Source organism: Pseudomonas sp. GW821-FHT07F05 (assembly GCF_059418765.1).
Map to the genome: position 1 here is coordinate 342,946 of NZ_JBWKQL010000003.1, position 55,257 is coordinate 398,202.

At 59.8% G+C, this 55,257-nt stretch carries 60 protein-coding genes, 2 tRNA genes and 1 pseudogene (2 of these 63 cut by a window edge); 43 read left to right on the top strand and 20 right to left on the bottom strand.

Annotated elements, in window-relative coordinates; all coding sequences use genetic code 11:
• From ruvA to AC07RO_RS09405, 12 genes are all read left to right on the top strand, one after another.
• Positions 1-338: the 3' portion of a Holliday junction branch migration protein RuvA gene (gene ruvA, locus AC07RO_RS09350; RefSeq protein WP_065989737.1), read on the top strand. Its footprint begins 271 nt before the window's first position; the window shows 338 of its 609 coding nt (coding positions 272-609); the start codon falls outside the window, past its left edge; the stop codon is at positions 336-338.
• The gene (gene ruvB, locus AC07RO_RS09355; protein WP_065989736.1) at positions 339-1,394 is read left to right on the top strand and encodes a Holliday junction branch migration DNA helicase RuvB; all 1,056 of its coding nucleotides are present in this window, start codon (positions 339-341) and stop codon (positions 1,392-1,394) included.
• Between the two features lie 137 nt (positions 1,395-1,531).
• Positions 1,532-2,002: a tol-pal system-associated acyl-CoA thioesterase gene (gene ybgC / locus AC07RO_RS09360; RefSeq protein WP_074893268.1), complete on the top strand. Its 471-nt coding sequence runs from the start codon at positions 1,532-1,534 to the stop codon at positions 2,000-2,002.
• Positions 1,992-2,687 carry a protein TolQ gene (gene tolQ, locus AC07RO_RS09365; RefSeq protein WP_122537415.1) on the top strand — a complete coding sequence of 232 codons (696 nt, stop codon included), beginning with the start codon at positions 1,992-1,994 and terminating at the stop codon, positions 2,685-2,687. The genes ybgC and tolQ overlap by 11 nt, the downstream gene beginning before the upstream one ends.
• Before the next feature lie 14 nt (positions 2,688-2,701).
• Positions 2,702-3,166 (top strand): protein TolR, encoded by a 465-nt coding sequence (gene tolR / locus AC07RO_RS09370; RefSeq protein ID WP_037014073.1) that lies wholly within the window; start codon positions 2,702-2,704, stop codon positions 3,164-3,166.
• A complete protein-coding gene (gene tolA / locus AC07RO_RS09375) occupies positions 3,166-4,257 on the top strand; it encodes a cell envelope integrity protein TolA (protein ID WP_192170860.1) in 1,092 nt (363 codons plus the stop codon). The genes tolR and tolA overlap by 1 nt, the downstream gene beginning before the upstream one ends.
• Before the next feature lie 17 nt (positions 4,258-4,274).
• Positions 4,275-5,555, top strand: coding sequence for a Tol-Pal system beta propeller repeat protein TolB (gene tolB / locus AC07RO_RS09380; RefSeq protein ID WP_192171054.1), 1,281 nt, complete (start codon positions 4,275-4,277; stop codon positions 5,553-5,555).
• A 53-nt stretch (positions 5,556-5,608) separates the two neighbouring features.
• Entirely contained in the window at positions 5,609-6,112 is a 504-nt protein-coding gene (gene pal / locus AC07RO_RS09385; RefSeq protein WP_037014065.1) for a peptidoglycan-associated lipoprotein Pal, read from the top strand.
• A gap of 6 nt (positions 6,113-6,118) precedes the next feature.
• Complete coding sequence (gene ybgF, locus AC07RO_RS09390) at positions 6,119-6,937, top strand: tol-pal system protein YbgF (protein ID WP_282373422.1); 819 nt, start codon at positions 6,119-6,121, stop codon at positions 6,935-6,937.
• 179 nt (positions 6,938-7,116) lie between these two features.
• A complete protein-coding gene (gene queE, locus AC07RO_RS09395) occupies positions 7,117-7,764 on the top strand; it encodes a 7-carboxy-7-deazaguanine synthase QueE (protein ID WP_192170862.1) in 648 nt (215 codons plus the stop codon).
• Between the two features lie 15 nt (positions 7,765-7,779).
• Positions 7,780-8,454, top strand: a complete 675-nt coding sequence (gene queC / locus AC07RO_RS09400; RefSeq protein ID WP_282373423.1) for a 7-cyano-7-deazaguanine synthase QueC — start codon at positions 7,780-7,782, stop codon at positions 8,452-8,454.
• Positions 8,455-8,517: 63 nt separating this feature from the next.
• A tRNA-Lys gene (locus AC07RO_RS09405) sits at positions 8,518-8,593 on the top strand.
• Positions 8,594-8,703: 110 nt separating this feature from the next.
• Here the strand turns inward: AC07RO_RS09405 and AC07RO_RS09410 are convergent.
• Both AC07RO_RS09410 and AC07RO_RS09415 read right to left on the bottom strand, forming a co-directional pair.
• Positions 8,704-9,804, bottom strand: a complete 1,101-nt coding sequence (locus AC07RO_RS09410; RefSeq protein ID WP_495085885.1) for a hypothetical protein — start codon at positions 9,802-9,804, stop codon at positions 8,704-8,706.
• Positions 9,805-9,917: 113 nt separating this feature from the next.
• A complete protein-coding gene (locus AC07RO_RS09415) occupies positions 9,918-10,232 on the bottom strand; it encodes a DUF7693 family protein (protein WP_495085886.1) in 315 nt (104 codons plus the stop codon).
• 113 nt (positions 10,233-10,345) lie between these two features.
• On the opposite strand from AC07RO_RS09415, the gene AC07RO_RS09420 reads away from it, so the two are divergent.
• The 5 genes and pseudogenes from AC07RO_RS09420 to AC07RO_RS09440 all read left to right on the top strand — a co-directional run bounded on the left by AC07RO_RS09420 (position 10,346) and on the right by AC07RO_RS09440 (position 16,023).
• Positions 10,346-11,167, top strand: a complete 822-nt coding sequence (locus tag AC07RO_RS09420) for an NADPH-dependent oxidoreductase (RefSeq protein WP_282373426.1) — start codon at positions 10,346-10,348, stop codon at positions 11,165-11,167.
• 169 nt (positions 11,168-11,336) lie between these two features.
• Positions 11,337-11,485, top strand: a pseudogene (locus AC07RO_RS09425) (NAD(P)H-dependent oxidoreductase); the annotation flags it as partial.
• A 145-nt stretch (positions 11,486-11,630) separates the two neighbouring features.
• The gene (locus AC07RO_RS09430; protein ID WP_495085887.1) at positions 11,631-13,658 is read left to right on the top strand and encodes an FIST N-terminal domain-containing protein; all 2,028 of its coding nucleotides are present in this window, start codon (positions 11,631-11,633) and stop codon (positions 13,656-13,658) included.
• 52 nt (positions 13,659-13,710) lie between these two features.
• Positions 13,711-14,520 carry a helix-turn-helix transcriptional regulator gene (locus tag AC07RO_RS09435; protein ID WP_192170869.1) on the top strand — a complete coding sequence of 270 codons (810 nt, stop codon included), beginning with the start codon at positions 13,711-13,713 and terminating at the stop codon, positions 14,518-14,520.
• 105 nt (positions 14,521-14,625) lie between these two features.
• Positions 14,626-16,023, top strand: a complete 1,398-nt coding sequence (locus tag AC07RO_RS09440) for an NAD-dependent succinate-semialdehyde dehydrogenase (RefSeq protein ID WP_495086033.1) — start codon at positions 14,626-14,628, stop codon at positions 16,021-16,023.
• 117 nt (positions 16,024-16,140) lie between these two features.
• On the opposite strand, the gene AC07RO_RS09445 is transcribed toward AC07RO_RS09440, so the two are convergent.
• The 5 genes from AC07RO_RS09445 to AC07RO_RS09465 form a co-directional block, all read right to left on the bottom strand.
• Positions 16,141-17,643, bottom strand: a complete 1,503-nt coding sequence (locus AC07RO_RS09445; protein ID WP_495085888.1) for a M10 family metallopeptidase C-terminal domain-containing protein — start codon at positions 17,641-17,643, stop codon at positions 16,141-16,143.
• 281 nt (positions 17,644-17,924) lie between these two features.
• Entirely contained in the window at positions 17,925-18,614 is a 690-nt protein-coding gene (locus tag AC07RO_RS09450; RefSeq protein WP_346625507.1) for a type 1 glutamine amidotransferase domain-containing protein, read from the bottom strand.
• 109 nt (positions 18,615-18,723) lie between these two features.
• Positions 18,724-19,497 carry an alpha/beta fold hydrolase gene (locus AC07RO_RS09455; protein WP_495085889.1) on the bottom strand — a complete coding sequence of 258 codons (774 nt, stop codon included), beginning with the start codon at positions 19,495-19,497 and terminating at the stop codon, positions 18,724-18,726.
• 215 nt (positions 19,498-19,712) lie between these two features.
• Positions 19,713-20,315, bottom strand: coding sequence for a TetR/AcrR family transcriptional regulator (locus tag AC07RO_RS09460; RefSeq protein ID WP_192170874.1), 603 nt, complete (start codon positions 20,313-20,315; stop codon positions 19,713-19,715).
• Between the two features lie 145 nt (positions 20,316-20,460).
• Positions 20,461-22,320 carry an ABC transporter ATP-binding protein gene (locus tag AC07RO_RS09465; protein WP_192170875.1) on the bottom strand — a complete coding sequence of 620 codons (1,860 nt, stop codon included), beginning with the start codon at positions 22,318-22,320 and terminating at the stop codon, positions 20,461-20,463.
• A gap of 254 nt (positions 22,321-22,574) precedes the next feature.
• Between AC07RO_RS09465 and nadA the strand changes: the two genes are divergently transcribed.
• The gene (gene nadA / locus AC07RO_RS09470; protein ID WP_495085890.1) at positions 22,575-23,633 is read left to right on the top strand and encodes a quinolinate synthase NadA; all 1,059 of its coding nucleotides are present in this window, start codon (positions 22,575-22,577) and stop codon (positions 23,631-23,633) included.
• Positions 23,634-23,724: 91 nt separating this feature from the next.
• Here nadA and AC07RO_RS09475 read toward each other — a convergent pair whose 3' ends face one another.
• On the bottom strand, positions 23,725-25,161 hold the full coding sequence (locus tag AC07RO_RS09475) for a M48 family metalloprotease (protein WP_065986750.1): 1,437 nt from the start codon (positions 25,159-25,161) through the stop codon (positions 23,725-23,727).
• 146 nt (positions 25,162-25,307) lie between these two features.
• On the opposite strand from AC07RO_RS09475, the gene AC07RO_RS09480 reads away from it, so the two are divergent.
• Positions 25,308-25,559: a sulfurtransferase TusA family protein gene (locus AC07RO_RS09480; protein WP_495085891.1), complete on the top strand. Its 252-nt coding sequence runs from the start codon at positions 25,308-25,310 to the stop codon at positions 25,557-25,559.
• A gap of 37 nt (positions 25,560-25,596) precedes the next feature.
• Positions 25,597-26,667: an AI-2E family transporter gene (locus tag AC07RO_RS09485; RefSeq protein ID WP_495085892.1), complete on the top strand. Its 1,071-nt coding sequence runs from the start codon at positions 25,597-25,599 to the stop codon at positions 26,665-26,667.
• 115 nt (positions 26,668-26,782) lie between these two features.
• Here the strand turns inward: AC07RO_RS09485 and AC07RO_RS09490 are convergent, their stop codons facing one another.
• Together AC07RO_RS09490 and AC07RO_RS09495 are read right to left on the bottom strand one after the other, a co-directional pair.
• Positions 26,783-27,256, bottom strand: coding sequence for a peroxiredoxin (locus AC07RO_RS09490; RefSeq protein ID WP_495085893.1), 474 nt, complete (start codon positions 27,254-27,256; stop codon positions 26,783-26,785).
• Between the two features lie 10 nt (positions 27,257-27,266).
• Positions 27,267-27,830, bottom strand: a complete 564-nt coding sequence (locus tag AC07RO_RS09495) for a glycine cleavage system transcriptional repressor (protein WP_037014004.1) — start codon at positions 27,828-27,830, stop codon at positions 27,267-27,269.
• Between the two features lie 313 nt (positions 27,831-28,143).
• Between AC07RO_RS09495 and dapA the strand changes: the two genes are divergently transcribed.
• From dapA to AC07RO_RS09535, 8 genes are all read left to right on the top strand, one after another.
• Positions 28,144-29,022: a 4-hydroxy-tetrahydrodipicolinate synthase gene (gene dapA / locus AC07RO_RS09500; RefSeq protein ID WP_282370503.1), complete on the top strand. Its 879-nt coding sequence runs from the start codon at positions 28,144-28,146 to the stop codon at positions 29,020-29,022.
• A gap of 17 nt (positions 29,023-29,039) precedes the next feature.
• Positions 29,040-30,155, top strand: a complete 1,116-nt coding sequence (bamC, locus tag AC07RO_RS09505; protein ID WP_495085894.1) for an NlpB/DapX family lipoprotein — start codon at positions 29,040-29,042, stop codon at positions 30,153-30,155.
• A complete protein-coding gene (locus AC07RO_RS09510) occupies positions 30,156-30,914 on the top strand; it encodes an MBL fold metallo-hydrolase (RefSeq protein ID WP_192170881.1) in 759 nt (252 codons plus the stop codon).
• 60 nt (positions 30,915-30,974) lie between these two features.
• Complete coding sequence (gene purC, locus AC07RO_RS09515) at positions 30,975-31,688, top strand: phosphoribosylaminoimidazolesuccinocarboxamide synthase (protein WP_192170882.1); 714 nt, start codon at positions 30,975-30,977, stop codon at positions 31,686-31,688.
• Between the two features lie 104 nt (positions 31,689-31,792).
• Positions 31,793-31,882 (top strand) — tRNA-Ser (locus AC07RO_RS09520).
• Positions 31,883-32,035: 153 nt separating this feature from the next.
• Entirely contained in the window at positions 32,036-32,413 is a 378-nt protein-coding gene (locus AC07RO_RS09525) for a hypothetical protein (protein WP_495085895.1), read from the top strand.
• Between the two features lie 7 nt (positions 32,414-32,420).
• A complete protein-coding gene (locus AC07RO_RS09530) occupies positions 32,421-33,044 on the top strand; it encodes a hypothetical protein (protein WP_495085896.1) in 624 nt (207 codons plus the stop codon).
• A 150-nt stretch (positions 33,045-33,194) separates the two neighbouring features.
• The gene (locus tag AC07RO_RS09535; protein ID WP_346625498.1) at positions 33,195-33,866 is read left to right on the top strand and encodes a class I SAM-dependent methyltransferase; all 672 of its coding nucleotides are present in this window, start codon (positions 33,195-33,197) and stop codon (positions 33,864-33,866) included.
• Between the two features lie 48 nt (positions 33,867-33,914).
• Here AC07RO_RS09535 and AC07RO_RS09540 read toward each other — a convergent pair whose 3' ends face one another.
• Positions 33,915-34,145 (bottom strand): DUF6555 family protein, encoded by a 231-nt coding sequence (locus AC07RO_RS09540; RefSeq protein ID WP_192170897.1) that lies wholly within the window; start codon positions 34,143-34,145, stop codon positions 33,915-33,917.
• A 397-nt stretch (positions 34,146-34,542) separates the two neighbouring features.
• On the opposite strand from AC07RO_RS09540, the gene AC07RO_RS09545 reads away from it, so the two are divergent.
• Both AC07RO_RS09545 and AC07RO_RS09550 read left to right on the top strand, forming a co-directional pair.
• Positions 34,543-36,231, top strand: coding sequence for an NAD-dependent malic enzyme (locus AC07RO_RS09545; RefSeq protein WP_282370543.1), 1,689 nt, complete (start codon positions 34,543-34,545; stop codon positions 36,229-36,231).
• Positions 36,232-36,362: 131 nt separating this feature from the next.
• The gene (locus AC07RO_RS09550; RefSeq protein WP_495085897.1) at positions 36,363-38,039 is read left to right on the top strand and encodes a GMC family oxidoreductase; all 1,677 of its coding nucleotides are present in this window, start codon (positions 36,363-36,365) and stop codon (positions 38,037-38,039) included.
• Positions 38,040-38,064: 25 nt separating this feature from the next.
• On the opposite strand, the gene AC07RO_RS09555 is transcribed toward AC07RO_RS09550, so the two are convergent.
• On the bottom strand, positions 38,065-38,382 hold the full coding sequence (locus AC07RO_RS09555; protein WP_192170900.1) for a helix-turn-helix domain-containing protein: 318 nt from the start codon (positions 38,380-38,382) through the stop codon (positions 38,065-38,067).
• On the bottom strand, positions 38,379-38,723 hold the full coding sequence (locus AC07RO_RS09560; protein ID WP_495085898.1) for a toxin: 345 nt from the start codon (positions 38,721-38,723) through the stop codon (positions 38,379-38,381). The genes AC07RO_RS09555 and AC07RO_RS09560 overlap by 4 nt, the downstream gene beginning before the upstream one ends.
• A 259-nt stretch (positions 38,724-38,982) precedes the next feature.
• Here AC07RO_RS09560 and AC07RO_RS09565 point away from each other — a divergent pair, with 259 nt between their 5' ends.
• From AC07RO_RS09565 to AC07RO_RS09585, 5 genes are all read left to right on the top strand, one after another.
• Positions 38,983-40,632 (top strand): phosphoethanolamine transferase, encoded by a 1,650-nt coding sequence (locus AC07RO_RS09565; RefSeq protein ID WP_346625677.1) that lies wholly within the window; start codon positions 38,983-38,985, stop codon positions 40,630-40,632.
• Positions 40,625-41,281 (top strand): class I SAM-dependent methyltransferase, encoded by a 657-nt coding sequence (locus AC07RO_RS09570; protein ID WP_192170903.1) that lies wholly within the window; start codon positions 40,625-40,627, stop codon positions 41,279-41,281. Before AC07RO_RS09565 ends, AC07RO_RS09570 begins: the two co-directional genes overlap by 8 nt.
• 140 nt (positions 41,282-41,421) lie before the next feature.
• Positions 41,422-42,555, top strand: a complete 1,134-nt coding sequence (gene rnd / locus AC07RO_RS09575; protein ID WP_192170904.1) for a ribonuclease D — start codon at positions 41,422-41,424, stop codon at positions 42,553-42,555.
• Positions 42,552-42,845 (top strand): YcgL domain-containing protein, encoded by a 294-nt coding sequence (locus AC07RO_RS09580; RefSeq protein ID WP_122537448.1) that lies wholly within the window; start codon positions 42,552-42,554, stop codon positions 42,843-42,845. Before rnd ends, AC07RO_RS09580 begins: the two co-directional genes overlap by 4 nt.
• Before the next feature lie 131 nt (positions 42,846-42,976).
• Positions 42,977-43,909 (top strand): D-2-hydroxyacid dehydrogenase, encoded by a 933-nt coding sequence (locus AC07RO_RS09585; RefSeq protein ID WP_495085899.1) that lies wholly within the window; start codon positions 42,977-42,979, stop codon positions 43,907-43,909.
• Between the two features lie 123 nt (positions 43,910-44,032).
• On the opposite strand, the gene AC07RO_RS09590 is transcribed toward AC07RO_RS09585, so the two are convergent.
• Positions 44,033-44,626 (bottom strand): nitroreductase family protein, encoded by a 594-nt coding sequence (locus tag AC07RO_RS09590; RefSeq protein WP_495085900.1) that lies wholly within the window; start codon positions 44,624-44,626, stop codon positions 44,033-44,035.
• A gap of 306 nt (positions 44,627-44,932) precedes the next feature.
• Here AC07RO_RS09590 and AC07RO_RS09595 point away from each other — a divergent pair, with 306 nt between their 5' ends.
• On the top strand, positions 44,933-45,382 hold the full coding sequence (locus AC07RO_RS09595; protein ID WP_192170907.1) for a YcgN family cysteine cluster protein: 450 nt from the start codon (positions 44,933-44,935) through the stop codon (positions 45,380-45,382).
• Positions 45,383-45,444: 62 nt separating this feature from the next.
• Here AC07RO_RS09595 and AC07RO_RS09600 read toward each other — a convergent pair whose 3' ends face one another.
• From AC07RO_RS09600 to AC07RO_RS09615, 4 genes are all read right to left on the bottom strand, one after another.
• Positions 45,445-45,816 carry a YgaP family membrane protein gene (locus AC07RO_RS09600; RefSeq protein WP_108122086.1) on the bottom strand — a complete coding sequence of 124 codons (372 nt, stop codon included), beginning with the start codon at positions 45,814-45,816 and terminating at the stop codon, positions 45,445-45,447.
• 85 nt (positions 45,817-45,901) lie between these two features.
• Positions 45,902-46,390 (bottom strand): RNA methyltransferase, encoded by a 489-nt coding sequence (locus AC07RO_RS09605; RefSeq protein ID WP_065986778.1) that lies wholly within the window; start codon positions 46,388-46,390, stop codon positions 45,902-45,904.
• Positions 46,391-46,554: 164 nt separating this feature from the next.
• On the bottom strand, positions 46,555-46,926 hold the full coding sequence (locus tag AC07RO_RS09610; protein ID WP_074890657.1) for a YajD family HNH nuclease: 372 nt from the start codon (positions 46,924-46,926) through the stop codon (positions 46,555-46,557).
• Positions 46,927-46,996: 70 nt separating this feature from the next.
• Positions 46,997-47,683 carry a spermidine synthase gene (locus tag AC07RO_RS09615; protein WP_192170908.1) on the bottom strand — a complete coding sequence of 229 codons (687 nt, stop codon included), beginning with the start codon at positions 47,681-47,683 and terminating at the stop codon, positions 46,997-46,999.
• A gap of 111 nt (positions 47,684-47,794) precedes the next feature.
• Here AC07RO_RS09615 and AC07RO_RS09620 point away from each other — a divergent pair, with 111 nt between their 5' ends.
• On the top strand, positions 47,795-48,082 hold the full coding sequence (locus tag AC07RO_RS09620; protein WP_192170909.1) for a hypothetical protein: 288 nt from the start codon (positions 47,795-47,797) through the stop codon (positions 48,080-48,082).
• Between the two features lie 12 nt (positions 48,083-48,094).
• Here the strand turns inward: AC07RO_RS09620 and AC07RO_RS09625 are convergent, their stop codons facing one another.
• Both AC07RO_RS09625 and AC07RO_RS09630 read right to left on the bottom strand, forming a co-directional pair.
• Positions 48,095-48,577, bottom strand: a complete 483-nt coding sequence (locus AC07RO_RS09625; protein WP_463582639.1) for a Crp/Fnr family transcriptional regulator — start codon at positions 48,575-48,577, stop codon at positions 48,095-48,097.
• Positions 48,578-48,695: 118 nt separating this feature from the next.
• Positions 48,696-50,762 carry a S9 family peptidase gene (locus tag AC07RO_RS09630; RefSeq protein ID WP_495085901.1) on the bottom strand — a complete coding sequence of 689 codons (2,067 nt, stop codon included), beginning with the start codon at positions 50,760-50,762 and terminating at the stop codon, positions 48,696-48,698.
• Positions 50,763-50,913: 151 nt separating this feature from the next.
• Here AC07RO_RS09630 and AC07RO_RS09635 point away from each other — a divergent pair, with 151 nt between their 5' ends.
• The 6 genes from AC07RO_RS09635 to AC07RO_RS09660 all read left to right on the top strand — a co-directional run.
• Positions 50,914-51,429: an MFS transporter gene (locus AC07RO_RS09635; protein WP_495085902.1), complete on the top strand. Its 516-nt coding sequence runs from the start codon at positions 50,914-50,916 to the stop codon at positions 51,427-51,429.
• Positions 51,430-51,480: 51 nt separating this feature from the next.
• The gene (locus AC07RO_RS09640) at positions 51,481-52,254 is read left to right on the top strand and encodes a class II glutamine amidotransferase (RefSeq protein ID WP_192170911.1); all 774 of its coding nucleotides are present in this window, start codon (positions 51,481-51,483) and stop codon (positions 52,252-52,254) included.
• Between the two features lie 13 nt (positions 52,255-52,267).
• Positions 52,268-52,792 (top strand): DUF2937 family protein, encoded by a 525-nt coding sequence (locus AC07RO_RS09645; protein WP_192170912.1) that lies wholly within the window; start codon positions 52,268-52,270, stop codon positions 52,790-52,792.
• Between the two features lie 344 nt (positions 52,793-53,136).
• A complete protein-coding gene (locus AC07RO_RS09650) occupies positions 53,137-53,901 on the top strand; it encodes a 5-oxoprolinase subunit PxpA (RefSeq protein ID WP_192170913.1) in 765 nt (254 codons plus the stop codon).
• On the top strand, positions 53,898-54,602 hold the full coding sequence (locus AC07RO_RS09655) for a 5-oxoprolinase subunit B family protein (RefSeq protein WP_346630218.1): 705 nt from the start codon (positions 53,898-53,900) through the stop codon (positions 54,600-54,602). The genes AC07RO_RS09650 and AC07RO_RS09655 overlap by 4 nt, the downstream gene beginning before the upstream one ends.
• Positions 54,599-55,257 carry the 5' portion of a 5-oxoprolinase subunit C family protein gene (locus AC07RO_RS09660; RefSeq protein WP_495085903.1) on the top strand. The gene runs 268 nt beyond the window's last position, so 659 of the gene's 927 nt are visible here — the first part of the coding sequence; it begins with the start codon at positions 54,599-54,601; its stop codon lies off the right edge, out of view. Before AC07RO_RS09655 ends, AC07RO_RS09660 begins: the two co-directional genes overlap by 4 nt.

Genomic DNA, 55,257 nt, shown 5'->3' on the forward strand with positions numbered 1-55,257 from the left:
CGACGCTGGAAGTGGACGAGTTGGTGCGCTGTGTACAGGCGCAGGATACCTCCGCGCTGACCCGAGTCCCGGGCGTTGGCAAGAAGACCGCCGAGCGTTTGCTGGTCGAGCTGAAGGATCGCTTCAAGGCGTGGGATTCGTTGCCGGGCACCTTCGCACTGGTATCGGACGGGCCGGGCGCGCCGATGGCCGTGGCGACGGCGGAGTCGGATGCTGTCAGCGCGTTGATTTCCCTGGGCTACAAGCCCCAGGAAGCGAGCAAGGCAGTGACCGCGATCAAGGACAAGAATCTCAGCAGCGAAGACCTCATTCGCCGCGCACTGAAGGGGATGCTGTAAGTGATAGATGCCGACCGTCTGATCGCCGCCACCGGGCGTGACCGTGACGAGCAACTGGACCGTGCGATCCGGCCGCTGAGCCTGGCCGACTACATTGGTCAGCCCACCGTGCGTGAGCAGATGGAGCTGTTCATTCAGGCGGCGCGCGGCCGCAGTGAAGCGCTGGACCACACGCTGATCTTTGGTCCGCCGGGCCTGGGTAAAACCACACTGGCGCATATCATCGCGCAGGAAATGGGCGTTTCGATCAAGAGCACCTCGGGCCCTGTGCTCGAACGGCCGGGGGATCTTGCGGCGATTCTCACCAATCTTGAGCCCCACGACGTGCTGTTCATTGATGAAATCCACCGTCTCTCACCCATCGTCGAGGAAGTACTGTACCCGGCGATGGAAGATTTCCAGCTGGACATCATGATCGGTGAAGGCCCTGCGGCGCGCTCCATCAAGCTCGATCTGCCGCCGTTCACGCTGGTGGGTGCGACAACCCGCGCGGGCATGCTGACCAATCCGCTGCGTGACCGATTTGGTATCGTGCAGCGTCTTGAGTTCTACAGCACTGCGGATCTGGCCACGATCGTGTCGCGCTCTGCGAAAATTCTCGGTCTGTACATCGAGGACGAAGGCGCATTCGAGATTGCCCGTCGTGCACGAGGAACGCCACGGATCGCCAACCGGCTGCTGCGTCGGGTGCGGGATTTCGCCGAGGTGCGCGCCAAGGGCGAGATCACCAAGGCGATTGCGGATCTTGCGCTGAACCTGCTGGACGTCGACGAACGCGGTTTCGATCATCAGGATCGACGCTTGCTGCTGACGATGATCGAGAAGTTTGATGGCGGGCCGGTCGGGGTGGATAACCTCGCGGCCGCCATCAGCGAAGAACGACACACAATTGAGGACGTGCTGGAGCCCTATTTGATTCAGCAAGGCTATATGATGCGCACACCTCGCGGCCGCATGGTCACGCGGCATGCGTATCTGCACTTCGGTCTGAACATCCCCTCGCGGATGGGCGACCGGGCGGTGATGGATGAACCGGTCGAAGACCCTGACGAATAAATGCACGATCAACCGATTTATTCGGGTGTTTGATGGTCTGACGGGCAGTCACCGCAAAGTGACGCGTTGCGGGCAGTAAAAACGATGAAAAACAGTTGCCTGGCCGGATTGGCAACCTGAGGAGTAAGCACTAGAGTATGCGCGCGCAAAACGGGGCTCAGTCGTTCGCACATCGTTGTCGCGTTTATTACGAGGACACCGATGCCGGCGGCATCGTTTACTACGTCAATTACCTGAAATTCATGGAGCGGGCTCGAACCGAGCGACTGCGGGAACTGGGGTTTGCCCAATCCGCAATGGCGGGTATCGAGAACCTGTTGTTCGTCGTGCATTCAAGCGAGGCTCGGTACCACAAGCCCGCGCGGCTGGACGACGAGCTGCTGATCAGCGCCGAAGTAATCGAATTGAACCGCGCCAGCCTGCGTTTTCAGCAACAGGTCAGGCGGGCTGCGGATGATGTGCTGCTCTGCGAAGGGCAGTTTTTGGTGGCGTGTGTGCGCGCCGACAGTTTGAAACCCCGGGCCATTCCCGAAGCTCTGCGCACGGCCTTTGCCGGGCAGGGCGGCGCGGGTACACATTCAGAGCAGGAGATACAGCGTGGAAGCTAACGTCGTCGACCATTCCTCCATGTGGAGTTTGGTCAGCAATGCCAGCGTGGTTGTGCAGTTGGTGATGCTGATCCTGGTGGCCGCCTCGGTCACCTCGTGGATCATGATTTTTCAGCGCAGCGCCATGCTGCGCGCCGGGCGCAAGGCTCTGGACAGCTTCGAGGAGCGCTTCTGGTCAGGCATCGATCTGTCCAAGCTCTACCGTCAGGCCGGCAGCAACCCGGACCCGGATTCCGGCGTAGAGCAGATCTTCCGCGCGGGCTTCAAGGAATTCTCCCGTCTGCGTCAGCAGGCAGGCGTTGATCCGGACGCGGTCATGGAAGGTGTTGCACGTGCCATGCGCGTCGCGATCTCCCGTGAAGAAGAAAAACTCGAGCAGAGCCTGCCATTCCTGGCAACCGTGGGTTCGACCAGTCCGTACATCGGTCTGTTCGGTACCGTCTGGGGGATCATGAACTCCTTCCGCGGCCTGGCCACTGCGCAGCAAGCCACTCTGGCCACCGTTGCACCGGGTATCGCCGAAGCACTGATCGCTACCGCCATCGGCCTGTTCGCAGCGATCCCTGCGGTCATCGCTTACAACCGTTTCGCCGCTCGTGGCGAGAACCTGATCGGTCGCTACTACACATTCGCCGACGAGTTCCAGGCGATCCTGCACCGTAAAGTGCACACCAGCGAAGAATAAGCAGGTATTTCCCAATGGCTTTAATCGCTCGCGGCCGACGCAACAAGCGCAAGCCGGTCGCCGAAATGAACGTGGTGCCGTACATCGACGTGATGCTGGTGCTGCTGGTCATCTTCATGGTGACGGCTCCGATGATCAACCAGGGCGTGAAAGTTGATCTGCCCAAGGTCTCCAGCGAGGCTTTGCCGCAGGACAACAACAATCAGGTCCTGACGATCTCGATCAAGGCTGACAAGACCTACTACTGGAACCTTGGCAGCGAAGTCGACACCGACAAGCAAATGGACAAGGCGATGACCTTGCCGCAACTGACCAGCGCGGTGACCAAAATCATTGCCGCCGGTCGTGACGCCGGCAAGCAGACTCAAGTGTTCATCCGTGGCGACAAGACGGTCGACTACGGCGCCGTTATGGGCACGATGGGCGGGTTGCAGAAGGCCGGGGTCGGGAACGTTGGTTTGATTACCGAGGCCCCCTGATGCAGCCGATTCGAGAGCCGTCCGCCTCGGAAAGCTACTTCTGGCCGTCCGTCTGGGCGGTGGGACTGCACGTCCTGATTTTTGGTTTGTTGTTCGTCAGCTTCGCAATGACGCCTGAGCTTCCTGAAGCCAGGCCCATCGTTCAGGCCACGCTCTATCAGTTGAAATCAAAAAGTCAGGCGACCACCCAGACCAACCAGAAGCTTGCCGGTGAGGCGAAGAAATCCGCTGCGCGACAAACCGAAGTCGAGCAGATGGAGCAGAAAAAAGTTGAGCAAGAGGCAGTGAAGGCGGCGGAACAAAAGAAAGCCGATGCCGCTCAAAAAGCCGAAGAACAAAAGGCCGAGGAAGCGAAGAAAGCTGACGACGCCAAAAAAGCCGACGACGCTAAAAAAGCTGCGGACGACGCCAAGAAAGCCGAAGCCAAAAAAGCGGATGACGCGAAGAAAACCGCCGAAGAGAAACAATTGGCTGATATAGCCAAGAAGAAAGCCGAAGACGACGCGAAGAAGAAAGCCGAGGAAGACGCCAAGCGTGCGGCCGCCGAGGAAGCCAAGAAACAGGCTGCCGAGGATGCGAAGAAGCAGGCTGCGGACGACGCCAAGAAAAAGGCTGCTGAAGACGCGAAGAAGAAAGCGGCCGAGGACGCCAAGAAGAAGGCGACTGAGGACGCGAAGAAGAAAGCCCAGGACGCTGCCCGTAAATCGGCGGAAGACAAGAAGGCGCAAGCACTGGCCGACCTGCTTTCCGACAAGCCGGAACGCCAACAGGCGCTGGCCGATGAACGTGGCGACGAAGTGGCCGGTAGCTTTGATGATTTGATTCGCTCTCGGGCGGCTGAAGGCTGGGCACGTCCACCTTCTGCGCGCAAGGGCATGACAGTCGTCTTGCAGATCAACATGTTGCCGGACGGCACCGTGACTTCGGTCAGCGTGAGCAAGTCCAGCGGCGATGGTCCTTTCGACAGTTCAGCAGTAGCGGCGGTCAAGAATATTGGTCGTTTGACAGAGATGCAGGGGATGAAGCCTTCGGACTTCGCACCTTACCGTTCATTCAAGATGACATTCACACCTGAGGACCTAGCCTTGTGATTAACCTTCTTCGAGGAATGCTTGTCGTTCTGTGTTGTGCAGCGGGTTTCGCCGCTGCCGACGAAAAGAACATTCTGGTAACAAGCGGCAGTGACCGCGCCACGCCTATCGCAGTCGTGCCGTTTGGTTTGCAGGGCGGCAGCGTGCTGCCGGAAGACATGGCCAAGATCATTGGCAACGACCTGCAGAATTCGGGCTATTACTCGCCGATTCCAAAGGAAAACATGATCAGCCAGCCGAGCCAGGCCAGCGAAGTCATTTTCCGTGACTGGAAAGCGCTGGGTGCGCAGTACGTCATGGTCGGCAGCATCGTTCCTTCGGGCGGTCGCCTTCAGGTCCAGTACGCGCTGTTCAACGTCGCCACCGAGCAACAGGTTCTCACCGGTAACGTATCGGGCACCGCTGACCAGCTGCGCGACATGTCGCACTACATCGCTGACCAGTCATTCGAGAAACTGACCGGCATCAAGGGTGCGTTTTCGACCCGCATGCTGTACGTGACGGCTGAGCGTTTCTCCACTGACAACACTCGCTACACGCTGCAGCGTTCGGACTACGATGGCGCCCGTGCGGTGACGCTGCTGCAATCCCGTGAGCCGATCCTGTCGCCACGCTTTGCGCCGGACGGCAAGCGTATTGCCTATGTGTCGTTTGAACAGAAGCGCCCGCGCATCTTCGTTCAGCACATCGACACCGGTCGTCGCGAGCAGATCACCAACTTCGAAGGCCTGAACGGCGCGCCTGCGTGGTCCCCGGACGGCAGCAAGCTGGCGATGGTGTTGTCGAAAGATGGCAACCCGGAAATCTATGTGATGAATCTGGCCTCGCGTCAATTGTCGCGAGTGACCAACGATTCCTCCATTGATACAGAACCGTTCTTCGGTAAAGACGGCTCCACGATTTACTTCACGTCTGACCGCGGCGGCAAGCCACAAATCTATAAAACCAATATTAATGGCGGAGGGGCAGAGCGCGTTACTTTCATCGGTAACTACAATGCCAACCCTAAGTTATCGGCGGATGAAAAGACTCTTGTGATGATCCATCGTCAAGATGGCTTCACCAACTTCAAGGTTGCAGCTCAGGATTTGCAGCGCGGTAGCGTAAAAATCCTCACAGACAGCAACCTTGATGAGTCGCCTACTGTTGCGCCTAACGGCACCATGGTAATCTACGCCACCCGCCAGCAGGGCCGGGGAGTCTTGATGCTCGTGTCCATTAATGGACGCGTAAGGCTCCCGCTTCCTACCGCTCAAGGCGAAGTCAGAGAACCTTCCTGGTCCCCTTACCTGAACTGACGCGGCGCTTTACGTTGTACTTAACACACTTGGGGTTCATTAGGAGTTTTACGATGGAAATGCTGAAGTTTGGTAAATTTGCTGCGCTGGCTCTGGCCATGGCTGTAGCTGTAGGTTGCTCGTCCAAAGGCGGCGACAATGCCGGTGCTGGCGGCGCTGCTGTAGATCCTAACGCTGGTTACGGCGCTAACTCTGGCGCTGTTGACGGCAGCCTGAGCGAAGAAGCTGCTCTGCGCGCTATCACCACTTTCTACTTCGAATACGACAGCTCTGACCTGAAACCAGAGGCCATGCGCGCTCTGGACGTTCACGCCAAAGACCTGAAAGCCAACGGCGCTCGCGTAGTTCTGGAAGGTAACACTGACGAACGCGGTACTCGCGAATACAACCTGGCACTGGGCGAGCGTCGTGCGAAAGCCGTTCAACGCTACCTGGTTCTGCAGGGCGTTTCGCCAGCTCAGCTGGAAATCGTTTCCTACGGTGAAGAGCGTCCAGTTGCCACCGGTAACGACGAGCAATCGTGGGCTCAAAACCGTCGCGTCGAACTGCGTAAGTAATTTGACATGCGAACGTGCCGACGTGCTTTAACCGTTTTGGCTCTCACCCTTCCTCTCGCAGCGATGGGTGCGGTTCCTGTGGTCGATGACAACTCTGGCTCTGCTGGTAGCAGTTATCCGCCATCGGGTTATGGTACGTCTGGCGCCTACGCCGGAGGTGCGGCTACGACCGCACCTTCGGCGCAAGGTCAGCTGTTCATGCAGTTGCAGCAAATGCAGGACGAAATTTCGCGCTTGCGCGGAATAGTGGAAGTCCAGCAAAACGACATCCAGCAGATGAAGCAGGAAGCGCTGGATCGCTACAAAGATCTCGACTCCCGTATCGGAGCTGGCGGCGCATCGGCCCCATCAGCTGCCAACAATTCTGCTTCCGACGGCGGCACCAATGCCGGCGGAGCTCCCGTGTCACCCGCCGCTCAAGCGCCACAGGCCAGCAGCGAGCCCGGCGACCCAGCGAAAGAAAAGCTCTATTACGACGCTGCTTTCGACTTGATCAAAGCGAAGGATTTCGACAAGGCCAGTCAGGCATTTGCGGCGTTCCTGCGCAAATACCCGAACAGCCAGTACGCGGGCAATGCTCAATACTGGTTGGGCGAAGTGAATCTGGCCAAGGGCGATCTGCAAGGTGCCGGTCAGGCCTTTGCCAAGGTCAGTCAGCTTTACCCAAAGCACGCCAAGGTGCCTGATTCCCTGTACAAACTAGCGGACGTGGAACGTCGCCTGGGCCACACCGATAAAGTGAAGGGCATCCTTCAGCAAGTCGTTGCTCAGTATCCAGGCACTTCAGCTGCTCAGTTGGCTCAGCGGGACCTCCAGCGTCTCTGATTGCCAGTCAATCTGACCGCTGATTCAAGAAAGCCGCGCATTGCGCGGCTTTCTTCGTTAGAATTCCGCCCCCGAAATTCCGGTATTGATTACGCTTCTGTGGATTCTGCGTGTGCAGGGTGTACAGAAGTGCCTGACGGAGGCGGATGGCCTGTTTAGCCGTTACGCCCGTGGCCCCTATGCAAGACACACTACGTATCACCGAAGTTTTCTACTCGTTGCAGGGTGAAACGCGCACGGCAGGCTTGCCTACCGTTTTTGTGCGTCTCACCGGCTGCCCATTGCGTTGCGGTTATTGCGACAGCGAATATGCCTTCACTGGCGGAACCATCCAGACCCTCGACTCGTTGATGGAGCAGGTTGCCAGCTATCGCCCGCGCTATGTCTGCGTCACAGGCGGCGAGCCCCTGGCTCAGCCGAATGCCATTCCTTTGCTTCAACGGCTTTGTGATGCGGGCTACGAGGTTTCTCTGGAAACCAGCGGCGCGCTGGACATCTCGAAAGTCGATCCCCGCGTAAGCCGTGTCGTCGATCTTAAAACCCCTGGTTCAAAAGAAGTGGCGCGCAATCGATACGAGAATATCGAACTGCTCACGCGCAACGACCAGATCAAATTCGTTATTTGTTCGCGCGAAGATTACGACTGGGCCGTTTCAAAGATCATTCAGTACGGTCTGGACCGGCGCGCCGGCGAAGTGCTGTTTTCCCCTGTCCACCGCGATCTGAACGTCAGAGACCTGGCCGACTGGATCGTGGCCGACAACCTCCCGGTGCGGCTGCAATTGCAGTTGCATAAAATCCTCTGGAATGACGAGCCGGGGCGCTGAATGAGTGAGCAATCGATGACTGAGAAAAGAGCGGTAATCCTGCTGTCCGGCGGGCTGGATTCGGCCACTGTGGTGGCGATGGCCAAGGCCGATGGCTTCAGCTGCTACACCATGAGCTTCGACTACGGCCAACGGCATCGCGCCGAGTTGCAGGCGGCGGAGCGTGTAGCGGCCGATATGGGCGTGGTCGAGCACAAGGTTATCGGCCTCAATCTCAACGGCATCGGCGGTTCCGCGCTGACTGACAGCAGCATCGCGGTGCCTGAGACGCCGGGCGAAGGCATACCGGTGACGTACGTACCGGCGCGCAATACTGTTTTTCTCTCTCTCGCACTGGGCTGGGCCGAAGTGCTCGGTGCCAGAGACATCTTCATCGGTGTCAACGCCGTGGATTACTCCGGCTACCCGGATTGCCGTCCGGAATTTGTCGAGTCGTTCGAGCGCATGGCCAATCTCGCTACCAAGGCTGGCGTTGAAGGCCAGGGCTTCACGATACAGGCGCCGCTGCAGATGCTGAGCAAGGCCGATATCGTTAAAACCGGTACGCGTCTGGGTGTGGATTACGGGTTGACGGTTTCCTGCTATCAGGCCGACGAGCAGGGACGTGCGTGCGGGAAATGCGACAGCTGCCGCTTGCGCGCTGAGGGCTTCGCGGCGGCTGGCGTGACGGACCCGACGCGTTATTTTTAAATTATTTTCGCTTTGGTATTGAATTACTGTGAAATATCAGTAATATACGCGCCACAACGAAGCGGGTCGTTAGCTCAGTTGGTAGAGCAGTTGGCTTTTAACCAATTGGTCGTAGGTTCGAATCCCACACGACCCACCATTTCGAAAATCTGGAAGGCCCATGAAAATGTGGATTTCCAGATTTTTTTTTGCCTGTGAAAAAGTAGCTGCCGGCGCTGACTCAATAACTCAGCGCCCCCCGCGTCCATTTCACGCCTTGCCGAAAACCACGTCCAGGGACATCGAGTCCGTATGGCGCATAGGGTTGCTGCCCTGGCCCAGGGTGTCGTCATTGGGATGCTGATACGTCATTCCAGTGCCCAGCTCTTTGGTCAGGAAATCGCCTCCCTGTTTCATCTTCTCCGTAGACCCGTCGTACCATCCGGCGATGGTCTTGTTCCCCGCAGAATCCAGGGAAGTAATGCTGTCAGGTGCCTTGTCAGCGATACTTTGCTTGTCTCCGACTTCAAATCCTTTGCCGTCGCTCGCATAAATTGCAGCGTTGCGGCCATCAATGTCGCTGGTATTGATGAAACCGTTGTAGAACTCCAGGCGGCTCGCGTCAGGCTTGTAGTTGCCGTCCGCATCGGCCTGTTTAAGCAGCCCCGTCGTGTCTGCCTCGTACTTCATGGTTCCTTTTTGCCCAGGCTCCAATGACAGTTCACCTACCAGCTTTTCATTCTTGTCGAACTGGCCAATCTTTATCGCATGGTCTTGAGTATTGGTGATATTGAGCGAGTAAGGCCCGCTGCCAGCGGTGGCGGCATCACCTACGGCGGTACTCTTGCCTGCAGGTGCAAGCGCAGCTGTCGCCTCCGGCGCAGTCTGAGCATTCGCCGGAGGTGTGGATGCCACTTGAGGCGCGGCTGATGATGGCTGGGCCGCACTTCGCGTCGCGGCTGCTTGCTGGGACCCAGCGTTGGCAGCCGCCGGCTGAGTGGGCGCGGAGACTGCCGCCGACTTGCCTTGCGGACTGCCACTGCTTTGAGAAGACGCGCCCGTGTCGGTCCGGTTTTGCTGCATGAATTGTGCGAGCGCCTGCATGATCTGCTCGACCAGATTACGTACCGATGCAGCCAGGTCCTGATCGGTGGGATTGGCCGCCTGCGCGCTGGGATTCACTCGGTTGTCACTGTTGTGGGGCGATGGTCCCCCGAAGTTCACCGACTGCGCACCGGCACCGGGCGACGTACCAAAATCGATACCTCCGCCCGCTTGGCGCTGGTCAGTCAGACGCCCTTGGGGCGAGCCAAAATCGCTGTTATGCAAGCCGAAGAGCTGATCAACAGGCCCACTCACTTTCGTCGACATACGCCACCCGCTTTGGACTTTATACCGCTTGAGTGGCAACTGAGTCGCTTTGGTTCCGTCATCCCACGCTATGGGCGGAGCCCTTTTTTGGCGCGCGGTGTATGAGCGTTCGGTTAGATGAGGGAGAGCAGGGTTTCCAGCTGACCGCGTTCCCAGGTGCTCAGCAGTTCAAGAGGATCAGTGCCGTAGCGTTGGCGGGCGTCAAACAGGTAGACCCGACCTTCGGGGCTGAGGCAGCGGTCGCAGTGATCCAGGGCATTGTGCTCTTTGTAAAAGGTGATCAGCCAGCCATCAGCCTCTACGATCATCAGGCCGCTGTCGATGTCGACTTGAGCGTTGCCGTCCATCCGACGCATCACTCGAATGCCGAGGGCGATGTCACGCAGGACCTGACAGGTGTCACGCGCACTGAGAGGCTTTGCTGACAAATGGATGTCCCTTGATGGCTCGGCTAGCAGGGCGGCCGGGTGAAAACGTCTGCGCAAGGCATGCGCCTATGGCATCGATTTGATAGCCTCGCGTCACTTTTTTGGAGAGACCCATGACCACAACCAACCAATCCAGAATGGCAGCGCGCTACGGGGACCCCGAGGCATCTGCGCTCGCCACCGGGAACGATACCATCGATCAGTTGCTCGACCATCGCAGCGTTCGCGCCTTCAGCGCCGAGCCTCTGCCGGATGGGCTAATGGAAACACTGGTTGCTGCTGCGCAGTCTGCAGCCAGCTCTTCAAACCTGCAGGTCTGGAGTGTGGTCGCGGTGCGGGACACCGATCGCAAAGCGCGTCTCTCGGCACTTGCCGGTAACCAGGCATACATCCGACAAGCGCCGCTGTTCCTGGTATGGCTTGCCGACCTCTCTCGCGTTTCCCGTGTAGCCGAGCAGCAGCACGCCGAACTGCATGCACTGCCCTACCTCGAAAGCCTGTTGCTCGGAACGATAGATGCCTCACTGGCGGCTCAGAATGCAGTAGTGGCACTCGAATCGTTGGGGCTTGGAAGCGTTTACATCGGGGCCATTCGCAATGACATCGAGGGGGTAGCCAAGGAACTTGAATTGCCTGCACACGTTTATCCCGTGTTTGGGCTCTGCGTCGGTTACCCCTCCATCGAACTGCCAGCGAAGGTCAAACCGAGGCTTCCACAGGCTGCGGTGCTTCACCACGAAACCTACGCAGCGGAGCCAGAGTCGGCCGCAGTCGCCACTTATGATCAGCGGTTGGGGGCTTTCTACCAGCGCGAGGGAATGAGGGCAAACGGTTGGTCCGAACAGGTCGTCAACCGACTTCGTGACACCTCAAACCTCCATGGCCGTGAACATTTGGTTGAGCAGTTGATCCGGATGGGTTTTGGCCTTCGTTGATGACGTGGCTCCAGGGATTCAGTCATGCGGTCAGCGCGCATTGATTGTGCATGACTGATGCAGCGTTCAGCGTCAGTGCGGCGGGCAGGAGGTCGTTTCGACCGTCGAAGCGATGAGGTCGCGCAGCCACCTGTAGGCGGGATCGCGGTGGAGGCGTTCCGGCCATAATGCGACGCGGCTGGATAACCTCTTCACCGATCCGCCACTGCCGTTTCGTCGACAGAATGCCGGCGATTATGAGATCCCGGCACTCACGCTCAAGCCGCACCTCGCGCGGGGCGCCACGACTTTGGCATCCATTACATTGACGTCGATTAAAATTGACGCAATTGTGCCGACTTCGGTTGGCCCCCCCGACCAACGCCACGTCCTGTCCTTCAAGTCAGATTTTCCGCGGCCGATACAGAAAAAAGCTCTGTGTATGTAACGCATGCGCCCTGCGATCCTTTCCTGTGAGCGAACGATGAACCCACTCAAACTCTTCAATCGATCCCGTGCCAACCGCCAGGAAGCGATCAGCATCAACTGCACCGCTGGCGAACTGGACCGTGCCCTCGCGGGCGTGCGTTCAGTTCCCGTTCTGGTGACAGGCTTCGTCTCACCGCATCTGGACATCGACCACATTGCCGCCCGCATAAAGCAGCGGTTTCCCGATAGCGCGCTGAGCCTGTGCACCACCTCCGGCGAGCTGTGCAACAGTGCGACCGGTTTGTACTGTGCAACCGGCGATCGTTGGGACCGCATCGTCTTGCAGCTCTTCGAGCGCAGCGTGATTGCATCGGCCGAAGTGGTGATGGTGCCACTGGAGTGTGAAGATATCCGCAGCGGTGGCAAGCGCATGGAGATGCGTGAGCGCATCGAAAAACTGGTCAGCAACATCAAGCGTGCGCAGGTCAGCACCGCCATCGACCATCGCGACACGCTGGCCTATGTGGTGTTCGACGGCTTGTCTGCGTCCGAATCGTTCTTCATGGAAGCGCTCTACGAGTCCGGGCGTTTTCCCTGCCTGTTTGTCGGCGGCTCGGCCGGTGGCAAGTCGGATTTCAAGAAGACGCTGATCCACGACGGCAAGCGCAGCTATCAGAATCATGCGCAAATTGTTTTCATCAAGACCGCCGCCGACATCCGTTTCGGCGTGTTCAAAAGTCAGAATTTCCAGCCCGCCGGGCTGACCTTCAGTGTCCTGACCGCTTCCGTCGAAGACCGCACCATCGACCAGGTGATCGACAGCAAGGGCAACATCATGAGCATGGTCCAGGCGCTGTGTAACGCCTTTGACTGTGACGCTCACGCCCTTGAGAAGAATCTGGCTGATTACTCCTTCGCCATTCGGGTGGGCAGCGAGTTGTTCGTGCGATCGATCGCGCGCATCGACCATGCACAGCAAATCATTCAGCTGTTCTGCGACGTGGCCCCCGGCGAAGAGCTGGTGATGGTCAAGCGTACGCCGTTGCGCGAAGCCACCCGCGTGGATTACGAGCAATTCCTGCGCGGCAAGGGCGGGCAGCCTGTCGCGGCGATCCTCAACGACTGCATCTTGCGTCGGGCCAACAACGGCAAGGATCTGGGCAGCATGACCGGATTGTTCGGTGACGTACCGCTGGTGGGGTTCTCGACCTTTGGTGAAATTCTCGGCCTGAACCTGAACCAGACGCTCACGGCGATCTTCTTCTTTCGGGTGGCAAAAGGCGCGTCATTCACGGATGAGTACGTGGACAATTTCATCGCGCACTATGGCGAATTCAAGGCGTTTTTCCTGCGCCGCCAGCTTAAGAAGATGGTGGGTTTGAATCACGTTATCGTGAAGCAGATCGAGGCGTTCAAGCTCAACGACTTCAATAACGCGCTGGACACCCGTGGGCTGGATACCAAAGTCCTTCCGGTCTTCGAAGGCCTCGCCGCACTGGGTCGGGTCCTTGCCCAGGCCGGTCAGCAGCAGGAAGAGATGTCCACGCAGATCAAGCACTACTCCGGCGAGCTGCACCTGTCGATGGACGATTTGGCCGGCACGATCGACCAGCAGAACACGGTCTCGACAAACGCCGGCAATACCGTTGTAGCGCTGGTCAGCCAGGCGGACGAAGCGGTGGTCGGCGCACGAGCACTCGCGGAATCGAGCCTGCGCATCCAGTCCATCGTGCAGGTCATTCAACAGATCGCCGGCCAGACCAATCTGCTGGCGCTCAACGCTGCGATCGAAGCGGCGCGGGCAGGGGATCTAGGCCGAGGCTTTGCCGTGGTCGCCGACGAAGTGCGCAAGCTGGCGGAAATCACCCGCAAGAACGCGGCCGAGATCGGCGTCGACATTGACTTGCTCTCCAGCGAGATCCAGCGGGTGGCGCAGCAGATCGAGGACCAGTCCACCGGCGTCGGCGCGCTACGCGAAATGCTCGACTCACTGGAAAACTCGAACCAGGCCACCGAAGGCACGGCGCGGCGCACCAAAGCCATCGCCGATACCTTGACCGGCTTGACCCACGCCAGAGCTTGACCCACGATGCCCGTTTTCCGCGATCAACCAAAACGTGGACCACGAGCGAGTTATGGCAAAAAGACCTTCGATAGAGCAGCGGCGCGAATTCGGCAATTTTCTGTCCAGCCGACGGGCGCGCCTCGACCCGAATGATTTCGGCCTGCCAGAAGGGCCGCGCCGCACCCCGGGACTGCGCCGTGAGGAAGTGGCGGCGCTCGCCGGGGTCAGCGTCAGTTGGTACACCTGGCTTGAACAGGGCCGCGACATTCAGCCCTCGCCGGACGCGCTGCAACGGATATCCAAAGTCCTCAAGCTCGATCGTGTGGAGTCCGCGCACCTGTATGCGCTTTCCGCACTGGAGGTGCCGGTTGCTGCCACCGGCGGCGGGGTGACCGCCGGCCTGGAAATGCTGGTGCGCGCCATCAACCCCATTCCGGCGTATGTGCGCAACGCCCGGCTCGACATCCTGGCGTGGAACGACGCCATCGCCGAGCTGTTCGTCGACTACGGTTCGTTGCAGCCCCATGAGCGCAACACGCTGCGTCTGTTGTTTCTGTACATCCCGTACCGAACCATCATTCTGGATTGGGAGCAGATGGCACGTGGCATGATCAGTGCGTTTCGGGCATCGCGCGCGCTGGCCCAGGACAAGGCACCGTTCGACAGCCTGATCGAAGAACTCTCGTCCCTGAGCCCTGAATTCAAAGAGTGGTGGCAGGACACCGAGGTCAAAGGTTTCGAAGAGGGCCGCAAGCGTCTGCTGCACCCCATCAGCGGCCACATCGATTTCACCTACGTCGCGCTGACGCCTGAAGGGCGGCCGGACCTGTCGCTGGTGACCTACATTCCCCGCCACACTGCCTATGACTCACGGTCATAGGATAACAACACGCCTTCCTGGCTTTTTCGGGCTTGCCTAAAGTGGCGGTCATCGCAGCGCACGTTTGCTGCACCGACCGTCAACGAGGTAATCACGATGTCTGACTTGAGCCCGATCTCCACCCCAAACGTCGCTACGTCACGCAACCCGGCCACCGGTGAGCTGATCGCCACTTACCCCTTCCAGACCCAGACCGACGTCGAGCGGTTGCTGGATGTGAATGCTGCGGCCTTTCGTCTGTGGCGCGCCACGCCAATGCGCGAGCGCGTAGCGGCCTATCGCCGTCTGGCGGATACCCTGCGTGAGCGGTCGGAATCCTTCGCTGCGCTGATCACCGCTGAAATGGGCAAGACCCTGGCGGCGGCCCGTGGAGAAGTAGAGAAGTGCGCGGCCACGATCGAGTGGATTGCTGACAACGGCCCGGCGATTCTTGCCGATGAGCCCGTCAATGTAGGCAGCGACGACGAAGTCCACGTGTCCTTCCTGCCGATTGGCACTGTGCTGGCGGTGATGCCCTGGAACTTCCCGCTGTGGCAGGTGATTCGTGCATCCGGGCCGATCATGCTGTCGGGCAATGGCTTCATGCTCAAGCACGCGCCGAACGTCATGGGCTCGGCTTACGCGCTGCAAGAAGCTTACGAGGCGGCAGGCTTTCCCAAAGGGCTGTTCACCAACCTTATTGCTGACAACGACACCGTGGCCCGCACTATCGAAGACCCGCGCATCGCCGCCGTCACCCTGACGGGCAGCATGCGCGCAGGTTCTGCCGTGGCAGCCACGGCGGGCAAGGCGCTCAAGAAGAGCCTGCTGGAGCTGGGCGGCTCGGACGCTTTCATTGTGTTGGCCGACGCCAATATCGACCTTGCGGTGAAAGCTGCTGTCGAGGCGCGTTTCCAGAACGCCGGTCAGGTCTGTCTGGCGGCCAAGCGCTTCATTCTGGAGGCACCGATCGCTGAGCAGTTCACGCGTCAATTCGTTGCAGCGGTCGAGCAACTGAAAGTCGGCGACCCGCTGGACAGCGCGATCAACGTCGGTCCGATGGCCCGCGCTGATCTGCGCGATGAGCTGGATGGCCAGGTTCAACGCACTATCGCCGCCGGCGCGACGTTGCTGCTGGGCGGGAAGAAGATCGAAGGCCCCGGCAACTTCTACGCGCCCACCGTGCTGGCTGATGTGAAGCCAGGCATGGCCGCCTTCGACGAAGAAACTTTCGGCCCGGTGGCAGCGATCACCATTGCCGCCAACGCCGAAGACGCCATCGTGCTGGCGAACACCAGTGACTATGGACTGGGCGGCAGCCTGTGGACCCAGGACATCCCGCGCGCGCAACGCATCGCCCGGCGTCTGGAAACCGGTGGCGTGTTCATCAATGGTTTCCCGGCGACGAACGCGCGGATCCCGGTGGGCGGCGTCAAGAAGAGTGGCTACGGCCGCGAACTGTCCCACTTCGGGCTGCGTGAATTCACCAACGCCCAGGCGGTGTGGGCCAAAAGCGTTGACTGAGATTCAGTGAGCAGTATCAGCGTGGGCGTACGTTTGTAGTCGCCCATGCTGCAAAAAAAGCCGTCGCATTTGCGACGGCTTTTTCATGCCTGCCCTATTGGGATGGCGCGTCTGGATTCAGCCAATCGGGTGCAGGTCGGCAGGTGCCAGGCCCACCAGCTCGATGTGTGCAGTATTCGCGTCAGCCACGATCAGGTTATCGGCGGTGAAAGTCTTGGCGATGTTCTTGTCGATACTGATCTCGAATCGGTGACCGTCCGCGTCCGCTTCGTAATCCTTCAGATAGGTACGGTGCGTGGCCGCGTCGTAGATCAACTTCAGCGTGCCATCGGTGCCGTCGCCCAGGCCGGTGTAGCCCAGCGCTGACACATCGATCCGGTCCTGTGTGGCATCGAAGTTTTTGATGAAGTCCGAATTGCCCCGAAAGCTATCGCTCTTCTCGACGTATCGAAAGGTGTCGACGCCGGTATTGCCCACCAGCAGGTCATCATCACCGCCTCCGACAAGGATGCCGCCTGCGGTCGAGTTGGTGAACTCGTCACGGTAGTTGTCGCCGGTCAGCGTCTGGTTGGCACGGTCTGCTGCAGAGTCCCCGGCAAAGGTGAACCGGTCCATGTCCTGCAGGCCAGTGAGCGGATACCGTTCGTATTGCGTCAGGTGCACCACGAATCGGTTGCCGTCTCCATCGGCCTCGAAGGATTGGGCAATCGCGTAACCCGCTTCGCTGTCGTAGCTGTAATTGAGGGTGCCGTTATAACCATCGCCCAGGCCGGTGAAACCCAGTGCCGAAACGTCCAGAAGGTCGCCCTCGCCAAGCTGGAAGTCGTGGATCAAATCGACACTGGAGTGTCCCGAGCTGTCGTTAACAAAGCTGTCGGTGATGTGTTCGAAGGCGAAGGTGTTACGTGCATCGCCGCTGTACATCTCATCAGCGCCACCGCCACCTGTGACGATGTTGCCGCTTTTGGGAACGATCAAAAAGTCATCGCCATCGGTCCCGCTGATGACGTATTGCTTTTCGCTCTCGTGATGTTCGCGGCCATTGCTTTCTGCCGTCAGGTCGTAACGCAGGGCGAAATTCTGCGTGCCGAGCTGAGCGGCGTGGTCGCCTTCCAGCCGGACTTCGAATGCCTGCCCCTCGGCGTTTTTGTCCAGCGAGCGAACATAGGTGACGTTCTCGTCAGCGTTGTAAGTGACCGCCAGATCGCCGTTGTGGCCATTGCCAACCCGCTCCAGCCCGAGCGCTGTCAGGTCAAGTACGTCATTGGATTGGAAGTTTTTGATCAGATCCGAGTGCGAGCCCTGTTTGTCGAAGTAACTGTCCGTCACTGATGTGTAGACGAAGGTGTTGCCGTAGTAATAGGCAGGATGGCTGATGAGGGTGTCGACGCCGGCACCGCCGTTATATCGATCCTGTGCGTTGCTGAACGGATTGGGATCCCCTCCCTGACCGGTGAGGATGTCGTCGCCATCGCCTCCAAAGATGAAATCCCGCTTTGTGGTGCCCGTGAGGGTGTCGTCATCCGCCGTGCCCACGTAGCTGTCATACGTGCCATGAGCAGTCACGACAACCGCCTCATCCGCTTCACTCTGCAGTGCTGTTTTCGTTGCCTGAGCCATTTTTCTTCTCGCTATAAAAGGTTTGGCACTGCGACCGCCGTGGACGGCAGATCCAGCTACAGCAGGCATTGTGAGCGTTCATCAATGCCGGCCATTGGCGTGGTAGACCCGTCAAAGCCGCGTTTGTTTGATTATTCGTCTCGGTCCAGAAACGACAAAGCCCGACATAAAGTCGGGCCTGGGGTCGGGTTGAATCCGTTCATTACCAGTTCATGGCGGTTATCTCGGTGCGAAGGTGAGAAGCGGCGAGGGGGGCGAACACCCCTCGCGCCGGGCGGTGATCAGGCCGATTTGTTCTGCAGTGCCTTGATCAGCACGTCTGCCGCAGGACCAGACGAAGCAGGGTTCTGGCCGGTGATCAGCAGACCATCGGTGAGGACGTACGAGCCCCAGTCCGGACCTTTGGAGTAGACGCCGCCCAGTGATTTCAGCTCGTCTTCCACCAGGAAAGGCACCACGTTGGTCAGGCCGACGGCTTCTTCCTCGCTGTTGGCAAAGCCGGTGACCGTCTTGCCTTTAACCAGCGGCGTGCCGTCGGCGTTCTTCACGTGGCGCAGCACGCCAGGGGCGTGACATACGACAGCGACGGGCTTGTTGGCGGCGATGAACGATTCGATGAGTTGGACGGAGTGTTTGTCTTCAGCCAGATCCCACAGCGGGCCATGGCCGCCTGGGTAGAACACAGCGTCGAAATCTGCCTGGGACACGCTGTCCAGGCGGACGGTGTTGGCGAGCAGGGCTTTGGCGGTTTCGTCTTTCTCGAAGCGACGGGTCAGGTCGGTCTGGAAGTCAGGCTCATTGCTCTTCGGGTCCAGGGGAGGCTGACCGCCTTGTGGCGACGCCAGAACGATTTCGGCGTTGATGTCGCTGAACGCGTAGTAGGGCGCGGCCAGTTCTTCCAGCCAGAAGCCGGTAGGACGGCCGGTGTTGCCGAGGGTGTCGTGGGAAGTCAGAACCATAAGAACTTTCATCGGGTATTTCCTTTTCGATTTAGGTTTGAGACTGCCGGGCAGCCAAAAGGTAAAGCGTCATTCACTTGGATTAATAGACTAGTCGTCTAGTTCAGCGGCAAAACGAAATTCACTTGGCAGCTTTTATGATCAGGTCAGCCACGGCGTTGGGATAGGCCAGCATCGCAACGTGGCTTGAAGGGACTTCGATGGAATCGGCGTGCAGGCGCTGCACCTGATCGCGCTGCAGTTGTGGCGAGATGATTTGGTCATGGGTAGCCACGACAAAGTAGGAAGGAACCTTGTGCCAGGCAGCGTGGGGAATTGGCTGGCTCAGCGCTTTGATGTTCAGCGCGCCTTGGGTCGCGGCGACGAGTTTCTGTTCGGCGCGGGGCAAATCAGGGGCGAAGAATTTGGCGACGCCTTCGTCGCTGACTTTCACGTAGCCGTCTGCATCTTTGACGAAGGAGGCCTGGCCGGGCATGTCGGGATAGCCTTTAACGGCATCGAATACTGACTGGCCATCATCCGGGGCGTAAGCGGCGACGTAGACCAGCGAGCGGACTTTGTCGTTGACGCCAGCGTCGGTGATGACCGCGCCAGCCCAGGAGTGACCCACCAGAACCACCGGGCCTGGAGCAGCGGCAATGGCGCGTTTGGTGACAGCGACATCGCCTTCCAGGGAATCCAGCGGGTTCTGCACTGCCACCACATTGAGGCCGGCTTTTTCCAGCAGCGGAATCACTTTGTTCCAGGAGGAGCCGTCGGCGAAAGCGCCGTGGACCAGCACTACAGTCTTGGCGGTCAGGGGAGCGGCAGGGCGGTCTTGGGCTGACGCGAATCCAGCGGCGGCGAGCAATGTCACGGCAGTGGCGAGAGCGGTGATCGTTGTTCTGGTTTTCATCACGTCAGTCCTTGTGGCGGCGGGTTAATGTGGGTACACCTTACCTCTGAGTAGACCAGTCGTCTAGAGGTATTTTCAAATTATTTCAGGAGCCCTTTTTGACGTGCTTGGCAGTGGAGGCGGCGAAGGTATAAAGCCGGTCTGGAGAGACCGGCAGGCGCTATGCAGAAGAGGAACGAAGACAAAGAGAGCGGCGGGACATTGCGGGGCGCTGATCAGGTCAGGCGCAGAATCACGCGCGTGGTTGCCATGGCTGTTTCGAAGGGCGCGAGGCTTCGTTCGATCTTGACCATCACGCTGGCGCCGACCCACAGCTGGTACAGGCTTTGCGCAACGGCATAGGGGTTCTCGCAGGCGGGCAGCGAGCCGTCGGCAATGCCAGCCTCAATCGCGCTGCCGAGCCGGTCGGTAATCCCGGCCGTGCCGCGCTTGAGCACGGCGCGCATGGTTTCCGACAGATCGGCCACTTCAACGCCGAGCTTCACGGCGAGGCACTTGCCCTGGCATTCCTGGAACGACTGGGTGTCTTGCCAGACCCGCCAGTAACTCATCAGGCGCTCGCCCATGGGCAGGCCGGGCTCGCCGAGGATGCGATCAATATCCGCGAGGTAGTCGTCGAAGTAGTGCTCAAGCAACGCCTCGCCGAAGGCATCCTTGGAACCGAAGTAATGATAGAAGGAGCCTTTCGGCACGCCCGCCGCGGCCAGAATTTCGTTCAGGCCTACGCCGGAATACCCCTTGGCGGCCATGATGCGTTGGCCGACGTCGAGGATTCCTTGACGGACATCAGATGAACCACGTGTTTGGGGAGTATTCATGGCTCGGAGAATACATCCTAGTAAGTCGGTCTACTAGCGGATTCTGATGGACGATGTTGTCATGTGTCGGCGGGGCCCGGCTCGACACGACAGCTTTAAGCCCCATCGCCGTCGTGTCGCTGCGGTTATAAAGCGCGCCTGCCCGCTAAACCTGATCCACCGCTTCAGGCACCCCCTGATCTTCGCCCAGAAACCCGCCGCTCTGGTGATGCCACAGCCGCGCGTACGTGCCGTTCTTGCTGAGCAGTTCAGAGTGGGTGCCTTGTTCGATGATGCGCCCGTCGTCCATCACGATGAGCCGGTCCATGGCCGCAATGGTCGACAGCCGGTGGGCGATGGCAATGACGGTTTTGCCTTTCATCATTTCGTCGAGGCTTTCCTGAATCGCCACTTCGACTTCCGAATCCAGGGCGCTGGTGGCTTCGTCCAGCAGCAGGATCGGCGCGTTCTTCAGCATCACGCGAGCAATGGCGACCCGTTGGCGCTGGCCGCCCGACAGCTTGATGCCGCGCTCACCCACCAGCGTGTCGTAGCCGCTGTGACCATGCTTGTCGCTGAGCTGGCTGATGAAGCCGTCGGCCTGGGCGTTGGCCGCAGCGGTGTGGATTTCCTCATCGGTGGCATCAGGTCGGCCATACGCGATGTTGTCGCGAATGGACCGATGCAGCAGCGACGTATCTTGCGTGACCATGCCGATGGCGCTGCGCAGGCTGTCTTGCGTGACCTGCCTGATGTTCTGCCCATCGATGCGAATCTCGCCGCTGTCCACGTCATAGAAGCGCAGCAGCAGATTGATCAGCGTGGATTTGCCGGCGCCTGAACGTCCGACCAGCCCGATCTTCTCGCCGGGGCGGATGGCGAGATTCAAACCCTCCAGCACCTGACGCTCGCCGTTGTAGTTGAAGCTGACGTTGTCAAAGGTCACGGCGCCGCCGGTGGTCTTCAACACGGCTGCATCCGGCGCGTCCTGCACTTTAGGGCCCTGAGTCAGGGTCGCCATGCCGTCCTGCACCGTGCCGATGTTCTCGAACAGCGAGGTCATCTGCCACATGATCCAGTGGGACATGCCATTGATGCGCAGCGCCATGGCGGTAATCGCGGCCACCGCGCCGGTGCCGACGTCACCCTGATGCCACAGCCACAGGGCATAACCGCCTGCGCCCAGAATCAGCGCGACAACCAGTGCCTGATTGACGATCTCGAACTGGCTCACCAGACGCATCTGGCGAAAGCCGGTCTGCTTGAAGTCCTCCATCGCCGCACGCGCAAACTGCGCTTCGCGTTTGGAGTGGGAGAACAGTTTCACCGTGGTGATGTTGGTGTAGGCATCGGAGATCCGCCCGGTCATCGACGACCGCGCGTTGGCCTGCTCCTGACCGACTTTGCCCAGGCGCGGCACGAAGTACAGCATGGCCAGGCCGAACAATACGATCCAGGCCATGAACGGCAGCATCAGCTTCAAGGCGAAGCCGCCGGCCAGCGCGATGATCGCAATGAAATAAACGCCGATGCCGGGCGCGATTTCGATCAGGGTGAACAGCACGTCCCGCACCGCCAGCGCGGTCTGCATCACCTTGGTGGTGACCCGACCGGAGAACTCGTCGGAGAAGAACGACAGGCTTTGCCGCAGCATCAGTCGGTGAAAATCCCAGCGCAGCCGCAGCGGCAGGTTGATCGCCAGCACCTGGTGCTGAACCATCGTGCGCATGGCCACCAGCCCGATGCTGATCACCAGCACAATGCCGATGCCCCACAGCGCTCGACTTTCCTCGCCCGCGGTGGCGCCGCCGTCCTTCCAGGTTGAGAGCAGATCGACCACTTGCCCGAGGAACGAGAAGAGCCAGGCTTCGTAAAGCGATACACAGGCGCTGAGCACCGCAAGGGCGAGGATATAGCCACGCGCTCCACGGGTGCAGGCCCACAGAAAACGCGCCAGACCTACTGGTGGCGGCGGTGCTTCGTCGGGTGGGAAGGGGTCGAGCCGTCGTTCAAATACGCGCAGCATGAGGGTCTCCAAAACTGTCCAGTGGCGCAGATTCTGCCATTGAATGGCTAACTTGAGGGTTCGAGGCTTTCACGGGTGGGTCGTTCCGCCCGATTTCGAGACTGTCTCGCGGCGTCCGGGACGCCAACATGATGGTTGAAGATCAGCAGTCGGTGACTGCCGGTAAGTGATCGCTCAACAGATCCCGTGCTAACTTCCCGGCCGTTTTCTATCATGCGGACTTTCCGTCCGTACGCGCATTCAGGTCCACCGACATGACACACATCTCCGAACGCCTTCTGGTCCAAGCGCACCTGGACGCCAAACAGCCCAAAACCCTGAGCCCGGAAGAGGAGGCTGAGTACCGCCGTTTGATCGCCGCCGAGCTCAAGGCTCAGGACGCTGTGCTGGTCGCTCACTACTACTGCGATCCGGTGATTCAGGCGCTGGCGGAAGAAACCGGCGGTTGCGTTTCGGATTCTCTGGAGATGGCGCGATTCGGCAAAAACCATCCGGCGAAAACCGTTTTGGTGGCCGGGGTGCGTTTCATGGGTGAAACCGCAAAAATCCTCACTCCCGAAAAACGCATCCTGATGCCAACCCTTGAGGCTACCTGCTCGCTGGACCTTGGTTGCCCGGTCGAGGAGTTCGCTGCGTTCTGCGATCAGCATCCCGAGCGTACCGTGGTGGTTTACGCCAATACCTCAGCCGCTGTAAAAGCCCGTGCTGATTGGGTGGTGACGTCCAGCTGCGCGTTGGAGATCGTCGAGAGCCTGATGGACAACGGCGAGAAAATCATCTGGGCGCCCGACAAGCATCTGGGGCGTTACATCCAGCGCGAGACCGGGGCCGACATGCTGTTGTGGGACGGCGCCTGCATCGTGCACGAGGAGTTCAAGTCCCGGCAGCTTGAGGACATGAAAGCGTTGTACCCGGACGCTGCCATTCTGGTGCACCCGGAGTCCCCCGAATCGGTTATCGACCTGGCTGACGCCGTGGGCTCTACCAGCCAGTTGATCAAGGCGGCGCAAACGCTGCCGAACACCACCTTCATCGTCGCCACCGATCGCGGCATCTTCTACAAGATGCAGCAGCTGTGCCCGGACAAGGTCTTCATTGAGGCACCGACCGCAGGTAATGGCGCCGCATGCCGCAGTTGCGCCCATTGCCCGTGGATGGCGATGAACACGCTGGCGCGCACGCTTCAGTGTTTGCGCGAAGGTACCAACGAAATCTTCGTCGACCCGGCGGTTATCCCTCACGCCGTTCGGCCGTTGCAGCGCATGCTCGACTTTACTCAGGCGGCGCGGATGAAGAGCTCTGGTAACGCCTGATTCACAGCGGCAAGCTGCAAGCCTCAAGCCGATTTGCTGCATTCCATCTTGCAGCTTATGGCTTGCCGCTTGGAGCTGACCGTAGTTCACCTCAATTCATCATGTCCTTCACCGCCCGCTCCTGAGCAATGATTTCCTGCTGCCGCGCGTCGATGCGTGAGGCCAGCTGGAAGTTGTTGTTCGCCCGTCGCTTGGCAAATTCAAGCTGTTGAATCGCCTGCTTGAAATCGCCCATCAGCGCGAAGTATTCGGCACGGGCCTGGTGCAGGCCGATGGTGTTGCCCGACAAACCACGGGTGTCCGCCACCTGATTCCAGATGTCCGGATCGTCCGGGCGGCTCTTCAACAGAATCTCCAGAGACTTCAGCGCTTCCGGCGCCTTGGACTGCTTGAGCAGGACGTCGACTTTCGCCTGATTGAGCGGATAGTTGTCCGGGTACAGGTTCAACATCCGGTCCACCCGCTGTTGAGCGTCGGGCAGGCGATTGTTGGAGATGTCCAGATTCACGGCGGCGAGGTTGTAGGGAATGTTGTCCGGCGCCTTGTCGAGCAGGGGCTTCAGCGTCTCGCGGCCCTCATTCAGCTGACCCGCTTTGGTCTGGGCCAGTGCCAGGCCGTAGCGAGCCGCATCGTTTTTCGGGTTCTCGGCCAGTTGCGCACGGAAACGCTTGGCCGCCATGCCCGGGGTTTCTTCGTATATCAGCACGGTGCGTGCGCGCATCAGTTGATACGCAGGGCTGTCTTCCTTGCCGCCGGGCTTGGCTTGCTCGGCGCGATTGCGCGTGTCGGCAATACGGGATTCGGTCACCGGGTGGCTCATCAGGAATTCCGGTGGCTTGGCGTCGTAGCGATACTGGCGCGCCAACCGCTCGAACATGGTGGGCATGTTGCGCGGATCGTAGCCGGCCTTTTCCAGATTGAGAATGCCGATGCGGTCGGCTTCTGCTTCGTTTTGCCGGGAGAACCGCGCCTGCTCCTGAATCGCGGCGGCCTGGGTGCCGGCAATTGCGGCAATCCCCGCATCCCCCGCGCCCGCTGCGGCCATGACAATACCGGCGAGCATCGCCGCCATCACCGGCACTTGCATGCGCTGCTGCGCCTGCACGCCCCTGGCGAAGTGCCGTTGCGACAAGTGAGCCAGTTCGTGGGCGAGGACCGCGGCGTATTCGCCTTCGGTCTCTGCATGGAGGAACAACCCGCCGTTGACTCCGATGATCCCGCCGGGCGCTGCGAAGGCGTTGATCTCCGGCGTGTTGATCAGGATGAATTCGAGCCGGCGGTCCTGCACCTGGCTGGTTTCGGCCAGCCGATAGACCGAGGACTCGACGAAGTCCTTGAGCAGCGGGTCGGACAGCTGCGCCACTTCAGAGCGCAGCAGCCCGAGCCAGGCACGCCCCAGGTCATGTTCTTGCTGGGGAGAAACGATGGATGAACTCGCGTCGCCGAGGGAGGGCAGGTCATCTTCTGCGAAGCTCGGCGCTGCCAGCAGGCATGCGAGGGTCAGCAGCGTGGGGCGCAAAAAATTCATGCACGAAACTCTGGGGCAGAAAGGCGCCACTGTAGCTGGCTCGATGGCTTGCTGACCAGAGTGGGGTATTCTGGAAAACTTGTAAGAATGTTCTTCCGCCTGACTGCTTTTATGCGAGGGCGGATGTGTCTATCCGGAGAGAAACGATGTCTGACGCTGTAGGACACCCCGCAGCCTGCGATGCAGAGCTCGACGCCAGCGGCCTCAACTGCCCGCTTCCCTTGCTCAAGGCCAAGATGGAACTCAACCGTCTGGCCAGCGGCGCGGTCCTCAAAGTGACGGCCACCGATGCAGGCTCGCAGCGCGACTTCCGTACCTTCGCAAAACTGGCCGGGCACGCGCTGCTGCACGAAGAAAGCGCTGACGGCATTTATCGGTATTGGCTACGCAAGGCCTGAGCGTTTCTGACCCCTCGCAACCCCCTTAGGATTCTTGATGTTCAAAGTGCTTCGCGACTGGATACAGCGCTACTTTTCCGACGAGGAAGCGGTAGTGCTGGCAGTGCTGTTGGTTCTCGGATTTACCGTTGTTCTCACCCTCGGTGGCATGCTTGCCCCGGTGCTGGCCGGACTGGTGCTCGCCTTTCTGATGCAGGGGTTGGTCAACCTGCTTGAACGCCTGCGGGTCCCGGAAGGTGGCGCAGTCGGACTGGTCTTCGCGTTATTCATGGGGGCGCTGGCGCTGTTTTTGCTGGTTCTGGTCCCACTGCTGTGGCGACAGCTCATCACCTTGTTCAACGAATTGCCCGGCATGCTCGCCAAGTGGCAGTCGTTGCTGTTGCTGCTGCCGGAGCGTTATCCGCATCTGGTGTCGGACGAACAGGTCCTGCAGGCCATCGAAGTGGCGCGCGGCGAGGTCGGAAAGTTCGGGCAATGGGCGCTGACGTTTTCCCTGTCCAGCTTGCCGCTGTTGGTCAACATGATGATCTACCTGGTGCTGGTGCCGATCCTGGTGTTCTTCTTCCTCAAGGATCGTCGGATGATCAGCCGTTGGGCGAGGGGCTATCTGCCCCGGGAACGTACGCTGATTACCCATGTGGCCGAGGAAATGAATCGGCAGATCGCCAACTACATTCGCGGCAAGGTCATTGAGATCTTCATCTGCGGCGGGGTGACGTACATTGCCTTCGTGACCATGGGGCTGAATTACTCGGCGTTGCTGGCGATGCTGGTAGGGATTTCGGTGGTCGTGCCGTACGTGGGCGCAGTCGTGGTGACAGTGCCGGTGGCGCTCATCGCGCTGTTCCAGTGGGGCTGGAGCGATCAGTTCATCTATCTGATGGTGGTCCACGGCATTATCCAGACCCTGGACGGCAATGTTCTGGTGCCGCTGCTGTTCTCCCAGACCGTGAGCTTGCACCCGGTCGCGATCATCTGCGCCGTGCTGTTGTTCGGAGGGCTATGGGGGTTCTGGGGGATTTTCTTTGCGATTCCGCTGGCGACCCTGTTCAAGGCCGTACTGGATGCGTGGCCACGGAACGAACCGACGGTGGCGCCGTTGTTATAGGCGTTGTCTCGCTTTTTGGAGGAGTGAGCTTGCTCGCGATCGGCGTCGTCATGGTCAACCTACGATGACTAAACGGCCCCCGATCGCGGGGAAGCTCAGGCCTACATGATGGCGATCAAGCCTGGTTCAGCGCCTGAGCTGCTTCCAGCACCGCCGCCACATGCCCCGGCACTTTCACGCCGCGCCACTCTTTACGCAGCACACCGTCCTTGTCGATCAGGAAGGTGCTGCGGTCGACGCCCAGGTATTCCTTGCCGTATAGCTTTTTCAACTTGATCACATCGAACAGCTGGCACAGCGATTCATCCTTGTCCGAGATCAGCTCGAACGGGAATTCCTGCTTGGCCTTGAAGTTCTCGTGGGATTTCAGGCTGTCCCGCGAAACCCCGAACACCACCGTGTTGGCGGCCTTGAAGTCGGCGTGATGATCGCGAAAGCCCTGGCCTTGAGTGGTGCAACCAGGGGTGCTGTCCTTCGGGTAGAAATAAAGGACGACTTGCTGACCTTTGAGCGCCGACAGGCTGACCGCCTGTTCGCTCGTGGCCTGCACCTGAAAGTCGGCAACCGCTTGGTCGAGTTCTACAGCCATTCGAGACTCCTTACATCGGTGCTTGAGGGCGCCATGGTTCGATCAGCGCATCGAGGTTGAGTGCGTCGGCGAAGTCCAGGAACTGGTCACGCAGCCAGCTGATCTGGGTACCGGCCGGCAATGTCACGGTGAACGTCGCGTTGAGCATGGTGCCGCCGGTCTGTGGGGCCTGATAGGTGTCGCAGATCAGGTTTTCCAGCTCGACGTTGTGGTCGATGAAGAACTGGCACAGCTCGTTGATTATGTCCGGGCGATACGCCGAACTGACGTACGCCACGTAAGGCAGGGCTTCCGGACGGTTTTCCAGCGAAGCACTGCGCACCACATTGACGGTGAAGGCGTGTTTCTTCGCCAGGTTGGGCAGGCCGGTTTCCAGACGCGCCAGGGCGTCCCAGCTGCCGGATATCTGCAGGATCAGCGCGCTGCACTCACCGTGGCGAGTAAGGCGAGAGCTGACGACCGAGCAACGGCTTTCGTTACTGGCGCGGCACAGGACGTTGGTCAGCTCCATTGGGTTGGCGCCAAGGGCACTGATGACAAGGAATTGTTCGCGAACTGTGGGGATGGATGACATGCAGCATTCCTAAACGATGAGCGGTCGGTACGCAGCAGGCCTGTGCCGGCGGGCTCGACGGACGAAGGCATCGTGATGTCGCCCCGACCCGCAGCCGTCAATCGCGGCCATGAGCCTGTCATGGCGCGCGATAACGACGCAGGGCGGGGTAAGTGACGACAAAATCGAGCAGTCGAACGAGCCGGGCAGATGACCCGTACCGATCAAAGACCGAAGGGTAGCGAAAACCGGCGCCGAGGGGAATGCTCGCCTTGTGCAAGGATCATGGCGCCAGTACCATTACCGCTCTCTTTTTCCGGCAGGAGCGGTTTGCATGATTGCGGGCAGTATGGTGGCACTGGTCACACCCATGGATGCACAAGGTCGTCTCGACTGGGACAGCCTGAGCAAACTGGTGGACTTTCACCTGCAAGAGGGCACCAACGCCATTGTTGCCGTCGGCACCACCGGTGAATCCGCGACGCTCGACGTCAACGAGCACATCGAAGTCATCCGCCGCGTGGTTCAGCAGGTCGCTGGCCGCATTCCGGTCATCGCCGGCACGGGCGCCAACTCCACCCGCGAGGCGGTCGAACTGACCACCAACGCCAAGAACGCCGGTGCCGATGCCTGCCTGCTGGTCACCCCGTACTACAACAAGCCGACTCAGGAAGGCTTGTACCAGCACTTCAAGCACATCGCCGAAGCCGTCGACATCCCGCAGATTCTGTATAACGTGCCGGGCCGTACCGCCTGCGACATGTCAGCCGAAACCGTTATCCGCCTGTCGACAGTCAAAAACATCATCGCGATCAAGGAAGCCACCGGAGACCTGCAGCGCGCCAAGGATATTCTTGCCGGCGTGAGCAGCGACTTCCTGGTCTATTCCGGCGATGACGCAACTGCCGTCGAGCTGATGTTGCTCGGTGGCAAAGGCAATATCTCGGTCACCGCCAACGTTGCGCCGCGCGCCATGGCCGATCTGTGCAAGGCCGCGATGGCCGGTGACGCCGACACCGCCCGCAAAATCCATGAAAAACTGATGCCGCTGAACAAGACACTGTTCATCGAATCGAACCCTATTCCCGTGAAATGGGCCCTGCATGAGATGGGTTTGATGCCAGACGGTATTCGTCTGCCGCTCACCTGGCTCAGCGAGTCCTGCCGCGAGCCGCTGCGTCAGGCCCTGCGCCAGTCCGGTGTATTGGTCTAATGAGGAAGCATTACGCAATGAAGCGACTGGCCGGACTTTCCGCACTAGCCTTGATTATCTCCAGCACCAGCGGTTGCAGCTGGCTTTTTGGCCAGGACGGTTACTTCCGCGATCGCAGCAGCGATTACCTGGAAGCGACCCAGAAGCCGCCGATGCAAATGCCCGAGGGCGTTCAGGAAGTCAAACGACTGGACCCGTTGCTGCCGATCCCGCGCAACGTCGCCGACGACACCCAGAAGGGTGAATTCACCGTGCCGCGTCCGCAACCTCTGACTACTGCTCAGGACTCCGGGGACTACACGCTGCAGAAGAGCGGCAACAACCGCTGGATTCTTGCCCAGCGCGCACCGGCCGAAGTCTGGCCTGTGGCGCACCAGTACTTTGAAGATAACGGCTTCCGTATTGCCGAAGATCGTCCGCAGACCGGTGAATTCAACACCACTTGGCAGCGCATGGACGAACTGTCCGCATCGGTTGCCAAGCGCATGGGTTCCAGTGGCGATGCCGCCAACACCGAAACCCGCGTCCGCGTTCGTATCGAGCCTGGCGTGCAGCGCAACACCAGTGAAATCTATGTGGTCAGCGTGCAACGTCCGGCCGGCAGCCGCGATGACCCTGCCTTCCCGTCGCGCAGCACCAACGTTGGCCTCGACTCCGTGCTGACCGATGACATGCTGGCGAGCTTGACCCGCACTGCCGAGAAGGGCGGTTCGGTGTCCCTGCTGGCGGCGCGTGATTTCGACACCCCAAGCCGTGTTTCCCTCAGCGAAGACGGCAGCGGCAACCCCGTGCTGAACCTGGGCGCGGACCTGGATCGGGCGTGGTCGAGCGTCGGTCGTGCGCTTAACCAGGGTGACTGGCGCGTTGAGGACATCAACCGCAGCTTGGGTCTTTACTACATCAACCTGGCGGAAAAAGCCGACAAGCCTGAAAACAAGCCTGGCTTCCTCAGCCGCGTGTTCGGCAGCGAAGAGTCCAAGGAAGAGAAAGAAGCCCGCGCCGAGCGTTATCAGGTTCGCCTGAGCAAGGTCGGTGAAAACGTTCAGGTCACGGTCGAGAAGAACATCAACACCGTTGCGCCGACTGAAGTCGCTCGCCGTGTGTTGAGCGTCATTCAGGACAACCTGGGTTAAGTGCGCTTCGCGGTTCTGGGCAGCGGCAGTCGCGGCAATGCCACGCTGGTTGCGAGCAACGACACGTATGTGCTGGTCGATTGCGGTTTCTCCCTGCGGGAAACCGAACGGCGGCTCGACAGGCTGGGCGTCAGCGGCAAACAGCTCAGCGCCATTCTAGTGACCCACGAACATGCCGATCATGTGCATGGCGTGGGTTTGCTGTCTCGGCGCTACGATGTGCCGGTGTACCTCAGTGACGGCACGCTGCGCGGCATGCGCAAGCCGGTCGAAGCAGGGCTTCGGCTAGTGGGCGGGCAGGGTCTGCGCATTGGCGGTCTGGGCATCGACGTGGTGTCGGTGGCCCACGATGCGCTGGAGCCCACGCAGTTCGTGTTTAACGACGGGCGACGACGCTTCGGCCTGTTGACCGACCTTGGCTCGTATTGCCCGACGGTGCTCGACAGCTACCGCGGGCTCGATGCGCTCATGGTCGAGTCCAATCACTGTCGCGATCTGCTTGCCCGGGGTCAGTACCCGTACTTTCTCAAGCAGCGGGTGGGCGGAGATCACGGTCATTTGAACAATCATCAGGCCGCCAGTCTGGTGAACGAGTTGGGATGGCAGGATCTGCAGCACCTGGTGCTGGCCCATCTGAGCAGCAAGAACAACCTGCCGCATCTGGCCCGGCAATGTTTTGTCGACACCCTTGGGTGCGACGAGGACTGGCTACAATTGGCCGATCAGGATTCAGGGCTCGACTGGCGCGAAATCGCCTAGCGTCCCAAACGGGCGACTCGCCCCCCACTATTCAGCAAGATTCAGCAAGCGGAGCCCATCATGGAAAAACGTGAAGAACTCTACCGCGGCAAAGCCAAGTCGGTTTACAAGACCGATGACGCTGACCGCTTGATCCTGGTGTTCCGCAACGACACCTCGGCTTTCGATGGCAAGCGCATCGAGCAGCTTGACCGCAAAGGCATGGTGAACAACAAGTTCAACGCCTTCATCATGCAGAAGCTCGAAGCCGCCGGCATTCCGACCCAGTTCGACAAACTGCTGGGCGACAACGAAGTGCTGGTCAAGAAGCTCGACATGATCCCGGTCGAATGCGTCGTGCGTAACTACGCCGCTGGCAGCCTGGTCAAGCGCCTGGGCGTGGAAGAGGGCATGAAGCTCAACCCTTACACGTTCGAGCTGTTCCTGAAGGACGACGCCAAAGGCGACCCGTTCATCAACGACTCCCACGTCGTCGCGTTCGGTTGGGGCACCGCCGAGCAACTGGTTCGCATGAAAGAACTGTCGCTGAAGGTCAATGAAGTCCTGAGCAAACTGTTCGACGACGCCGGCCTGCTGCTGGTCGACTTCAAGCTTGAATTCGGCGTCTTCAGCGACGGCTCGATCGTCCTGGGCGACGAGTTCAGCCCGGACGGCTGCCGCCTGTGGGACAAAGAAACCCGCAAGAAAATGGACAAGGACCGCTTCCGTCAGGGCCTCGGTGATGTCATCGAAGCCTACGAAGAAGTCGCCCAGCGTCTCGGCGTACCGCTCTGATCCAACGCTTCAAGCGGAAAACGCTGCAAGCATCTGAAAGAACGCGAAAAAATCCTTAAAAAGGGTTCGCGTTCCTCGAACGAACTGTTATGATGCGCGCCGTTGGAGAGATGCCGGAGTGGCCGAACGGGACGGATTCGAAATCCGTTGTACTGGCGACAGTACCTAGGGTTCAAATCCCTATCTCTCCGCCATTATTTGAAAAGCCCCAGAAGTTATGCTTCTGGGGCTTTTTCGTTTCTGGCGTTTGGAATACCGGAAATCGTGAAGAGCACAGCCGGCTTCCGCTGTTTTCTGCATCACTGGTAAGCTGAGGGTGCTTTGCATTTTTTCGCTTGGAGGCGGTGATGCGCGGATATACCCAGTTAATTGATTTTATGCAGGATTTGGGCGATGGCATTCTTGACCACCTCCCGGAGGAGCAAAGGGTAGCAGTTCTGAGTGTCGAGGACATTGTCGAGCTTTGGATGCAGCGGAAGTCATATCTTCAAGCCCTTTCTTTAAAAAAAGACATAGTGAACTACGCAAAGCTTGATGAGGCAGGCGATTATTCTGTTGATCAGCTTCTCGATGACTTTGATCTGTGCTTTATCCCGGAAAGATTTGGTTATGAGGATCACATTTTTCTCACCGGTATCCTTGATTTGATTAATTCGCATATCGAGAAAAAGCGTCAAGGTATGCTTGTTAAGTACTTTGGTTGGTTAGGTTATCAGGAAGCATGAGGTAATCATGCGTCAGTACGTACGGTTGATTGATTTCATGCTGTCTTTATGCACGGCCATCCAGGATTATTTGCCTGAAGATGAGCGCGCCAACGTCCCTGACTTGAAATCTTTTCTGGATGAATGGACTTCGAGAACTTCGCTTATCGAGCTTTACCGGCTGCGTAGCGACATCAGGTCATATTTAGTTAAGCACACTGCCGGTGGTTACACCGTAGATGAATACAGTGTCACTTCTTCGCAACCCCTAGAGGTATCCATGCGCGGATTTATGGAACTCATCGACTTCATGAAACATCTGGCTGAGGGGACACTGGATTATCTGCCTGAGGATCAGAGGGTAGGACAGCTCACAGCGGATCAGGTAATAGAGAAATGGATGAAAGGGAAGTCGTATTTTGCAGCACGTTCCCTCAGGCATGATCTCAAAAGCTATATAAGGCTTTATAAGTCCGGAGACTATTCCGTAGATGAAATATTGTCGTGGTACGACCTTTCCTTCATTCCAGAAAGGTTTGGCTGTGAAGAGTGGGAATTGTTCGCGAGCATATTGTGTTCAATCGACGCCCATGTTGAGAGAAAACGAAAGGATCTGTTGATCAAGGGATTTGGCTGGCTAGGTTTTCGCTAGATCAAGTCAGTGCCGGGCTGGGGAAATGCTTCGTCACCTTGCCCGGAACTTTACTTTTCCAAACCCCCGCCTACTATCGATCTCACGCCCACTAGCGGTACAAGATCGCTCCACGCCCCACCCCAATCCTTCCAGCCAGTCAGAGAAGCCATGATCACCATCCGAGAGCTCAACGACTTCATCAGCAACCCGGAACTCAATGACTCGATCGCGCAGATCTGGGCGTTGATCGGCAAGCATTTCGAGCAGGCGCAGGGCACGTTACCGGCCGAGCGGGCGATGCCGCGCAAGGAATTATCGTTTCACGATCACGTTCGGTTGTTGGGATATCTGGCGCTTCTGGTCGAAGGCATCCCCGGGGATGTGGTCGAGATTGGTGTCTGGAAGGGCAAGTCGCTGGTGCTGATGAATGAAGTCTGCAACCGCGAGCGCCGCATCATCGGGATTGATCCGTTTGAGCTGCCCAATCAGTTTGAAGAGTTCAGCTATTACCAGGAGAACCTGTTCTCCAACGCCCTGGTGCTGAGGGGCTATTCGGAGTTGTGCGCCGAGCGTTTCTACAACCTGTCGCCTAAGGTGGCGCTGTTGCACATTGATGGCGGTCACGCCGGGCGCAATGTGCTGCTGGATTTCCTGCTGTATTCGCCAAGCGTCGTACCAGGCGGGTTTATCGTCTTCGACGACTACGGGGACTTTCAACACTCACCGGAGGTAGGCCCGGCGGTCGATTTGCTTCGCGCCACGGGCTATTTCAAAGGATTCAACGTGATCGGGTGTGTGCATGGCTTTGAGGCGAGCTATGTGATCCAGCGCGCTGGATAGGGCTCCCCCAGCACCAAAGGTCGGTGCACCGGTTGAGATTACACACAATCAAACCCATTCCGCCCAACGCACCGCCGTCAATCCATACCGCCGGGCATGGGCGATCAGTGCCGTTAGCTCTTCCCGGGTCTTGGACAAATTGTGCAGTACGCCGATGCCCGCGTGCAGGCAGGCGTAGTACCAGGCATCGGCTTCGTTCAGCGCTGAATCGGGTTGGAGGAATACTCGCTGCTCGTCCAGAAAGCGGTAGTGGATACGAAAGATGCGCTGGCCTGACATTAATATCTCCGATTTGATGTCAATGTGACTGCAATGGCTCATCGCCAGTTCAATATGTCAGGTGTTTAGTACCTAGGCCTGAGGTGACTACGGCCAAAACTCCATTTCTCAAAACAGCCAGTCCGGCAGCACGTCGTTTCCTCTGTGACCCGCCGCGCCATTTTTGTTCCTGATACGGGGCTATTTCCTGACCGCTCTGACGACTTCCGGCCATCATTTCGCAATCGGTGAGCGACAAAATGTCGCAATCGTTTTCAGGCGAGTAAGATAGGCACCCTGTTTTTACCCCCCTATTTTTTCGGACGGATCCTGCGTTGAGCGTCGTGTACATCGACCTCCGGGGCATCGTTTCGACGTCGTATTGATAGAGCAAACAGAGAAAAGGCGATCACTGCAAATGACCAAGACCTCGCGACCTTTATATATTTCCTATGCTGGCCCTTCGTTGCTGGAGATGCCGCTGCTCAACAAGGGCAGTGCCTTTACGCCGCAAGAGCGCATCGATTTCAACCTGGTCGGCCTGCTGCCCCAGAACGTCGAAACCATCGAAGAGCAGGTCACCCGCGTTTACAACCAGTACCGGCAATGCGCGAGCGACCTGGATAAACACATTTATCTGCGCTCGATTCAGGACAACAACGAAACCCTGTTCTTCCGCCTGCTGGATTCGCACCTCGACGAGATGCTGCCGATCATCTACACCCCGACCGTGGGTCAGGCGTGTCAGGAATTCTCGAAAATCTACCGCACCCACCGCGGGCTGTTCATCTCCTACCCGGAGCGCGACCGCATCGACGATATCCTGCGCAGCGCAACGAAAGATCGCATCAAAATCATCGTGGTGACGGACAGCGAGCGCATCCTTGGCCTGGGCGACCAAGGCATTGGCGGCATGGGCATTCCGATCGGCAAGCTGTCGCTCTACACCGCATGTGGCGGCATCAGCCCGGCGTACACCTTGCCGATCGTGCTCGACGTGGGCACCAACAACAAAGAGCTGCTGGACGACCCGATGTACATGGGCTGGCGCCATGAGCGCGTCACCGGCAAGGAGTACGACGACTTCATTGCTCTGTTCATCGAGGCGGTGCAGAGCCGCTGGCCGGACGTGCTGTTGCAGTTCGAAGACTTCGCCCAGACCAACGCCATGCCGTTGCTGGAGAAGTACCGCGATGAGTTGTGCTGCTTCAACGATGACATTCAGGGCACCGCGTCGGTTGCCGTGGGCACCCTGCTGGCGGCGTGCAAAGCCAAGCACGAAACCCTGGGCCAGCAGCGGGTTGTGTTCCTGGGCGCGGGTTCGGCCGGTTGCGGGATCGCCGAGCACATCATTGCGGCCATGGTCATCGAAGGCCTGAGCGAAGCCGAAGCGCGCAAGCGCGTGATGATGGTCGACCGCTTCGGGCTGCTGACTGACAGCATGGACAACCTGCTGGACTTCCAGAAGAACCTCGCGCAGAAGTCTGCCGATGTGGCGGGCTGGTCGAGCGGCGAGGGTTCGCCCGAGTTGCTGGACGTGGTCGCCAACGGCAAGCCGACTGTGCTGATCGGCGTGTCCGGCCAGCGCGGCCTGTTCACCGAGCAAGTCATCCGCGAGATGCACAAGCACTGCGCCAAGCCGCTGGTCATGCCGCTGTCGAATCCGACCTCTAAGGTCGAAGTCACGCCGCAGGAAGTCCTGACCTGGACCAATGGCGACGCGCTGGTGGCGACCGGCAGTCCGTTTGCCCCGGTCACTGTAGGCGATCGCACCTTCCACATCGCACAGTGCAACAACTCCTACATCTTCCCGGGCATCGGCCTGGGTGTTGTGGCGTCGAAAGCCACGCGCATCACCGACAAAATGCTGATGGCCGCCTCCAACGCGCTGGCGGAATGCTCGCCGATGGTGACGGGCAAAGGTGACGCTGTCCTGCCGCCGCTGAAAGAGATCCAACAGGTGAGCAAGAAGATTGCCCTGGCCGTGGCCAAGCAGGCTCAGGCTGAAGGCATGGCGCTGGAGACCACCGAAGAGATGCTCGTCGAAGCCATTGAGCGTAACTTCTGGATGCCGAACTACCGCAGCTACCGTCGCAGCGCGGTGTAATCGCATCCGTTACTGACAGCAAACGCTTCAACCCGGACCGCCCCATGGAAACATGCGGCGGTCTTTTGTTTTGTGGTGAAAAACTTCAGGATGGGCCCTGCATAAAAACAAAAAATATCAGCGAGGGATGCATGCAAACGGACGTCGGTCTCCATGACTACATCATCGTCGGCGCAGGCCCGGCGGGCTGCCTGCTGGCCAATCGGCTGTCGCAGAATCCTGCCCACCGGGTCCTGTTGCTCGAAGCCGGCGGTCAGGACAACTACGCCTGGATTCATGTGCCGGTGGGCTACCTCTACTGCATCGGCAATCCGCGCACCGACTGGTGCTTCAAAACCGAAGCGGAGCCCGGCCTCGGCGGACGTGCGCTCAACTATCCTCGCGGCAAAGTCCTGGGCGGATGCTCCTCCATCAACGGCATGATCTACATGCGCGGCCAGGCCCGGGACTACGACGGCTGGGCGGAGCAGGGCAACTCGGGATGGGGCTGGAAAGACGTCTTGCCGATCTTCAAGCGCTCGGAAAACCACTACGCCGGCGACTCGGAACTTCACAGCGCGAAAGGTGAATGGCGCGTCGAGCAGCAGCGTCTTTCATGGACGTTGCTGGACGCGTTCCGTGAGGCGGCGGCGCAAACCGGCATCCCGTCGATCCCCGACTTCAACGGCGGCGACAACGAAGGGTGCAGCTATTTTCAGGTCAATCAGCGGCGCGGTGTGCGCTGGAATGCGTCCAAGGCATTTCTTCGGCCTGCGTTGAAACGCCCGAACCTGACGGTGATCACCGGTGCGGAAGTGTCGCGCGTGGAGTTTGAGAACAGCCGCGCTAGCGCGGTGATTGCACGCGTCAACGGACAGGAACAGACGCTTCGCGCCCGGCGGGAAATCATCCTCTGCTGCGGCGCCATCGGATCGCCGATGGTCCTGCAACGCTCAGGCGTCGGGCCGCGTCCACTGCTGGAAAAGCTCGGCATTGGCGTACGGCATGAGCTGCCCGGCGTCGGCGCGAATTTGCAGGATCACCTGCAGTTGCGCCTGATCTACAAGGTCAGTAACGGGCAGACGCTGAATCAGATGGCGGGCAGTGTGTGGGGCAAGATGAACATGGGCCTGCGCTACGCCCTCAATCGCAGCGGTCCGTTGGCGATGGCGCCGAGTCAGTTGGGTGCTTTTGCACGCTCGGGGCCGGAGCAGACAAGCGCCAATCTCGAATACCACGTGCAGCCCTTGTCCCTTGAGCGCTTCGGCGAGCCGCTGCACGGATTTCCCGCATTCACTGCGTCCGTGTGTGATTTGCGCCCGCAGAGCCGTGGCACTGTGGAAATCCGTTCGGCGCTGGCCGATGTCGCGCCGATCATCAGGCCGAATTACCTGAGTCACGAGACCGACCTCAAAGTGGCCGCCGACGCGATTCGCCTGACCCGTCGCATCGCCGCCGCGCCTGCGCTCGCTCGCTTCGAGCCGGTCGAGTACCTGCCCGGCGCGAGCCTGCAAACCGAGGAAGAACTGCGCGAGGCGGCCAGCGTTGTTGGCACGACGATCTTTCACCCGGTAGGCACCTGCAGGATGGGGCAGGGCCGTGATGCCGTAGTCGACGAACGCCTGCGCGTGCACGGCATCACCGGCCTGCGCGTAGTGGATGCGTCGATCATGCCGAACATCACCTCCGGCAACACCTGCTCGCCGACCGTAATGATCGCCGAGAAGGCGGCGCAGATGATTGTTGAGGATGAATTGAGGAACGGAATGCCAGAAATAACGAGCCTGACCACCTCTCTTGAAACCGTGGTTGATTTGGGCGAGCGCTGAACTCTATTGCTCTACAAGCAAACGCCTAAACCGCGCTCAGGCGGTCAACCATGTCAGGGAATTTTTCGACCAGTTTGATCAGCAAAGCAGCCTGTGCATTGGGTTTGGACTTCTCCTGCTCCCAGTTGCGCAGGGTGCTCGTGCTGGTCCGGATCCGCCGCGCAAAAACGTTCTGAGACATGTGCAGCCTTTGCCTCAAGGCCACTATTTCCTGAGCAGAAATCTCAGGCGCAGGCCTGTCTTCAAAGGTATCGCCGCGAAGGGTGAGCTTCCCTTCTCGGTGTGCAGACATTTCCTCAACGCCCTCCATCATTTCTGCGAACAGGTCGCGCTTATTGCTCATCGTTTGCCTCTCTTGCGCAGCTCTGCGTCGATAGCGGCCTTCAATTGACGCTGCTGATCAGCGGTCAAGTTCGAGACCTCATCCTTGTCATAGATCGAAAACATCCAGATCTGGCGATCATTGATCAGCCAATAATAGATAACCCGCAGGCCGCCACGCTTGCCTTTGCCTCGACGTTCATCGTGCCAGCGCAGCTTTCTGAATCCGCCCGTTCCTGGCATGGGATCCCCTGACTCGGGGCTTGCCAAGATATGAATCTGGAGCGCGCGATAGCCATCATCGTCGAGGTAGCCCGGCCTCAGCCGGCTGAAAGTTGTTGTTTCGAAAAATACAGCATCCATAAAAGGGTAGGCAACCTGATTATGTTTGGTCGTAGCTGTAAGCTAGCGGTCGCAGTGAAATGCTTCACCTCGTTTTCTGCCACCAGCTGTTGCATCGCTTCATTGCGTCCAGCGAAATGCCCCGGCAACACAACAATGCCACCCCCACCAATCGTTCTCATCCTTTTCACAAAAAATTGATGGCCCGATGCCTAAAGTTCGCAGCATCGGCGGGGTTCCTCCCGCGTTTATATTCTCATTTCCAGCCAAGCAGACTTTTATGCTCAACGTCAAAGCAGTTCGTCCCGAGCTTGTGACAGTGCTTGCCAGTGCCTTTTTGTTGATCGGGTTTAACCTGACCCTCTGGCAGCATCTATTTGCGATTACCGACTCGGACGGTAAGGGCCTGTTGTTGCGTTGTGCTTTTGCGCTGATGGTGTTCTGCGCGTTTAATATTTTCTTCACGCTGTTAGCGTTCAAGCGTGTATTGAAACCCGTACTGATCTGTCTCTTTTTTATCAGCGCCGGTGTGGCTTATTTCATGAGCCAGTATGGCGTGATGATTGATTCGGGCATGTTCCGAAACTTCGCTGAAACCAATGTCACCGAAGTGCGCGATCTGCTTTCTTTGAAGTTACTCGGCTACTTGTTCTTTCTGGGTGTCGTGCCTTCGGTGATTCTTTTCAAAACACCCATTGCCTATCGGCGCTGGCCTCGCGAGTTGCTGAGCAAAGCGCTGGTGTCCGTCGTGTGCGCGGTCGCTATCGGTGGTGTTGCGTTGATGAATTACCAGGGGCTGTCCTCGCTGTTTCGCAATCATCACGAGTTGCGCCTGATGGTCGTGCCGAGCAATTACCTGGCGGCGTCCGTGGGTTACTTGAGCGAGCAGGTCAAGTCTGCGCAGCGGCCGTTCGTGAGTATTGGTCAAGACGCCAAACTTGCCAGCGATTGGCAGCAGCACAAGCGCAAGTCACTGACCGTGCTGGTCGTTGGCGAAAGTGCGCGGGCCGAGAACTTCGGCATCCTGGGCTACAACCGCGACACCACGCCACAGCTGAGCAAGGAGCGTGGCCTGCTCACGTTTACTGACGTGCATTCCTGCGGCACGGAGACGGCGGTGTCGGTGCCGTGCATGTTTTCCAACATGGGCCGCAAGGATTACAACGCCACGACCGCACGCAATGAAGAAGGCGTGCTCGATGTGCTGAAGCGCGCCGGGCTCGATGTCATCTGGCGCGACAACCAATCGGGCTGCAAGGGCACCTGCGACCGGGTGACGATGCAGGATGTCAGCAACTTCAAGGATCCGGCGTTGTGTGCCAACAACGAGTGCCGCGATGAAATCCTGCTACAGGGGCTGCAACACTTCATCGACACACTGGACAAAGACACCGTGCTGGTACTGCACCAGATGGGCAGTCATGGTCCTGAGTACTTCAAGCGTTATCCGAAAGAGTTCGAGAAGTTCACCCCGGTGTGTGAAAGCAATGCGCTGAATAATTGCTCGCGGGAAAGTATCGTTAACGGTTACGACAACACATTGCTGTACACCGACCATGTACTCGCGATGTTGATCGACATCCTGCGCAACAATCAGGGCAAAGTAGACACGGCCATGGTTTATCTTTCCGACCACGGCGAGTCGTTGGGTGAATACAACCTGTTCCTGCACGGCACGCCTTATATGCTGGCGCCCGATCAACAGAAACATGTCCCGATGATTGCCTGGTTTTCCGAGAGCTATCAGCAGTCGTTCGCTGTGGATACCCACTGCCTGCAAAAAGAGCGAAACGCGCCGCTCAGTCAGGACAACTTGTTTCATTCCATGCTGGGCCTGTTGCAAGTGCGCACAAGCGTTTATAACCCGGCGCTGGACATGTTCGCGGGCTGTCGGGGGATTTATACGGACGGGGTACTGGCCAATGAGTGAGCCCCTCAGCAAGCAGGTTCACGTCGAAGACGTGCGCCAGCATGAGCACACTCTCAGCCGACGCCTGAGTCTGTGGCGCGATGCGCAGCTGGCGCGCAAAGCGTTGCGGGATGCGGGCGAGCCCGGGCTGGTGCTGGACTTGCCATCGGGCTCCGGGCGTTTCTGGCCGGTGCTGGCCGAACACGCCAATCGGGTGATCCTCGCGGCCGATCCTTCAACCGACAGGCTGGCGTTCGCCGAGGCACAGTCATCCAGCGAGGTGCGCAAGCGCATCCGCACGTTCCAGAGTTCGGCGTTTTCCATCGGCCTGTCCGCCAACGCGGTGGACTGCATATTCTGCATGCGTTTGTTCCATCACCTGGGCGATAGCGAAAAACGCGGTGCGATTCTCGACGAGTTTCACCGGGTGACCCGCGACACGGCCATCGTCGCGCTGTGGGTCGACGGCAACGTGAAATCGTGGCGTCGCAAACGTCAGCAGGGCCGACTGGAGGTTGGTATGTCCGCCCCCCGTAATCGATTCGTGGTGTGCCGCAGCGACATCGAATCCGAGTTCGCGCGGGCGGGTTTCAGAATCGTTGATCACCACGACTTTCTCCCCGGCTACGCCATGTGGCGCGTGTACGTGCTGCGCAAGGCGGGCCAGTGATCAGTGATCGGATGGACGGTCGTCGCCACGGCGGCTATTTGCGCGCTTCAAAGATGAAGTTGTTCGAGACTTGCAGGACGGATGCCCGGTAACTGCTTGTAGCGATATATACTGCGCGCCATTCTTCGAGGGAGAGCCGTGTGGCCATCGATATTCACTGGATTCGCGACGACCATAGCCTCGCCGAACATTGCGCACAGTGGCAGACCCTGCCCTACGTCGCGCTCGACACCGAATTCATGCGGGTCGACACCTTCTATCCCATCGCCGCGCTGTTGCAGATCGGCGATGGTTCAAGCGCCTATCTGATCGACCCGTTGCTGATCAGCGACTGGAAGCCTCTGGCCGCGCTGCTGGAAAACCCTGACGTCATCAAAGTCGTTCACGCCTGCAGCGAGGACCTCGAGGTGCTGTTGCGCCTGACCGGCAGCCTCCCGGCGCCGCTGTTCGATACGCAACTGGCCGCGGCCTACCTGAACCTCGGGTTCTCGATGGGTTATTCGCGTCTGGTCCAGGAAGTGCTGAACATCGACCTGCCTAAAGGCGAAACCCGCTCGGACTGGCTGCAACGTCCGCTCTCGGAAACCCAGATCAGCTACGCCGCCGAAGACGCCGTTCACCTGGCCGAGGTGTACAACCTGCTGCGTCCGCGTTTATCCGATGAAAAGTACGCGTGGGTGCTGGAGGACGGTGCTGAACTGGTCGCCAATCTGCGCCGCGAAACCGATCCTTATGACGCTTACCGCGACGCCAAGCTGGCGTGGAAGCTGTCTCGCGCGCAACTCGCCGTGCTGCGCGAGCTCTGCGCCTGGCGCGAGCAACAGGCGCGCCTGCGTAATCAGCCACGCAATCGTATCCTGCGCGAACATTCGCTCTGGCCGCTGGCCAAATCCCAGCCCGACAACCTCGCCGCGCTGGCGAAGATCGACGACATGCACCCCAAGACCGTGCGTCAGGACGGCGAGTTTCTGCTCGACCTGATCAAGAAAGCCGGCAGCGTGTCGCCGGATCTTTGGCCGCCGGCGCTGCCGGAGCCGCTGCCGATCGAGGCCTCCAATGTGCTCAAGAGCCTGCGCGTCATTGGCCAGCAGCAAGCCGAGCGTCTCGACATGGCGCCGGAATTGATGCTGCGCAAGAAGACCCTCGAAGCCCTGCTCAAGACCGGTTACCCAGACGGTCCCTATAAACTGCCCGATTCGCTGCGTGGCTGGCGCCGCGAATTGATGGGCCAGATGCTGCTCGACAGCCTGGCCAACGTCGGAGAACAGCCTTGAAACGTATTTGCTCCATCTACCGCAGCCCGCGCAGGAACGAAATGTACCTGTATGTCCTCAAGAGCGACGCCCTGGAGCGTGTGCCCGAGGAATTGCTGACCGCGTTCGGCAAGCCGCAGCACGCCTTCAATCTGGTCCTGTCGCCGGAGCGCGCCCTGGCCCGCGAAGACATTCACGCGGTGCTCGCCAATCTGGACAAGCAGGGTTACCACCTGCAGATGCCACCGGCCGAAGACGATTACATCGAGCACCTGCCCGAAGAGCTGCTGCGCCGCAACGATCCGATGTGATCGATTTCTGACCCTGCAATCCACCGCAGGGGTACACCGGACCGTCGCATGCGTCAGACCTGACCGGCTCAACCGAGCGCGGTCCGGAACGCTGCGCGGTCGCATGCCCCGTTTATTCGAGTTTTGAAGCCATGCGCGTTCTGATCGCCGAACACGATTACCCCATTTACACCGAACTGCTCCGCCAGACAGCCCCCGAGATCGAAGTGCTGAGCAGCGGTAGCTCCGCCGAACTGTCAAAAATGGCCGCCGAGGCGCCGATCTGGCTTGGCCAGCCTGACCTGCTGGCGAATCTGCTGCGCCAGGGCCACAAACCGAAATGGCTGCAATCGACCTGGGCTGGCATCACGCCGCTGCTGGCTGACGGCCTGTACCGCGACTATCAACTCACCCGCGCGGTTGGCATCTTCGGTCAGGTGATGGCCGAGTTCGTGCTGACCTACATGCTGGTCCACGAACGTGAAGTGCTGGCGCGGTTGGTCAGTCAGGTCGAGCGCAAGTGGGACAACCGCATGGGCCGCAGCCTGTCCGGGCGCAAGGCGTTGATCGTCGGGACGGGCGACATTGGCCGGTGCGTGGCGCAGTTCCTCGTGCCGTTCGGCGTCGAGCTGTATGGCATTGCGTCGAGTGCGCGGACCGAAGCGCCGTTTGTTGAGGTGGCTGCGCTGGAGGACCTGCCGCGTCTGGTGGCCGAGGTTGATTTCGTCATCAATCTGCTGCCCAACACGCCGCAGACCCAGGATCTCTACAACGCCAAACTGTTTGCCCGCTTCAAGCCTTCGGCGTTGTTCATCAACGTCGGTCGGGGCACGGCGGTGGTGGATGCGGATCTGGTCGAAGCGCTGAAGGAAGGACATCTGGCGGGGTCGGTCATTGATGTCTGCCGGCAGGAGCCGCTGCCCCAGCGTCACCCGTTCTGGACGGCGTGGGGCCTGTTGCTCACCGGTCACAGCTCGGCACCGACGTCGCCGCCGGCGATGACCCAGCTGTTCGTGGACAACCTCAAGGCCTATGCGGCCGGCGAGGCGTTGCGCGGAGAAGTGGATTTCGCGAAGGGGTATTGAAGCCTGTCCTTGTGGGACCGGCTTCAGCCGGGAAGAGCCCAGTGTGTACGCCATCCATTTTGTGGAGTGGCCCCGACGCCTTCCCGGCTAAAGCCGGTCCCACTAAAACCCAGCGTCCAGCCCTTACAAACTGAAATCCCCCTCAGCCGCCAGCTCAGCCAGCGGCCGACGCGGGCTCGGCGTCTCGCGGGCCTGAAGGTATTCAGCCAGCGTCGATTTATCCCCCAGCTCGCCGATCGCCACCGCCGCATGCACTGCGTATTCCTCCGGAATCTTCAGCGCCTGGCGAGTCAGTTCCTGATCGAACCCCGCCATGCCGTGGGTGTGCCAACCGCTGAGGCTTGCTTGCAGCGCCAGGTATCCCCACGCCGAACCCGTGTCGAAGGTGTGCCACAGCGCCGGTGTTTCTTCAGTCGCGCCGGGAGCGGTGAAGGTGGTTTTGGAAATAATGATCACCAGCGCCGAGGCATGCTGTGCCCAGCCGCGATTGAATTCATTCAGCAGGCCGAGGAAACGCTCCCAGTTCGGCGTGTCTCGGCGGGCGTAGAGAAAACGCCATGGCTGTGAGTTGTACGCAGAGGGCGCCCAGCGCGCGGCTTCAAAAAAACTCAGCAGGGTTTCCTCGGGAATGCTCTCGCCGCTGAACGCGCGCGGCGACCAGCGCTCGATGAATTGAGGGTCGATGGCGTACTCGGCAACACGGGGATTGGCGCTCATGGATGCGATCCTGATAGAGAGATAAAACCATCCGCCTGGGGCCAGGCGACGTGATCATTCAGATGGGCCGTGGACGGCAGGCATCGTCGAAAAAGACTAGGGTAAGGCGCGGGCATTGGTGGTGCTGCCCGCGAGGGCCTAACGCTACTGCGCCGCCTCGCTGCTGACAAGCCTGCCGTATTTCCCGCTCAAACCCGATCTATCAGGCGCGCGCGTCTTACCGACAGTCGCCAATGCTTGGCCCAACTGCCGTGTACCTCTAGACTGGCGGCCTTTCATTGCCCCACAGCTGTTTGCGCGAGAACCATGGCCGCCATCGTTGAACCCTTCTGGATACGCAAAACCCTCGATCAACTCGATGCCGTCGAGTGGGAATCGCTGTGTGACGGCTGCGGTTTGTGCTGCCTGCAAAAGCTCGAGGACGAGGACGACGGTAGCGTTTATTACACGCGCATCGCCTGCAAGCTGCTGGACCTGAAGACCTGCGCCTGTACTGACTACCCGAATCGCCGGGCCCAGGTCCCGGACTGCATTCAGCTGACGCCCGGAAAAGCCGACGAATTCAAATGGCTGCCGCCCACATGCGGCTATCGGCTGGTCAGCGAGGGCAAGGACCTGCCGCTCTGGCACCATCTGGTGTGCGGGGACCGGGAACAGGTGCACAAACAGCGTATTTCTCAGTCCGGGCGCATGCTCAGCGAAGGCAGCGTGCCTGAGGACGACTGGGAGGATTACCTGATTTTTCGTGCGGGCTAACTCAAAAAGCTCGTGAGGCTGTCGGTTCAGCCGTCACGAGCTTGCTTGCGATGCAGCGTCGATCAGACGCCTTTCGGACCTTTCAACGCGTCGACGCCGGTGTCGACAGCATCTTCTACAGCCACTTCAGCCTTGGTTTTCAGCTTGCTCAGTTCTGCGCCGGCTTCTTCGATGCGCGAACGGGCCACGTCCATCTCGCTGCGACTTTTGTCGATCAGCGCTTTGGCCGAGCAGTGGCCGGTGATGCCACGGGCCAGAACGGCGCCGCCGATTGCCAGTTGCACCAGACCAAAGATCCCGCCGCGGCGCAGGCCTTTGCCCATCATCAGGACACCACCTGCCAGCGAGCCGATGCGCTCCCAGCCTTGTACGTTCTGCTCCGGGTAATCGTGCAAAGGTCGTTCGATGCGTTCAATGATCGGGGTGTCGCTCATGATGCGTTCTCCGTGAAGGGTAGGGTCCTTAAAGCTGACTGTCACCAGCGCAAACTGTTCAATGCGTTTTATCAGCGCTCGAACGTCAGGTGCGATCGGTTTCCCGTCCGAACTGCGGGCCAGAGCGGGTGTTGATGCCTTTGGCCATGCGGTCGTAAAGCACGACGTTGACGGTCGCGGCGAGGTTCATGCAGCCCGTCGTGGGGATGTACACCACGTCTTCGCACCAATCGCGGATCTCTTTATCCAGCGAACCGTCTTCCGGCCCGAAGATATAGATCGCCCGATCAGGGTGGGTGTACTCCGGCAACGCACGTGCGCCCTCGACCAATTCCACGGCCACCGGCACGCAGCCCAGCGGGATGATCTTTCGCAGATCATCAATACCGATCAGCGGGATGTCCTGGTGGATCTTCTTGGTGTCGGTAACGAAATCACGGGCACGCTCGTAGCGCTTGCCGGTGTAGAACACCGACGCCACGCCATAGCAGCCTGCTGCGCGCATCACCGAACCGACGTTTTCCGGGGATTTGGGATTGAACAAGCCGATGCAGGCATAGCGTTTGTTGGCCACGGGGGAGGGTGCTCATCAGAGAAAGCGCGGGATTATAGGGGAAAGAGGCAGCAGGAAGCTGCAAGCCTCAAGCTTTAAGCTGCAAGAGGCGGTGAACGGTGGCCCGACAAACGCCGCTGTGCTTTTACTTGCCGCTTGCCGCTTAAAACTTGCAGCTCAACGCCTCAATCCTTCTTCATCAACCCGGCCAGCGCGGCGAACGGGTTATGGGTCGCCTTGGCGGTTTTCGGGCTGCTGGTCGAGCTTTCCGAGAAGTATTGCTGGTCGGTGTAACGCGAGTGTTCATTGTCGTGGCAGTACAGGCACAGCAGTTCCCAGTTGGAGCCGTCCTGGGGGTTGTTGTCGTGGTTGTGGTCGCGGTGGTGAACGGTCAACTCGCTGAGGCGTTTACCGGCAAATTCCCGGGCGCAGCGGCCGCAGACGTGCGGGTACATGCGCAGGGCTTTGTCGCGATAACCCATTTCGCGATCACGCTGGTTGTCGGCGAGGATGCGGTCCAGTTTGGAAGTGTTGGTTGGCGTGTTGGCCGAACTCATGGCGTCACCTGTTTCGTGTTCTGTTGGCGATGGAGAGCAATGCAGGCAAGTCTAGCGCTTTGCCCGTCGATCAGCCCTTGAGTTTTTCAGCGATCCAGATGGTATGCCGTGTGCCCTTGTTGCCGTGGGCGTAGACCTTGACCTCTTCAGCCTTGAAACCGGCCTTGCGCAGTTTGTCGCTGAAGGCCGCATCTGCGCTGGCGGACCATACGGCCAATACGCCTTTGGGCCGCAGCGCGCTGGCACATGCCGCAAGACCACCGGCCGAATACAGCCAGCTGTTGGATTTTTGCGTCAGGCCTTCAGGGCCGTTGTCGACGTCGAGCATGATCGCGTCAAAGCCCTGGGGTTCGGCTTTCAGCACTTGGGCGACGTCCTGCACCACCACCTTGGCGCGTGGGTCCTGCAACGGATTGCCCGATTTCTCACCCAATGCGCCGCAGTTCCACTCCACCACGCCGGGCACCAACTCGGCGACCACCACTTCGCCGTTCTTGCCCAGGTGCTTGAGTGCCGACGCCAGGGTGAAGCCCATGCCCAATCCGCCGATGAGTACCCGCGGGTTGAGGCGGGACGCGACCTTCTTGCAGGGGATTTCGGCCAGAGCGTCTTCGGAACCGTGCATGCGCGTGTTCATCAACTGGCCGCCGTCGCCACCCTGGATCTTGATGACAAAATCCTCGCCGTACTCGAACAGGCACAAGGCGCCGCCGTTATCGGGGATCGGAGTGGTGTCGAGCAGAACAAAACGTTTCATGGATAACTCGTCAAAAGGGTCGGGCCGCATACAGCGCAATTTGTCAGAGCGCGATGGGTTGCGCAGGAGTAGCCTGAGCGATAAGCGAAAGATTGGCAGGGGAGGCCAACGATGAAGTGCTCCATTCTACTGACGATTGTCATCACTGTGCTCGGCGTGTCGCAAGCGTCTGCCGAGAGCCTGCAACCTGTTCTGAATACGCCCGAGCCCATTGCGGCGTCCGCCGGTTCGCCCGGCACCGCAACGCCAACGCCGTACCCACAAGTGGCGCCGCCGGGCATTCCCCACGCAGGTGGACAGGGCAACCCGCCACTGCTGCCGAAGATTCCCCAACCAGGTCCGCCAAAGGACGATGAGCCATTGCCGGGCTTGCAGCCGTCGGTCAAGCCCAATCCCTGAAGGCCGTTCTGCTTAATCCTGCTGCGCCACCACCTGCCCATCCATCATGCGCAGCCGCTTCGACATCGCCACCGCGATCGCGCGGATGATCTTCGCCGCCACTTTCGGCGCTTCGTTGAGCATCTTGTCCAGCGAGTCCTTGCCCAGGTTCAACAGATCGCACGAAGACGCGGCAACGCACGTGGCCGAGCGGCGTTCGCCGTCCAGCACCGCCATTTCGCCAAACGCCCTGCCACTGCGCAGAATGGCGGTCTCCACCGGATGACCGTCGCTGTTGAGCTTCTGCACCGACACCGTGCCCGAATGAATGATGCACATGAACGTGCCCGCGTCGCCTTCGTTGAAGATCGCGTCACCTTTTTCAATGTTGCTGATGCTGAAGTATCCCGCAGCCGCGGCAAATTCCGCGGGCGTCAGGGCGATGAACAGACCGCAGTCCATCAGCATGTCGCGAATTTCCTTATTCAGTGACGAAGAGTTGAGCAATGTAGACATGGCGAGTTCTAGTTAAGTGGTTTGAAAGAGTGCTTGAAACGCTGGACCGCCTTCGAAGAGCCCCGGACTTTACAGCGTCCGGGGCTTCCCATGTGACACACCGCCTGCGCAGATTTCGTCAGGCCAGGTTCAGCACTTTCAGAATAAAGCCGTATTCGAGTGCTACGTCACGCAATCCCTGATAACGCCCGCTCATGCCGCCGTGGCCCGCGCCCAGTTCGGTCTTGAGCAACAGCAGGTTGTCGTCGGTTTTCAGATCACGCAGTTTCGCCACCCACTTGGCCGCTTCCCAATATTGCACGCGGCTGTCGTTGTAACCCGCGATCACCAGCATGGCCGGATACTGCTGCGCCGTGACGTTTTCATAAGGCGCGTAGGCCTTGATCCGCGCGTGAACATCGGGCTCTTGCGGGTTGCCCCATTCGTCGTACTCGGTGACGGTCAGCGGCAGATCGGGATCGAGCATGGTGTTGAGCACATCGACGAACGGCACTTCAGCAATGGCCGCCTTGAACAGCTCCGGACGCTGATTGACCACCGCGCCAATCAACAGGCCGCCAGCACTGCCACCGCTGATCACCAGTTGTTCGGCAGTGGTGATGTTCTCCGCGATCAAATGTTCGGCACAGGCGATGAAGTCGCTGAAGGTGTTCTGCTTGTGTTCCTGCTTGCCGTTGCGGTACCAGGCCTCGCCCAGCTCACCGCCGCCGCGCACATGGGCGATGGCGAAAGCGATGCCGCGATCAAGCAAACTCAGCCGCGCGTGGGAAAACCACGGGTCCAGGCTTTCGCCGTATGCGCCATAGCCGTACAGATACAGCGGAACGGTCTGACCGGCCAGCTCGCGTTTGACCACCAGGCTGATCGGCACTTGCGTACCGTCGGCGGCTGTCGCCCACAACCGCTGGCTGACGTAGGCATCGGCGTCGAACACACCCAGTACGGGCGTTTCCTTGAGTACGACCTGCTCCCCGGTGGCCAGCGACAATTGCCAGACCTGCGGCGGACGATTCAGTGATTGATAGCGCAGGCGAATCTTGTCGCTCTCGAACTCAAGGGTGTCCTGCACATACAGGTTGTACGCCGCATCCGGCAGTTGCACGCGATAGGCCGGCAGACCTTGGGGATGGACTTCGACGATTGGCAAGCCGCCTTCGCGCAGGCTCAAGGTCAGGCCTTTGGCGTTGAGGCTGAAGCCGTCGAGCATGACCGTCTCGCTGTGGGCAATCAGGTTCTGCCAGTCGCTCCGCTTAGGTGCGCCGTCGGGTTTTTCCGGTGCGTGGTACAGCGCAAAGTTGATGCCGTCCTGATTGCTGCGGATGACCCAGCTCCACTTGCCCTCAATCAGGCCGTGATCCACTGAGTATTCGTGCCCCTCGCTGCGCGGCGCCATGCACACGAACTTCTGCTGGGGTGTGTCGGCGTCCAGCACCCAGGCCTCGCTGGTGGTTTTGCTGTCCAGCCCCACAATTAACTGCCGCTCCGAGCTGCTGCGGTAGCAATGCAGGAAGAAGCGCCCGTCGGGCTCGGTGAACACCGGCTCGGCGGATGCTTCGCCCAGTTTATGGCGGTACAGCTTGTGCGGACGATGGGTATCGTCCAGCTCGCCGAAGAACAGCGTCTGGCTGTCGTTCGCCCACGTCATGCTGCCGTCACAGTCTTCGAACGGCAGACTGCTGACCACGCCGCTGCTCAGCTCCTTGACGTACAGCTGATAAACCTCTTCGCCGCTGGTGTCGAGGCTGTAGGCCAGGCGTTGATGGTCGGGGCTGATGCTGAACGCGCCTAGGGAGAAGAAGCCACCGCCGGCCAGTTCGTTGGGGTCGAGCAGCAACTCTTCAGCGCTTTCGTCGAGGGTCTGGGAGTCATCGGCCGGACGCGGGCAGCGGTAGTGACGGGCGTATTCGTCGCCCTCGGTGGTGCGGGTGTAGTAAAGATACGGGCCCCAGGGGGAGGGCAGTGACAGGTCGGTTTCCAGGATGCGGCCCTTGATCTCCTGAAACAGGGTTTCGCGCAACGGCTGCAGGTCGGCGAGCTGCTGTTCCTGCCAGGCGTTCTCGGCCTTGAGGTAATCGAGCACTTCATCGGTGTCGCGGTTTTGCAGCCAGGCGTACGGGTCGGCGCCGTCAGCCTTGCGGGCGACGGGGGCGACGGGGGCGTTGGAAGTGTGTGGGGCGGAAGGCATGCTGGGCTCTCTCACGTGGGCTCATCTGAACGGGATCGGTCGCGCTGCCCGGTGCTGGACACGCGGCAGACCGATAACTGAAGCCGGGGAAGCCGGGCTGGTGAAAAGTCGTTATCATAAGCGCCTCTTTACCTGCCTTACCACGGACGTCATGACCGACAACGACTATCTGATTGCCTGGGGCCTTTACGCGTTCGCCGCGTTGGGCTGTCTGTTGGTGTGGTTCAAGCTGACCGGCTGGATGTGGCGCTACCTGCGCGAACCCTTGCGGGTGATCGGCGCCGTGCTGTTGTTCTGCCCGACCATCGTCGATCCGTCCAAGGATCAATACGCCCCCGCGCTGGCGATCAGCGTGCTGGATCTGGCGCTGAAGGTCGGCAACAACGTCTGGCGCGCCGTGCTCGACCTCTCCACCTACGGCGCCATCGCCCTGGGGCTCTACCTCATCTTCGCCTTGATCCGCTTGCCGTTCCTGCGCAAGAAAAAAGCCCGTATGGCCCACGCCGAAGCCGCCGCTGCACAGGCTGCCGCCGAACAAAAGGAACACGACGAGCCTTATGCCGATCAAGGGGCAGGGCGCTTCGCCAGCCAGTCGCCCGCTTCAACGCCAGTGGCTGCGTCAACGCCGGGGCCGAGCGGCCGTTATCGCGTCGAACCCAAGCTGTGATCGTGACCGGCGTCTTCCCGGACGCGTGCGTCAACGCACCGAGGCCTGAGCATGTGTGAACTTCTGGGCATGAGTGCCAACGTACCGACGGACATCGTGTTCAGCTTCACCGGGCTGATGCAGCGCGGTGGTCGCACCGGTCCCCACCGCGATGGTTGGGGCATCGGTTTCTACGAAGGCCGTGGCCTGCGCCTGTTTCAGGACCCTGCCGCGAGCAGCGAGTCGGAAGTCGCGCAGCTGGTCCAGCGTTACCCGATCAAGAGCGAAGTGGTCATCGGCCACATTCGTCAGGCCAACGTCGGCAAGGTCTGCCTGTCCAACACCCACCCTTTCGTGCGTGAACTGTGGGGGCGCAACTGGTGTTTCGCCCATAACGGCCAGCTCGCGGATTTCAATCCCGGCGCTACGTTCTATCGGCCGGTGGGCGATACCGACAGTGAAGCGGCGTTCTGCGATCTGCTCAACCGGGTGCGCGAAGCGTTCCCCGAGCCGGTCGAGATCGAGCAACTGCTGCCGACCCTGGTCGAAGCCTGCAACGAATACCGCAGCAAAGGCGTGTTCAATGCGCTGCTCAGTGATGGCGACTGGCTGTTTTGCTACTGTTCGACCAAGCTGGTGCACATCACCCGCCGCGCCCCGTTCGGGCCGGCGCGTCTGAAAGACGTCGACGTCATCGTCGATTTCCAGGCGGAAACCACGCCCAACGATGTGGTGACGGTGATTGCCACCGAGCCGCTCACCGAAAACGAGACCTGGAACCGTTACGAGCCGGGTCACTGGAGTCTTTGGCGCCGCGGCGAATGCGTTGCCGAAGGCTCGGCCTGAAAGAGAGGGATCTATGCTGCGCAGCTATATACGACTGGTGTTGTTCACGGCAGGCCTGTTGATAGGCGTGCAGATTCCAGGCTTCATCAGCGATTACAGCAAGCGCGTCGAAGCGCACATGCTGGAAGCGCAGCAAAGCCTGCGCGGCTATAACGAGACCGCCCTGCGGTTCTTCAATGGCGACGTCCAGGCGCTGATCCAGCATTACCGCAGCAGCGACGACCCGGTGTTCCGCACCGACGCCGACAACATCAGCAACCTGCTCACCCGCAATCAGACACTCGACCGCGAATGGCTGGCCCTGCAAGGCCCGTGGTATGCCCGCGCCTGGCATGTGCTGACCGCTGCCGATACCAATATCCGCACTGAGACCTGGAATGGCTACACCTGGCAGGTGCTGCTGTCGCCGGAAGTCATCGGCTGGGGCCTGATGTGCGCGCTGCTGTTCTCGCTGGTCATTGAAAGTATTGTGGTGTTCATTGATTGGGTGTTTGTGGGTCGGCATCACGTGCGACCGGTGGGTCGCGACTGGCGCTGAGGCCCATTGCCGGCATTTGCTTGATTGGGCAGTGGTCTCGCTGACGCCTTCCCGGCTAAAGCCGGTCCCGCTAAAGACCGCGCGTGCCCATTGGGGCTTCCTGACACGCCGCGCACCCAGTGGGACCGGCTTCAGCCAGGAAGGGGCCGTCCCGGTCAGCAAAGATCCCCCGCACCGTTCACTTTTTCTTATCCTTCCCCCGCGCTTTAATTAGTTGGACGCTCGAGCCATCCGCGCCGAAGAATGCTCCCAACGCACAGCCCTGTGTTCCCGCGCTGCCAACCTGACAACCCCGCGCGTACACTGGAGCTTCTCCCCGTTTCGTTCGCACAGGAGTCACGCCATTGAGCCGCCTGTTATTGAATTGTGATATCGGCGAAAGCTACGGCGCCTGGACCATGGGTCTGGACGCCGAGGTCATGCCCTACATCGATTGCGCCAACATCGCCTGCGGCTTTCATGCCGGTGATCCGAGCGTCATGCGCAAAACCGTCGCGCTGGCCCTGGCCAACAATGTCACCATTGGCGCGCACCCGGCTTATCAGGATCTGGTGGGTTTCGGCCGTCGCTCGATGGCCTGTTCTGCGCAAGAGATTCAAGACCTGCTGCATTACCAGATCGGCGCACTCGACGGCGTTTGCCGAGCCCAGGGCGGTCACGTCAGCTACGTCAAACCCCACGGCGCGATGTACAACGACATGATGGCCAACCCGACGCAGTTGCGCGCGGTCATCGAAGCCATCGCCCGTTACAACCCGGAACTGCCGCTGATGCTGCTGGCCATGCGCGACAACTCGTCAGCGCAGGTCATTGCCGATGAATTCGGCGTCACGCTCTGGTTCGAGGCCTTCGCCGATCGCGCCTACGACAGCGTCGGGCGTCTGGTCTCCCGCAATCTGCCGGGAGCTGTGCATCACGATGCAGAGGTCATCATCGCCCAGGCCATGACCTTGTCCCGAGGCGAAGCGTTGATTGCCAGCGATGGCAGCGAGCTGCGACTCACGCCCCACACCCTGTGCGTGCACGGTGACAACGCCAGCTCCATCGACGCGGTCCAGCGCATTCGTCAGGCGTTGAACAGCGCTGATGCCGGACCGTCTGCCCTGTGAAGCTGCGCATCGAAGTCGTCGCCATCGATTGCCTGATGGTCCGCCTGTTCGACGCCATCGACGAGGCCAACATGCCGTGGATGCTCGCTGCGACGTTGCGTCTGCGTGAGGGTTTCGCTGCGCATTTAATTGATCTGGTGCCGTCCTACACCACGCTGATGGTGCATTACGATCTGTTGGCGCTGAGTCCGACACAGGCTCGGGCAATCATTACCGAGGCGCTGACCGACCTTGCACCCGACTCCACCCAAAGCGGTCGGCAGCATGTGTTGCCGGTCTGGTACGACTTAAGCGTCGGGCCCGAGTTAAGCCTGTTGTCCGGGCGCAGCGGTTTGTCGGTGGACGAGGTGATTCGCCGCCACAGCCAGCGCGAGTATCAAGTCTTCGCGCTGGGCTTCGCACCGGGGTTCGCGTTCATGGGGCTGGTGGAAGAAGTCCTCGCCGCGCCGCGCATCAAGACACCTCGCAAGCGCGTGGCGGCGGGAAGCGTCGGCATCGCCGAGCGGCAAACTGCGGCCTATCCGCTGGAGTCGCCCGGCGGCTGGAACATCCTCGGGCGCACCCCAGCCAAACTCTTTGATCGCGAAATCGACGGTTACAGCCTGATGCAGCCCGGCGATACCGTGCGGTTTGCCGCTGTTGATCACGCCGAGTTCATGCGTCTGGGCGGCGACGACACGCCGCTGGAGGGCCTGGCATGAGCGCGCTCACGGTAAAAAGCAGCACGCCGCTGTGCCTGTTGCAGGACACGGGACGTTTTGGCGTAAGACACCTCGGCGTTACCCAAGGCGGGGCGCTGGATTGGGTGTCGATGTCGTGGGCCAACACACTGTTGAATAACCCGCTGGACGCTGCCGTTGTCGAAGTGACCCTGGGCGGTCTGACGCTGCTGGCCGAATCCGACTGCTGCCTGGCGCTGGCCGGTGCGGATCTGAACGCCGTGCTCGACGAACGACCGATTGCGCCGTGGCGCAGCTTCTTCGTTCGCAAAGGTCAGCAACTACGTTTTACCCGGCCTATCACGGGTGCTCGCGCGTATCTCGCCGCGCCCGGCGGATTTGCGGCAGTCGATGTGCTCGGCAGCTGCGCCACCGTCACGCGCGAAGGGCTGGGCGGGCTCGAAGGAAGCGGTAAAGCGCTGGCTGAAGGCGATCAACTGACTTATTCAGGGGCGTCGTTTGAGCTGCACGCGCTTCCCGATCACCTCATCCCCGACTTTTCCGATCAGCGTCCGCTGGACGTGGTGCTGGGCGCGCAGATCGGCCAGTTCAGCGGCCTGAGTCTATTCGATGCGTTCAACAGCGACTGGACCCTCGACAGCCGTGCCGATCGCATGGGCATGCGCTTGCTCGGGCC

Bases quoted from the DNA above. Each gene is read 5' to 3' on its own strand.
- purC (WP_192170882.1), top strand. From the start codon at position 30,975: ATGGAAAAACGTGAAGAACTCTACCGCGGCAAAGCCAAGTCGGTTTAC.
- AC07RO_RS09455 (WP_495085889.1), bottom strand. From the start codon at position 19,497: ATGAAAACCAGAACAACGATCACCGCTCTCGCCACTGCCGTGACATTG.
- AC07RO_RS09640 (WP_192170911.1), top strand. From the start codon at position 51,481: ATGTGTGAACTTCTGGGCATGAGTGCCAACGTACCGACGGACATCGTG.
- AC07RO_RS09495 (WP_037014004.1), bottom strand. From the start codon at position 27,830: ATGTCATCCATCCCCACAGTTCGCGAACAATTCCTTGTCATCAGTGCC.
- AC07RO_RS09475 (WP_065986750.1), bottom strand. From the start codon at position 25,161: ATGAATTTTTTGCGCCCCACGCTGCTGACCCTCGCATGCCTGCTGGCA.
- queE (WP_192170862.1), top strand. From the start codon at position 7,117: ATGCAAGACACACTACGTATCACCGAAGTTTTCTACTCGTTGCAGGGT.
- AC07RO_RS09460 (WP_192170874.1), bottom strand. From the start codon at position 20,315: ATGAATACTCCCCAAACACGTGGTTCATCTGATGTCCGTCAAGGAATC.
- AC07RO_RS09445 (WP_495085888.1), bottom strand. From the start codon at position 17,643: ATGGCTCAGGCAACGAAAACAGCACTGCAGAGTGAAGCGGATGAGGCG.
- AC07RO_RS09465 (WP_192170875.1), bottom strand. From the start codon at position 22,320: ATGCTGCGCGTATTTGAACGACGGCTCGACCCCTTCCCACCCGACGAA.
- AC07RO_RS09560 (WP_495085898.1), bottom strand. From the start codon at position 38,723: ATGGATGCTGTATTTTTCGAAACAACAACTTTCAGCCGGCTGAGGCCG.
- AC07RO_RS09565 (WP_346625677.1), top strand. From the start codon at position 38,983: ATGCTCAACGTCAAAGCAGTTCGTCCCGAGCTTGTGACAGTGCTTGCC.
- AC07RO_RS09435 (WP_192170869.1), top strand. From the start codon at position 13,711: ATGGCAAAAAGACCTTCGATAGAGCAGCGGCGCGAATTCGGCAATTTT.
- nadA (WP_495085890.1), top strand. From the start codon at position 22,575: ATGACACACATCTCCGAACGCCTTCTGGTCCAAGCGCACCTGGACGCC.
- AC07RO_RS09620 (WP_192170909.1), top strand. From the start codon at position 47,795: ATGAAGTGCTCCATTCTACTGACGATTGTCATCACTGTGCTCGGCGTG.
- AC07RO_RS09590 (WP_495085900.1), bottom strand. From the start codon at position 44,626: ATGAGCGCCAATCCCCGTGTTGCCGAGTACGCCATCGACCCTCAATTC.
- AC07RO_RS09535 (WP_346625498.1), top strand. From the start codon at position 33,195: ATGATCACCATCCGAGAGCTCAACGACTTCATCAGCAACCCGGAACTC.
- AC07RO_RS09485 (WP_495085892.1), top strand. From the start codon at position 25,597: ATGTTCAAAGTGCTTCGCGACTGGATACAGCGCTACTTTTCCGACGAG.
- AC07RO_RS09635 (WP_495085902.1), top strand. From the start codon at position 50,914: ATGACCGACAACGACTATCTGATTGCCTGGGGCCTTTACGCGTTCGCC.
- AC07RO_RS09490 (WP_495085893.1), bottom strand. From the start codon at position 27,256: ATGGCTGTAGAACTCGACCAAGCGGTTGCCGACTTTCAGGTGCAGGCC.
- AC07RO_RS09545 (WP_282370543.1), top strand. From the start codon at position 34,543: ATGACCAAGACCTCGCGACCTTTATATATTTCCTATGCTGGCCCTTCG.
- AC07RO_RS09570 (WP_192170903.1), top strand. From the start codon at position 40,625: ATGAGTGAGCCCCTCAGCAAGCAGGTTCACGTCGAAGACGTGCGCCAG.
- AC07RO_RS09430 (WP_495085887.1), top strand. From the start codon at position 11,631: ATGAACCCACTCAAACTCTTCAATCGATCCCGTGCCAACCGCCAGGAA.
- bamC (WP_495085894.1), top strand. From the start codon at position 29,040: ATGAAGCGACTGGCCGGACTTTCCGCACTAGCCTTGATTATCTCCAGC.
- AC07RO_RS09630 (WP_495085901.1), bottom strand. From the start codon at position 50,762: ATGCCTTCCGCCCCACACACTTCCAACGCCCCCGTCGCCCCCGTCGCC.
- AC07RO_RS09610 (WP_074890657.1), bottom strand. From the start codon at position 46,926: ATGAGTTCGGCCAACACGCCAACCAACACTTCCAAACTGGACCGCATC.
- AC07RO_RS09600 (WP_108122086.1), bottom strand. From the start codon at position 45,816: ATGAGCGACACCCCGATCATTGAACGCATCGAACGACCTTTGCACGAT.
- AC07RO_RS09595 (WP_192170907.1), top strand. From the start codon at position 44,933: ATGGCCGCCATCGTTGAACCCTTCTGGATACGCAAAACCCTCGATCAA.
- AC07RO_RS09450 (WP_346625507.1), bottom strand. From the start codon at position 18,614: ATGAAAGTTCTTATGGTTCTGACTTCCCACGACACCCTCGGCAACACC.
- AC07RO_RS09625 (WP_463582639.1), bottom strand. From the start codon at position 48,577: ATGTCTACATTGCTCAACTCTTCGTCACTGAATAAGGAAATTCGCGAC.
- AC07RO_RS09540 (WP_192170897.1), bottom strand. From the start codon at position 34,145: ATGTCAGGCCAGCGCATCTTTCGTATCCACTACCGCTTTCTGGACGAG.
- AC07RO_RS09420 (WP_282373426.1), top strand. From the start codon at position 10,346: ATGACCACAACCAACCAATCCAGAATGGCAGCGCGCTACGGGGACCCC.
- tolR (WP_037014073.1), top strand. From the start codon at position 2,702: ATGGCTTTAATCGCTCGCGGCCGACGCAACAAGCGCAAGCCGGTCGCC.
- dapA (WP_282370503.1), top strand. From the start codon at position 28,144: ATGATTGCGGGCAGTATGGTGGCACTGGTCACACCCATGGATGCACAA.
- pal (WP_037014065.1), top strand. From the start codon at position 5,609: ATGGAAATGCTGAAGTTTGGTAAATTTGCTGCGCTGGCTCTGGCCATG.
- AC07RO_RS09530 (WP_495085896.1), top strand. From the start codon at position 32,421: ATGCGTCAGTACGTACGGTTGATTGATTTCATGCTGTCTTTATGCACG.
- AC07RO_RS09410 (WP_495085885.1), bottom strand. From the start codon at position 9,804: ATGTCGACGAAAGTGAGTGGGCCTGTTGATCAGCTCTTCGGCTTGCAT.
- AC07RO_RS09585 (WP_495085899.1), top strand. From the start codon at position 42,977: ATGCGCGTTCTGATCGCCGAACACGATTACCCCATTTACACCGAACTG.
- ybgC (WP_074893268.1), top strand. From the start codon at position 1,532: ATGCGCGCGCAAAACGGGGCTCAGTCGTTCGCACATCGTTGTCGCGTT.
- ybgF (WP_282373422.1), top strand. From the start codon at position 6,119: ATGCGAACGTGCCGACGTGCTTTAACCGTTTTGGCTCTCACCCTTCCT.
- AC07RO_RS09480 (WP_495085891.1), top strand. From the start codon at position 25,308: ATGTCTGACGCTGTAGGACACCCCGCAGCCTGCGATGCAGAGCTCGAC.
- AC07RO_RS09525 (WP_495085895.1), top strand. From the start codon at position 32,036: ATGCGCGGATATACCCAGTTAATTGATTTTATGCAGGATTTGGGCGAT.
- tolA (WP_192170860.1), top strand. From the start codon at position 3,166: ATGCAGCCGATTCGAGAGCCGTCCGCCTCGGAAAGCTACTTCTGGCCG.
- tolB (WP_192171054.1), top strand. From the start codon at position 4,275: ATGCTTGTCGTTCTGTGTTGTGCAGCGGGTTTCGCCGCTGCCGACGAA.
- AC07RO_RS09555 (WP_192170900.1), bottom strand. From the start codon at position 38,382: ATGAGCAATAAGCGCGACCTGTTCGCAGAAATGATGGAGGGCGTTGAG.
- AC07RO_RS09615 (WP_192170908.1), bottom strand. From the start codon at position 47,683: ATGAAACGTTTTGTTCTGCTCGACACCACTCCGATCCCCGATAACGGC.
- queC (WP_282373423.1), top strand. From the start codon at position 7,780: ATGACTGAGAAAAGAGCGGTAATCCTGCTGTCCGGCGGGCTGGATTCG.
- AC07RO_RS09645 (WP_192170912.1), top strand. From the start codon at position 52,268: ATGCTGCGCAGCTATATACGACTGGTGTTGTTCACGGCAGGCCTGTTG.
- AC07RO_RS09550 (WP_495085897.1), top strand. From the start codon at position 36,363: ATGCAAACGGACGTCGGTCTCCATGACTACATCATCGTCGGCGCAGGC.